General features: G+C 42.8%; 49 protein-coding genes and 2 pseudogenes (1 of these 51 only partly in view). 29 read left to right on the forward strand and 22 right to left on the reverse strand.

Annotation, left to right across the window (positions count from 1 at the left end):
• The 3 genes from xdhB to guaD form a co-directional block, all read left to right on the forward strand.
• Nucleotides 1–199, forward strand: partial view of a xanthine dehydrogenase molybdopterin binding subunit gene (gene xdhB, locus RCH20_RS07665; RefSeq protein WP_327193159.1) — the 3' end only. The gene continues 2,369 nt to the left of window position 1, outside the view; the window shows 199 of its 2,568 coding nt (coding positions 2,370–2,568); its start codon lies beyond the left edge, outside the window; its stop codon occupies nt 197–199.
• 16 nt (nt 200–215) lie between these two features.
• On the forward strand, nt 216–1,295 hold the full coding sequence (locus RCH20_RS07670) for an XdhC family protein (RefSeq protein ID WP_442793115.1): 1,080 nt from the start codon (nt 216–218) through the stop codon (nt 1,293–1,295).
• Between the two features lie 229 nt (nt 1,296–1,524).
• Entirely contained in the window at nt 1,525–2,916 is a 1,392-nt protein-coding gene (gene guaD, locus RCH20_RS07675) for a guanine deaminase (RefSeq protein ID WP_327193161.1), read from the forward strand.
• Nucleotides 2,917–3,075: 159 nt separating this feature from the next.
• Here guaD and RCH20_RS07680 read toward each other — a convergent pair whose 3' ends face one another.
• Nucleotides 3,076–4,308 (reverse strand): cupin domain-containing protein, encoded by a 1,233-nt coding sequence (locus RCH20_RS07680; protein WP_327193162.1) that lies wholly within the window; start codon nt 4,306–4,308, stop codon nt 3,076–3,078.
• Between the two features lie 359 nt (nt 4,309–4,667).
• Here RCH20_RS07680 and RCH20_RS07685 point away from each other — a divergent pair, with 359 nt between their 5' ends.
• On the forward strand, nt 4,668–4,862 hold the full coding sequence (locus tag RCH20_RS07685) for an NF038104 family lipoprotein (RefSeq protein WP_209957697.1): 195 nt from the start codon (nt 4,668–4,670) through the stop codon (nt 4,860–4,862).
• A 139-nt stretch (nt 4,863–5,001) separates the two neighbouring features.
• Here RCH20_RS07685 and purB read toward each other — a convergent pair whose 3' ends face one another.
• Nucleotides 5,002–6,411: an adenylosuccinate lyase gene (purB, locus tag RCH20_RS07690; protein WP_327193163.1), complete on the reverse strand. Its 1,410-nt coding sequence runs from the start codon at nt 6,409–6,411 to the stop codon at nt 5,002–5,004.
• A 176-nt stretch (nt 6,412–6,587) separates the two neighbouring features.
• Nucleotides 6,588–7,814 carry a tRNA 2-thiouridine(34) synthase MnmA gene (mnmA, locus tag RCH20_RS07695; RefSeq protein WP_327193235.1) on the reverse strand — a complete coding sequence of 409 codons (1,227 nt, stop codon included), beginning with the start codon at nt 7,812–7,814 and terminating at the stop codon, nt 6,588–6,590.
• Between the two features lie 260 nt (nt 7,815–8,074).
• Here mnmA and ispF point away from each other — a divergent pair, with 260 nt between their 5' ends.
• From ispF to RCH20_RS07725, 6 genes are all read left to right on the forward strand, one after another.
• The gene (gene ispF / locus RCH20_RS07700; protein WP_327193164.1) at nt 8,075–8,566 is read left to right on the forward strand and encodes a 2-C-methyl-D-erythritol 2,4-cyclodiphosphate synthase; all 492 of its coding nucleotides are present in this window, start codon (nt 8,075–8,077) and stop codon (nt 8,564–8,566) included.
• A gap of 182 nt (nt 8,567–8,748) precedes the next feature.
• Complete coding sequence (grxD, locus tag RCH20_RS07705; RefSeq protein WP_209957691.1) at nt 8,749–9,099, forward strand: Grx4 family monothiol glutaredoxin; 351 nt, start codon at nt 8,749–8,751, stop codon at nt 9,097–9,099.
• Between the two features lie 229 nt (nt 9,100–9,328).
• Nucleotides 9,329–9,889 carry a hypothetical protein gene (locus tag RCH20_RS07710; protein WP_327193165.1) on the forward strand — a complete coding sequence of 187 codons (561 nt, stop codon included), beginning with the start codon at nt 9,329–9,331 and terminating at the stop codon, nt 9,887–9,889.
• A gap of 237 nt (nt 9,890–10,126) precedes the next feature.
• Nucleotides 10,127–12,022, forward strand: a complete 1,896-nt coding sequence (gene mnmG, locus RCH20_RS07715) for a tRNA uridine-5-carboxymethylaminomethyl(34) synthesis enzyme MnmG (RefSeq protein WP_327193166.1) — start codon at nt 10,127–10,129, stop codon at nt 12,020–12,022.
• A gap of 526 nt (nt 12,023–12,548) precedes the next feature.
• Nucleotides 12,549–13,508, forward strand: coding sequence for an AEC family transporter (locus tag RCH20_RS07720; RefSeq protein ID WP_327193167.1), 960 nt, complete (start codon nt 12,549–12,551; stop codon nt 13,506–13,508).
• Nucleotides 13,509–13,600: 92 nt separating this feature from the next.
• Nucleotides 13,601–14,656, forward strand: coding sequence for an ornithine cyclodeaminase family protein (locus RCH20_RS07725; RefSeq protein ID WP_327193168.1), 1,056 nt, complete (start codon nt 13,601–13,603; stop codon nt 14,654–14,656).
• A gap of 306 nt (nt 14,657–14,962) precedes the next feature.
• Here RCH20_RS07725 and RCH20_RS07730 read toward each other — a convergent pair whose 3' ends face one another.
• From RCH20_RS07730 to katG, 3 genes are all read right to left on the reverse strand, one after another.
• On the reverse strand, nt 14,963–15,982 hold the full coding sequence (locus RCH20_RS07730; RefSeq protein ID WP_327193169.1) for an LLM class flavin-dependent oxidoreductase: 1,020 nt from the start codon (nt 15,980–15,982) through the stop codon (nt 14,963–14,965).
• A 588-nt stretch (nt 15,983–16,570) separates the two neighbouring features.
• Nucleotides 16,571–17,458: a LysR substrate-binding domain-containing protein gene (locus tag RCH20_RS07735; protein ID WP_442793116.1), complete on the reverse strand. Its 888-nt coding sequence runs from the start codon at nt 17,456–17,458 to the stop codon at nt 16,571–16,573.
• A gap of 623 nt (nt 17,459–18,081) precedes the next feature.
• A complete protein-coding gene (katG, locus tag RCH20_RS07740; RefSeq protein WP_209959146.1) occupies nt 18,082–20,262 on the reverse strand; it encodes a catalase/peroxidase HPI in 2,181 nt (726 codons plus the stop codon).
• A gap of 855 nt (nt 20,263–21,117) precedes the next feature.
• Between katG and RCH20_RS07745 the strand changes: the two genes are divergently transcribed.
• The 5 genes from RCH20_RS07745 to RCH20_RS07765 all read left to right on the forward strand — a co-directional run bounded on the left by RCH20_RS07745 (nt 21,118) and on the right by RCH20_RS07765 (nt 27,789).
• On the forward strand, nt 21,118–22,782 hold the full coding sequence (locus tag RCH20_RS07745; RefSeq protein WP_327193170.1) for an AmpG family muropeptide MFS transporter: 1,665 nt from the start codon (nt 21,118–21,120) through the stop codon (nt 22,780–22,782).
• Between the two features lie 48 nt (nt 22,783–22,830).
• A complete protein-coding gene (prmC, locus tag RCH20_RS07750) occupies nt 22,831–23,799 on the forward strand; it encodes a peptide chain release factor N(5)-glutamine methyltransferase (protein ID WP_327193171.1) in 969 nt (322 codons plus the stop codon).
• Between the two features lie 320 nt (nt 23,800–24,119).
• Nucleotides 24,120–24,893, forward strand: coding sequence for a HesA/MoeB/ThiF family protein (locus tag RCH20_RS07755; protein WP_327193172.1), 774 nt, complete (start codon nt 24,120–24,122; stop codon nt 24,891–24,893).
• A gap of 181 nt (nt 24,894–25,074) precedes the next feature.
• Nucleotides 25,075–26,388: an ABC1 kinase family protein gene (locus RCH20_RS07760; protein ID WP_327193173.1), complete on the forward strand. Its 1,314-nt coding sequence runs from the start codon at nt 25,075–25,077 to the stop codon at nt 26,386–26,388.
• 135 nt (nt 26,389–26,523) lie between these two features.
• Nucleotides 26,524–27,789: a YbfB/YjiJ family MFS transporter gene (locus tag RCH20_RS07765; RefSeq protein ID WP_442793117.1), complete on the forward strand. Its 1,266-nt coding sequence runs from the start codon at nt 26,524–26,526 to the stop codon at nt 27,787–27,789.
• A 95-nt stretch (nt 27,790–27,884) separates the two neighbouring features.
• On the opposite strand, the gene RCH20_RS07770 is transcribed toward RCH20_RS07765, so the two are convergent.
• Nucleotides 27,885–28,373 carry an Lrp/AsnC family transcriptional regulator gene (locus RCH20_RS07770; protein ID WP_327193175.1) on the reverse strand — a complete coding sequence of 163 codons (489 nt, stop codon included), beginning with the start codon at nt 28,371–28,373 and terminating at the stop codon, nt 27,885–27,887.
• Between the two features lie 234 nt (nt 28,374–28,607).
• Here RCH20_RS07770 and leuA point away from each other — a divergent pair, with 234 nt between their 5' ends.
• Nucleotides 28,608–30,383 (forward strand): 2-isopropylmalate synthase, encoded by a 1,776-nt coding sequence (leuA, locus tag RCH20_RS07775; protein ID WP_327193176.1) that lies wholly within the window; start codon nt 28,608–28,610, stop codon nt 30,381–30,383.
• 325 nt (nt 30,384–30,708) lie between these two features.
• Nucleotides 30,709–31,314 (forward strand): hypothetical protein, encoded by a 606-nt coding sequence (locus tag RCH20_RS07780; protein ID WP_327193177.1) that lies wholly within the window; start codon nt 30,709–30,711, stop codon nt 31,312–31,314.
• A gap of 110 nt (nt 31,315–31,424) precedes the next feature.
• On the opposite strand, the gene accC is transcribed toward RCH20_RS07780, so the two are convergent.
• The 4 genes from accC to RCH20_RS07800 all read right to left on the reverse strand — a co-directional run bounded on the left by accC (nt 31,425) and on the right by RCH20_RS07800 (nt 35,930).
• A complete protein-coding gene (gene accC / locus RCH20_RS07785) occupies nt 31,425–32,786 on the reverse strand; it encodes an acetyl-CoA carboxylase biotin carboxylase subunit (RefSeq protein WP_209957651.1) in 1,362 nt (453 codons plus the stop codon).
• Between the two features lie 80 nt (nt 32,787–32,866).
• Nucleotides 32,867–33,295, reverse strand: a complete 429-nt coding sequence (accB, locus tag RCH20_RS07790) for an acetyl-CoA carboxylase biotin carboxyl carrier protein (RefSeq protein WP_327193178.1) — start codon at nt 33,293–33,295, stop codon at nt 32,867–32,869.
• 363 nt (nt 33,296–33,658) lie between these two features.
• A complete protein-coding gene (locus tag RCH20_RS07795) occupies nt 33,659–35,026 on the reverse strand; it encodes an MATE family efflux transporter (protein WP_209957647.1) in 1,368 nt (455 codons plus the stop codon).
• A 430-nt stretch (nt 35,027–35,456) separates the two neighbouring features.
• Entirely contained in the window at nt 35,457–35,930 is a 474-nt protein-coding gene (locus RCH20_RS07800; protein ID WP_327193179.1) for an EVE domain-containing protein, read from the reverse strand.
• A gap of 533 nt (nt 35,931–36,463) precedes the next feature.
• On the opposite strand from RCH20_RS07800, the gene hemW reads away from it, so the two are divergent.
• On the forward strand, nt 36,464–37,846 hold the full coding sequence (gene hemW, locus RCH20_RS07805) for a radical SAM family heme chaperone HemW (RefSeq protein WP_327193236.1): 1,383 nt from the start codon (nt 36,464–36,466) through the stop codon (nt 37,844–37,846).
• A gap of 182 nt (nt 37,847–38,028) precedes the next feature.
• On the opposite strand, the gene RCH20_RS07810 is transcribed toward hemW, so the two are convergent.
• Nucleotides 38,029–38,169, reverse strand: coding sequence for an entericidin A/B family lipoprotein (locus RCH20_RS07810; protein ID WP_209957643.1), 141 nt, complete (start codon nt 38,167–38,169; stop codon nt 38,029–38,031).
• Nucleotides 38,170–38,559: 390 nt separating this feature from the next.
• On the opposite strand from RCH20_RS07810, the gene RCH20_RS07815 reads away from it, so the two are divergent.
• Complete coding sequence (locus RCH20_RS07815) at nt 38,560–39,207, forward strand: tRNA (cytidine(34)-2'-O)-methyltransferase (RefSeq protein WP_327193180.1); 648 nt, start codon at nt 38,560–38,562, stop codon at nt 39,205–39,207.
• Nucleotides 39,208–39,262: 55 nt separating this feature from the next.
• Here RCH20_RS07815 and RCH20_RS07820 read toward each other — a convergent pair whose 3' ends face one another.
• The 4 genes from RCH20_RS07820 to tusD are packed head-to-tail and all read right to left on the reverse strand — an operon-like array spanning nt 39,263 to nt 40,901.
• A complete protein-coding gene (locus tag RCH20_RS07820; protein ID WP_327193181.1) occupies nt 39,263–39,628 on the reverse strand; it encodes a TusE/DsrC/DsvC family sulfur relay protein in 366 nt (121 codons plus the stop codon).
• Entirely contained in the window at nt 39,625–39,954 is a 330-nt protein-coding gene (locus RCH20_RS07825) for a hypothetical protein (protein WP_327193182.1), read from the reverse strand. The genes RCH20_RS07820 and RCH20_RS07825 overlap by 4 nt, the downstream gene beginning before the upstream one ends.
• Nucleotides 39,955–40,014: 60 nt before the next feature.
• Nucleotides 40,015–40,338 carry a hypothetical protein gene (locus RCH20_RS07830; RefSeq protein ID WP_209957635.1) on the reverse strand — a complete coding sequence of 108 codons (324 nt, stop codon included), beginning with the start codon at nt 40,336–40,338 and terminating at the stop codon, nt 40,015–40,017.
• 23 nt (nt 40,339–40,361) lie between these two features.
• Entirely contained in the window at nt 40,362–40,901 is a 540-nt protein-coding gene (gene tusD / locus RCH20_RS07835) for a sulfurtransferase complex subunit TusD (protein WP_327193183.1), read from the reverse strand.
• A 426-nt stretch (nt 40,902–41,327) separates the two neighbouring features.
• Between tusD and glnE the strand changes: the two genes are divergently transcribed.
• From glnE to RCH20_RS07885, 10 genes and pseudogenes are all read left to right on the forward strand, one after another.
• Entirely contained in the window at nt 41,328–44,183 is a 2,856-nt protein-coding gene (gene glnE / locus RCH20_RS07840; RefSeq protein WP_327193184.1) for a bifunctional [glutamate--ammonia ligase]-adenylyl-L-tyrosine phosphorylase/[glutamate--ammonia-ligase] adenylyltransferase, read from the forward strand.
• Nucleotides 44,184–44,394: 211 nt separating this feature from the next.
• Nucleotides 44,395–45,324, forward strand: coding sequence for a branched-chain amino acid transaminase (locus RCH20_RS07845; protein WP_327193185.1), 930 nt, complete (start codon nt 44,395–44,397; stop codon nt 45,322–45,324).
• Nucleotides 45,325–45,630: 306 nt separating this feature from the next.
• Entirely contained in the window at nt 45,631–46,629 is a 999-nt protein-coding gene (pseB, locus tag RCH20_RS07850) for a UDP-N-acetylglucosamine 4,6-dehydratase (inverting) (RefSeq protein WP_327193186.1), read from the forward strand.
• Entirely contained in the window at nt 46,630–47,787 is a 1,158-nt protein-coding gene (gene pseC / locus RCH20_RS07855) for a UDP-4-amino-4,6-dideoxy-N-acetyl-beta-L-altrosamine transaminase (RefSeq protein ID WP_327193187.1), read from the forward strand. It begins immediately after the preceding gene.
• Nucleotides 47,784–48,470 carry a pseudaminic acid cytidylyltransferase gene (pseF, locus tag RCH20_RS07860; protein ID WP_327193188.1) on the forward strand — a complete coding sequence of 229 codons (687 nt, stop codon included), beginning with the start codon at nt 47,784–47,786 and terminating at the stop codon, nt 48,468–48,470. Before pseC ends, pseF begins: the two co-directional genes overlap by 4 nt.
• Complete coding sequence (pseG, locus tag RCH20_RS07865) at nt 48,467–49,561, forward strand: UDP-2,4-diacetamido-2,4,6-trideoxy-beta-L-altropyranose hydrolase (RefSeq protein ID WP_327193189.1); 1,095 nt, start codon at nt 48,467–48,469, stop codon at nt 49,559–49,561. The genes pseF and pseG overlap by 4 nt, the downstream gene beginning before the upstream one ends.
• 1 nt (nt 49,562) lies before the next feature.
• Complete coding sequence (gene pseH / locus RCH20_RS07870) at nt 49,563–50,087, forward strand: UDP-4-amino-4,6-dideoxy-N-acetyl-beta-L-altrosamine N-acetyltransferase (protein ID WP_327193190.1); 525 nt, start codon at nt 49,563–49,565, stop codon at nt 50,085–50,087.
• Nucleotides 50,084–51,136 carry a pseudaminic acid synthase gene (pseI, locus tag RCH20_RS07875; protein ID WP_327193191.1) on the forward strand — a complete coding sequence of 351 codons (1,053 nt, stop codon included), beginning with the start codon at nt 50,084–50,086 and terminating at the stop codon, nt 51,134–51,136. Before pseH ends, pseI begins: the two co-directional genes overlap by 4 nt.
• Before the next feature lie 187 nt (nt 51,137–51,323).
• A pseudogene (locus tag RCH20_RS12490) lies at nt 51,324–51,765 on the forward strand (IS5/IS1182 family transposase); the annotation flags it as partial.
• Between the two features lie 63 nt (nt 51,766–51,828).
• Nucleotides 51,829–52,917 (forward strand): glycosyltransferase family 4 protein, encoded by a 1,089-nt coding sequence (locus tag RCH20_RS07885; RefSeq protein ID WP_327193192.1) that lies wholly within the window; start codon nt 51,829–51,831, stop codon nt 52,915–52,917.
• 70 nt (nt 52,918–52,987) lie between these two features.
• Here RCH20_RS07885 and RCH20_RS07890 read toward each other — a convergent pair whose 3' ends face one another.
• The 6 genes and pseudogenes from RCH20_RS07890 to RCH20_RS07915 form a co-directional block, all read right to left on the reverse strand.
• A complete protein-coding gene (locus tag RCH20_RS07890) occupies nt 52,988–53,650 on the reverse strand; it encodes a YrbL family protein (protein ID WP_327193193.1) in 663 nt (220 codons plus the stop codon).
• Nucleotides 53,647–54,030 (reverse strand): annotated as a pseudogene (locus RCH20_RS07895) (transposase family protein); the annotation flags it as partial. The pseudogene RCH20_RS07895 and the gene RCH20_RS07890, both read right to left, overlap by 4 nt.
• Nucleotides 54,031–54,038: 8 nt before the next feature.
• The gene (locus RCH20_RS07900; RefSeq protein ID WP_327193194.1) at nt 54,039–54,383 is read right to left on the reverse strand and encodes a helix-turn-helix domain-containing protein; all 345 of its coding nucleotides are present in this window, start codon (nt 54,381–54,383) and stop codon (nt 54,039–54,041) included.
• A gap of 476 nt (nt 54,384–54,859) precedes the next feature.
• Nucleotides 54,860–55,822: a glycosyltransferase family 52 gene (locus tag RCH20_RS07905; RefSeq protein WP_327193196.1), complete on the reverse strand. Its 963-nt coding sequence runs from the start codon at nt 55,820–55,822 to the stop codon at nt 54,860–54,862.
• 80 nt (nt 55,823–55,902) lie between these two features.
• Complete coding sequence (locus RCH20_RS07910) at nt 55,903–56,676, reverse strand: glycosyltransferase family 25 protein (protein WP_327193197.1); 774 nt, start codon at nt 56,674–56,676, stop codon at nt 55,903–55,905.
• A gap of 9 nt (nt 56,677–56,685) precedes the next feature.
• Nucleotides 56,686–57,450, reverse strand: coding sequence for a glycosyltransferase family 25 protein (locus RCH20_RS07915; RefSeq protein ID WP_327193198.1), 765 nt, complete (start codon nt 57,448–57,450; stop codon nt 56,686–56,688).
• Nucleotides 57,451–57,671: the final 221 nt, after the last annotated feature.

Genomic DNA, 57,671 nt, shown 5'->3' on the forward strand with positions numbered 1-57,671 from the left:
GGTAGATATGGCTACTGTTGATAGCCTCACTACAGAGGATGACTCTGGTATCGATGATGATCGAGTGATGCCGCAGCAAGTATCTCATGGCAAAGATATCAATCCACCAGAGGTTGAAGGTCAGTTAGCGGATGCTCAACCGGATGCAGTAGAACATCCAAATGTGTCAACGGCTAGAGGTCCTGCTCACAGTGAATGATTTATTATCAGCTCCAATGCCACCCACACGCTGGTATGATGGCCTAGCCCAATATCAGCAGCAGGGTGTCGCTCACGTGCTGGCGACTGTCATTGCAGTAAATGGATCAGCACCCAGGGCACTGCAAGCCAAGATGATTGTTACTGTCGATAGCTACTGCGATACGCTCGGTGGCGGTGGTCTTGAGCATGATGTCATTATGACCGCGCGTCAATTGCTGAGTGGGGAAATAGAGGCAACCGTATCAAAAGATGTCAAAGAAAAGCACTCTAGAAAAGATAAAGATTCTCAGCAAGGTAACACTATTAATAGTGATGGTGATAGCGACCTAGAGTCGAAGCCAGCCAAAGCAGTACGCCGCGATAGCGTTTACACCAAACATTATCCGCTCGGTGCAAAGTTGGCACAGTGCTGCGGTGGTAGCGTCACGGTTATGTTTGAGTGTTTTAACGTGATACCACCGCTATCGATATTGGTGTTCGGAGCAGGGCATGTGGCCGCGGCTTTGATGACCATATTGGCTGAGTTGCCTTGCCAAGTGGACTGGGTAGACAGTCGTCCTGAGATGTTTGCGCCTTATTTACTAAATAAATCGGACCAAATTAATGGATTCCCTAAAGCCTTCGGTGAGCCATCAGCGTCAGAGCAATCGTCTCTTTATCAACTTCCGGCGCACATCCGTCCCCATGTTAGTGAGGAGCCCGTTGATTTTATTCGTCCGTTTATTGAACCTTTTATAGAACAAGGCGATCAGCGTTTTATTCTGATCATGACTCATGATCACAGTCTTGATTTTGAGCTGGTGCGTGCTGCTATAGATGTTAGCTTAGCCACTAATGATGCGGATATCAGGCGAAATACTGATAATGTTATTGCAGATCACGACGGTTTACAGGTTTCAATGCCATATATCGGCTGTATTGGCTCAGCGACTAAGGCAAAACGTTTCAAAGATCGTCTGACTCAACGCGGCTATAGTGAGCAAGTAGTCGATAGATTAACCATGCCAATAGGGTTATTGATTGGTGGTAAAGAACCCATGGCGGTTGCGGTATCTATTGCTGCTCAAATTTTACAACATTACTATCAGACATAACCCATGCAGGTATAGCCCAACAAGACATAGCCCAGCGACTTATAAAACTACTATAGTTTGCCCATTATAAACGACACCATTATGAACGACACTATTGTTAGCCTCGCTAGCTATACTAATATATAGGCTGCGTTCAATATCTTTGTGTTCATATTAGGGTGGATTGACGATGTTAATTTAACTAACTTCCAATCAACATATTTATTATCAATTAATGTGAGATCTCATTATGACCCTGCATATATATCAAGCCCAGTTGCTGCATTATCTTACCGAAAAGGACCTTGCTGACCGTTCACCGAAGGCTACGACGGTTGATAAAAGCATCACTTTACTACCAGTCAACACTGGCGTGAAGGTTTATCCTGAGTATATTGCCGATGGCGCACTGGTTGTTGATGATGCGACTGGTCTTATTGTAGATTATGGCAGTAGTCAGGCAATGTTAGCGGATTATGGCAGCGCTAAAGAAGGACAGGCGCCAGTACAGATTCACAACCATCAGCACAAGCTAATCATGCCAGGTTTTATTGATACCCACGTGCATTATCCGCAGATAGATATGATTGCCGCTTATGGAGAGCAGCTGCTTGACTGGCTCAATAATTATACCTTTGTCACTGAGGCCAACTTTGATGACCCAAAGGTCGCGCATGATACCGCAAAGTTCTTTTTAAATCAGTTGCTCGCTAATGGCACGACTAGCGCCTTGGTGTTTTCTACCAGTCATCCGCAATCAGTAGAGGCATTTTTTATTGAAAGCCATCAACTAAATACCCGTATGATTACCGGTAATGTCCTGATGGATCAAAACGCACCTGCACATCTTTGTGTGTCAGCTGAGCAAGGTATTCGCGACACCCAAGATATTATAGATAAGTGGCATGAGCGCGGGCGTCAGCATGTGGCTATTACCCCAAGATTTGCCATTACTTCAACGCCAAAGCAGCTGCGCTTGGCTGGCGAGTTATACGCCAGTTACGATAGCGTCTACTTACAAACGCATTTGGCCGAAAACCGTGATGAAATTGCTGTTGTGCGCGAGCTATATCCCAATCATAAAGGGTATCTGGATGTCTACGAAGACATGGGGCTACTGGGTCGCCGCACAACTTTGGCGCATGGTATTTACCTTGAAACTTCAGAGTACGAAAGGCTACGCGAGACCGGCGCGCAAATAGCACACTGCCCAACGTCTAATCTATTTTTGGGTAGTGGACTGTTTGATTTACCCAAAACCTTAAGCTACACCGGCGTTAGTGTTGGCACTGATGTGGGCGCGGGAACCAGTCTGTCGATGTTGACCACCTTGTCAGAGGCGTATAAAGTCCAACAGTTACAAAATAATCCGTTATCCGCTCATCAAGGGCTCTATCAAATTACTTTAGGCAACGCCCAATCGTTATTATTAGACAATAAAATCGGTAACTTTATGCCTAACAAGGAAGCGGATTTTGTGGTTATAGACATGAGCGCCACTGCGTTACTTGAGCGCCGTATGACCCAGACCAAATCGCTTGATGAGCGTCTGTTTGTGCTGATGATGTTAGGCGATGACAGAGTGATTGAGCAGACAGTAGTCGCGGGAGTGAGTCGTTATCTTAAAGCTAAGGCGTCCTAAGATAAGGAATAAAAGTCTCGTTTATTTATTAAAGATAATCGTAGACGCCATTTGTTTAATGATTCGAATCTTATAATTCCTAGATTAAAAAACCGATTTTTGAGCAATGCCAAAAACAGGTTTTTTATTGTTACTAATTGAAGCTAAGATTATTAAGGTTTACTCAGGATAATCTACCCACATCCAACCGTTTTCTAGCCATTCCATTAAATCATCAGGATCAATGTCTACAACATCGCTTGCTATGATATGTTCGCCATCAGCCAAACGCATTAACAGCGCTGTTGCCGTGTTATCCAGACCATCCAGTCGCTGACCATTCGCATACAAGGCTACGCTATTATTTTTTTGTTGACAGTCTTTTTGGTTAGAGCCAGTTTGATTAGGGCTAGTTTGGTTATATAGCAGACGATTGCTGTAATCTGCTTGAAGCGTGCCACCTTCTGCTAAAGCTTGCATCAGCTCATCAGTATTCATAGTTTCTTCAGGTACCAATACATCATATTGGCGTTTGCTCACCACTTCACACACCGCTTGGCGAATGATATTAGCACCACGATCTGACTGTAGTAGTTGTAATAGTTGGGTGGTGATGGCATCGATACTATCGGTTTGCAATTCACCTGAAGCTTGGCGCGCTTGCGGCAATAGCATTGGTACAAACAATGCGCTGTCATTGGTTGCCACATCAGCAAGACTATCGATAACTTGCATCAAATTAGGACGACGGCAGCCGAACGAAAAAGTCATACAATCATCTTGTGCTACGCCAAAATGCGCTAGTTTGGGCGGTACATACAGCACGTCACCAGCTTCTAAAATCTCATCAAAAATAATTTCGCCCATATCATCAAAAATACGAATTGGCTCATCAGGCACAAACTCAGTCTGCTCATCACAGAATTTACCCAGTTGCCAACGACGATGACCATAGCCTTGCGCTAAGAACACATCATAATCATCATAGTGCTTACCGACCGAACCACCTTCAGGCGCATATGAAACCATAATATCATCACGCTGCCACTGCGGAATAAAGTCAAGCGCTTGCCATAATTGTGCCAGTTCGGGTGACCACTGTTCTAAATTTTGTACCAGCACCGTCCATTGTTGTGGTAAATCCTCAAAATCCGCTTCAGTTAATGGGCTTTTTTTAAGGTGCCATTGTGGGTCGCCGGCCTTGCCATTCGAAGTTTGCTTAGTTGCTGATTGAGTCAGTAAGCGAGCTGAAGCATCTTCCTCAAGGGCAAGCCCTAGCATGTCATCAGGCTCAAACATCCCAATAAGCTGGGGCAATCCCTGCTTAATTAGCAGTGGTTTTTTTTGCCAGTATTCGCTTAGAAACTGTTCTGGTGTTATGTCATCGGGTAAACAAAGTTTTAAAGCGCTCATTGATAAATCCATGTCATTTGATTAGTTTGAAATAATGTTCAGTTTTTCTTTAGTAAAAGCAGGTAATCGTTTATGATTAGTTGTGAGCAAATTGCTTATAATAAGTTATTTGTTGAGTCTTAACTCCCTCAAATTGAGCTTGCTACAATGCGGCGATGCTGAGGTCAGTAAGCGCTATCAAAAAAGCTACTGTCCTATCTTTGCGGTAGTCTAAAACGCCTATCTATTGATTATGTTTGCCTTCTAAGGTGACATGATTATCGTAGAACTCCATAAAAACTGCTTATAAACCGCACGACTTGATGAACTCAAAAAAAGTGCAAGCCGTATTGAGTCATCTACTTAACCATAGGACAATCATGAAAAAACTACAAATTATCGCCTTACTTGCCAGCATATTTTTACTACAAGCTTGCGTGCACAAATTGGTCACTGTACCGGTCAAGGTTGCTTATATAACTACTAAAGGTGTGGTTAAAGGTACCGTTGCCGTTACTAAAGCCATCATACCGGGCAGTTCTGAAGACGATGGTGATAAAAAAGATAAAAAATAAAACCTTACTCATCCACTAGGTCTTTGAAGATAAATCCTAGCATTCAGAGTAAGGTTATCAACTGGCTTGATTTAAATAAGGGACTAGCAACCACTCATTTAAATCTTTTATTTATCAAGCCTATTATTTATCAAGCCTATTATTTATCAAGCTTAGCAATCCAGTCTTTAATAGTTCGCGCTTGCTCAGCGGCATTACCAATATAGGTCGCAGGGGTCATTTCACGTAGGCGTGTTTTATCAGCATCGCTAACCGCAGACAGCTCATCACTTTCAACGAAAGTCAGCATCGCTTCACGGGTCATGGCATTGCCACGAGTTAACGCTTTAAGCTTCTCGTAAGGGTTCTCTACGCGGTAGCGGCGCATAACGGTTTGAATCGGCTCGGCCAGTACTTCTTGAGCTTGATCAAGATCGCTATTTAGGCGCTGCGCATTTAATTCAAGTTTACCAACCCCTTTTAAACAGGCATCATAGGCAATCATGCTTTGTGCCAGACCAACCCCAATATTACGTAATACGGTCGAGTCTGATAAATCGCGCTGCATGCGTGAAATCGGGAGCTTTTCACCCAAATGCGCCAGCATAGCATTCGCTACGCCAAGGTTACCTTCCGAGTTTTCAAAGTCAATGGGGTTAACCTTATGCGGCATAGTAGAAGAACCCACTTCGCCATCTTTTAGACGCTGTTTAAAATAGCCTAGGCTAATATACTGCCAAATATCACGATTGAAATCGAGAAGTATGGTATTAAAACGTTTTACCGCGTCAAACAGTTCAGCGATATAATCATGCGGCTCAATCTGCGTAGTGTAAGGGTTAAAAGTCAGCTCAAGGCTCTGCTCAATAAAACGCTCAGCATGCGCCTGCCAATTAACGTCAGGGTAGGCTGCGTAATGAGCGTTATAGTTACCGACCGCACCATTGATTTTACCCAATAACTCAACCTGACCAACTTGCTTGATTTGACGCGCGAGACGATAAGCCACGTTAGCCATTTCTTTACCCAGCGTGGTTGGACTAGCCGTTTGACCGTGCGTGCGCGACAGCATGGGCTGATCAGCGTGAGTCAACGCCAAATCAATAATACTATCAGTCATTTGCTGCATTTTATCGAGTACGATTACGCGACTGTCTTTCAACATCAAGGCATATGATAAGTTATTAATATCTTCACTCGTACAAGCAAAATGAATAAATTCTAGTGAGTCGTTAAGGGCTGCCTGACCACGAAATTTATCTTTGATGAAGTACTCAACCGCTTTAACGTCATGATTGGTCGTGGCTTCGATATCTTTAATCGCCTGCGCGTCCACTTCGCTAAAATTATCAACGATGGCATTTAAAAAGACATTGGTATCGGTATCAAACGCGGTCAATTCACTAATCGCACTGTTGTCAGCCAATGACTGTAACCAGCGAATTTCAACGGTGACGCGAGCTTTAATTAAGCCAAATTCAGACAGATAAGGGCGCAAGCTGTCAGCTTTGGACGCATAGCGGCCATCAATCGGAGAGAGTGCGGTCAAGGCAGATAAAGAGGTGGGCATAGATATCCTTTAGGTTAGTTGGGCACGTTTAGTTCAGTTGAATTACAGGTTGTAATACAGTTAATAAGTTGAAATTGAGTCGGTAAAATAGATTTTTTACGTTGACGTCTGTTGATTTTCTTAGCTCAATCAGCGACTATAATCACAAGCATTTATACTTGTCCTTTATGTTTATCCTAAAACCCACACGGCGCATCAATAGACTCAATCACACCACCGCCCAAGCAGACCTCATCAATATAGAATACCGCTGACTGACCTGGGGTGACTGCGCGTTGGGGCTCATCAAATACTACCCGTACTTCACTACCGTCTTCATTAGCAGCAGTTACGGTGCAAGCTTGGTCTGGTTGACGATAACGCGCCTTAGCCATACAGCGTAAACCATCAGGGCTAAAAATATCCGTAGGTGGCAAGATATCGACCCAATCAAGCTTATAAGCGTGCAGTTCGGTACTTAGCAGCATTGGGTGCTCATGACCTTGACCCACTATTAAGCGATTTTTATCTAAGTCCTTTGCCAATACAAACCAGGGCTCTTCTGGACGGTCTTTAACGCCACCAATACCGATACCACCACGTTGGCCTAAGGTATAGTACATTAGCCCGTCATGGGTACCGATAACTTTATTATCATCAGTTAGGATATCGCCTTTTTGCGCAGGTAAATACTGCTGTAAAAAGTCTTTAAAGCGGCGCTCTCCAATAAAGCAAATACCGGTAGAGTCTTTTTTGTTGGCCGTAATTAAGTCATGCTCTTCGGCAATCTGACGGACGACGGGTTTTTCTAGTTCGCCCACAGGAAATAGCGTTTTGGCAAGTTTATCGCCACCAACCGCATGTAAAAAGTAGCTTTGGTCTTTATTGTTATCCAAGCCGCGCAATAACTGTGCGACACAGCTGCCATCAGCGTTGGTATAGTTGACACTGCGACGGGTATAATGACCCGTGGCAATATAATCGGCACCAAGCGTTAAGGCATAATCTAAAAAGGCTTTAAACTTAATTTCTTTATTACATAAAATATCTGGGTTGGGCGTCCGTCCGGCTTTATATTCGGCCAAAAAGTGCTCAAAGACTCGGTCCCAATATTCCATGGCAAAGTTAGCAGTATGTAGTTTAATGCCAATTTTATCGCATACTGATTGGGCGTCTGCTAAGTCGTCCATCGCTGTACAATATTCAGTGCCATCATCTTCTTCCCAGTTTTTCATGAATAACCCTTCTACCATAAATCCTGCTTGCTGAAGCAGAACGGCAGATACCGAAGAATCGACCCCACCGGACATACCAACAATTACTCGCGTGGTAGCAGGATTATCGATATCGGCAAGGGTTAAAGCGCGCTGGGCGTTAAAAGAATGCGATACTGGCGTGGCTAATCTATCTTGGGTGGTTGACATAGCTGACATAAAAAGTGCTCAACAACTTATGGTAAAATAAGCATCATATTATAACAGCTAATTGAAACCGGTGGCGAAGTGCAGGGCTCGACCTCGTTAAAAACTTCCGTAATAATTATTGATAGATGGTCATCGGTAGACTTGCGTTGATAGACTATTCATTAATAGATACTGAAACCACTGTTTTATAAATTTCAAATTAATTTTACTTCTCCTTTTTAACAGCTTTTAACAGCTTTTTAACCGCTTCTGGAATAATAATGATAAAAATTGGTCAGGGTATCGACGTTCACGCCTTTCATAATAATGGCGAACAGCAGCAATATGTGGTGCTGGCAGGTGTGCACATTGAGCACAGTCACAGCTTACTCGCTCACTCTGATGGCGACGTGGTGCTTCATGCCCTCGCCGATGCGCTGCTTGGTGCTTTAGCATTAGGCGATATTGGTCAGCATTTCCCTGATACTGATGCTGTAAACTCCGGTCTTGATTCTAGAGTATTATTGCGCTATGTTTATGGCAAAGTACAGGCAGCAGGCTATACCTTGGGTAATGCTGATATTACCGTGATGTGTGAACGCCCGAAACTGGCACCTCACAGCCAAGCGATGCGTGCCAATATCGCTAGCGATTTGCAAACTGAGATTGGTAATGTCAGCATTAAAGCCACTACCACCGAAAAGTTGGGCTTCACCGGTCGGCAAGAGGGTATCATGGCTAATGCCGTGGTATTATTGACCCCTTACCCTTAATATCTGACATTTAGGTATTGTTATAAATAGGCATTAATAAAAATGCGACCTCAACTGTCTCAGTTACGCTTGTAATGGGAAAGCTATTGCCCCATCTAATAGCAACATATATCTGCCTCTTTTGAACACTATTGTTTCTAACGAGCCCTCTTTAATAAGCTATTCCATAAATAGGAGTCTTTATGACTGACCAAACCCCAAATAATGCTGCAACTGATGTTGAACAACTGATCCGTGACCAAATCAAAGATAATAAAGTTATTCTATACATGAAAGGCACGCCACAGTTTCCACAGTGTGGATTTTCTGCGCGCTCTATCGAAGTGTTGACCCAAATTGGTCGCCCGTTTGCTTTTGTGAACATTCTAGAAAACCCGGAAATTCGCTCGACCTTGCCAACAATCGCTAACTGGCCAACCTTTCCACAGTTATGGATTGATGGCGAATTGATGGGCGGCTCAGATATCATTCTACAAATGTATCAATCAGGTGAGCTAAAGCCATTGGTTGAATCAAATAGCCCTGCCGCCTAGTCTCCAACGACATAATATTATGATGATTTTATTTAGCCATATTTAACCGCTAAATCAATAATTATTATGCCTAATTATTATGCCTAAAAGACAGTAAGCCCAAGCAATCCTATAATGACTGCTTGGGCTTTTTACTGTCTTTAAACCGTGTTGCCTTTACAGTTTTCACCCCCATATAGTGCACATGACAGACACCCTATAAATATCGCTTTAAGAATAAGAGAGACTTATGAATAATCAAGCAAATAAGCCACAAACACCTGAACAAGAAAACTTTGAGCAACAAGCAATTGAAAAGCGTCGTGAGCATTTAAAACTTGAATCTGCTCGTATTATTAAGATCGCTGATAGCGAGCCGCATTCTGCCCTAAAATGTGTTCATCAGCTTAGTGTTGCTGGTGGCGCAACCGAAGGTACTTATATTGCTATTGAACAACGTATTGTCGCGGATCAAGATGCAGCTGGCGCTTATCATCTAGCATTACTGGCACAAAATACCCCAGACTTGCCGATTGATACGCGTCAACTTATTGAGTTGGTGGTGAATAAAGGGGACAATCAGCAGCGTTTAGCCCTTCTTAAAAATTTACCGTTACCGCCTGTTGAGCTGATTAAAGCGCAAATTTTGATCAGTGATGATGGTGAAGCGATTGGACAGATGAATGCTTATCTACAAATAAATCCTGAAGGTTATGGCAGTCAGCATATGCTCTCTAGCGGTCAGGCAGATCCAATTGTACCGCTCAGTCTTGGTAACAATACAAATGACGGTAAAGACTTCAAAGGCTGATTTTTAGCAGTTGGTTTCTAGAGAGAGGTTCTTAGCAACCAGATCTTAATATTTTTAGTACAAAAATTCTTATAGCTCGCAAAAATTGTTATAATTACCCATCCAAATTTTAGCGACTTATTCCAGCCGCTATCCATTTTTAAAATACGATTAACGTCTATTTGTCACGAAGTAGGTCATTGCTAGCAATGAATACCTCGTAGTTAATAGTCGCGTTATGAGTCAAGTGAGGCACACATGCAATACCCAAAAAATTACGACGTGGTGGTGATCGGTGGTGGTCATGCCGGTACGGAAGCGGCCTTAGCTGCCGCGCGTATGGGCGCACAGACCTTGCTATTGACCCATAATATTGAGACTCTCGGCCAGATGAGCTGTAATCCGGCGATTGGTGGTATTGGTAAATCACATCTGGTACGTGAGATTGATGCACTGGGCGGTGCAATGGCGTTGGCTACTGATAAAGCGGGTATTCAGTTTCGGGTCTTAAACAGTCGTAAAGGCGCAGCGGTGCGAGCGACACGAGCGCAGGCTGATCGTGTCCTATATAAAGCCGCTATTCGCCACACGCTCGAAAATCAACCCAACTTAGATATCTTTCAGCAAGCTGCTGATGACATCTTAGTCGAAAACGGGCGCGCAACGGCGGTGGTGACTTCGACAGGCATTGTCTTTAAGACTGAAACAGTGGTTTTGACCTCGGGAACCTTCCTAGGCGGCGTTATTCATATTGGTCTTGAAAACTCTAAAGGTGGACGGGCAGGGGATCAACCCTCTATTAAACTTGCTGATCGTTTGCGCGAGCTTAAACTTCCGGTAGGCCGTCTAAAAACCGGTACTCCCGCCCGTATTGATGCGCGCAGCGTCGACTTTAGTGTGATGAGCGTTCAACCTGGCGACACTCCTTTGCCGGTAATGAGCTACATGGGTGACGTGTCTATGCATCCTGAGCAAGTGAATTGCTACATCACTCATACTAATGCACGCACTCATGATATCATCCGCGAAAATTTAGATCGTTCGCCGATGTTCTCTGGCAAAATCGAAGGCGTAGGTCCGCGTTATTGCCCCTCTATTGAGGATAAGATCCATCGTTTTGCAGATAAAGACAGCCATCAGATATTTATTGAGCCGGAAGGTTTGACTACTCATGAGCTGTATCCCAATGGCATCTCAACCAGTTTGCCGTTCGATGTGCAACTAGAGTTTATTCATAGTATGAAAGGACTTGAGAATGCGCATATTACTCGTCCAGGCTACGCCATTGAATATGATTATTTCGATCCGCAAAACTTAAAACCAACCCTAGAAACCAAATCTATTGATCGCCTATATTTTGCCGGTCAAATTAATGGTACGACTGGTTATGAGGAGGCTGGGGTGCAGGGGCTACTTGCGGGTACCAATGCTGCCTTAGTAACCACTAATAATAGCGAATTTGAAACCTGGACTCCGCGCCGTGATGAAGCGTACCTCGGCGTGCTGGTTGATGATCTAATCACTCATGGCACCACTGAGCCGTATCGAATGTTTACCAGTCGCGCTGAATATCGTCTGCTGCTACGCGAAGACAATGCCGATCAACGTCTCACTGAAACCGGACGCAAGCTTGGCCTGGTTGATGATGTCCGCTGGCAAGCATATCAAGAAAAAATGGATGCCATTAATAAAGAGACCAGTCGCCTAAAAGACCTATGGGCAACGCCTGCTAATGCTTTAGGCGCGCAAGTCACTGAGCAAACGGGTGAGGTATTGTCGAAAGAATCTACCGCTTATGACCTACTTAAACGGCCACAGATTCATTTTGCTGATATTGCCGCCATCACTGACTCACAAGTCGCTGCACAAGTAGGCGAGCAGATTGAAATATCAGTCAAATATGCCGGCTATATAGATCGTCAGCAAGAAGACATTGACCAGATGAAACGTCTAGAGAATACGCCATTGCCGATGGACTTTGATTATAGCGTGGTCTCTGGACTGTCAAATGAGATAGTAGAAAAGATGGCACAGGTACGTCCTGCAACGCTTGCACAGGCCGGCCGTATTAGTGGGGTGACACCAGCCGCTATCCAGCTATTAGCCATGACGGTCAAAAAACAGAAAAAAGCTAAGGCGGCATTAGAATCATAATGTTGAGTTTGAGCATGCAGTAAAGGTATCAATGGCAATGACATCTGTTAGTAATTATTTGAAGCAGGGCTGCCATCGAGTTATCGCACTTTGAAAATTAGCCGCAGGTAAAAATGCGGCTATCAGCGGTTACTAATGATTTAAATGGACAATCACAGACAAGGAATGTCTCAATGCTCTATGATAACTTATTAAACCTACTAGATTCGCCAGATACTATAAGCGATACCTGACCGAAACCTACGCAATCCTGCTTAATAACGCTTCCAAGCTATCCGTATCCAAGCCGCTTTTAATAATGCTAGCAAATAGCATGACGATGACTCTCGCCAGTTTGCTATCGCACGGATGGCAGTCGAGAAGGTCTACGAAAAAATACCGATGGCCTTTGGGTAAAAGCTAGAGCACAAATAACCTAAGCTTGACATTATAGCGTACTCGCTATAATCCATTCTCTATAATCCAATCTGACCTACAGTGATGATCTACTCATTATCTTGGGCTTCTCTCTGACTCGAGCCTACCCATGACCGACGCTATTATTTTTGCGATAACTATTGTTTTGCCCAACTTAGCCTTAATGGCGTTGGGCTTTTTTATGCAAAGACGCGGGGAGACTAGTCAAGCCTTTATCGATCAGGCTTCGAGTTTTGTTTTTAATTATTGCTTGCCGTGCCTACTGTTTTTTAGTGTGGTGGACAGTAATGTGGATTACGCCAAGCAAATAGTATTAATCATTGCTGGTATTGTAGTGACGTTCATTTTATTTATTGGTTCAGAGCTTTATGCCAAACGTTTTATCAGTCGACCTGCTGATCAAGGCGTGTTTGTACAAGGTATATTTCGCAGCAATATGGCGATCATTGGCTTGGCAACCGTTGCCAACGCTTATGGGGAACGAGGCTTGAGTATCGGCGCTGTATATATGGGTGTCGTTACTATATTGTTTAATATCTTGGCAGTTATCACTCTCAGCCGAGTGTCTAAAAGTGTGGATGATACCTGGTCTAGCCGTAGTGTCATGATTATCAAAAAGCTATTTACCAACCCGCTTATCCTCGCGTTATTAGCAGCGTTTGCCTATAAGGCCTTGCCATTGCCACCAATTCCTGGGGTTATTAATACTACTGGCGGTTTATTAGCAGCTGTTGCGCTACCATTGGCATTGATTTGTGCTGGTGCTAGTATTGATCTAAAATCCATGTTGAGCCCTTCAGGTTTGTCGATGCAAGCCAGCATTGGTCGTATTGTCATTGCGCCATTATTAGCCATTGCAGTCGGACTGGGTTTTGGTCTTACTGGTGTTCATATGGGCGTGCTATTTTTGATGGTGGCCTCGCCAACTGCGGCGGCAAGCTATGTGATGGCCAAAGCAATGGGTGGTAATGATATATTGGCGGCTAATATTTTAGCATTTACTACTGTGGTTGGCTTGTTTGGCATGGCGATTGGAGCGGCGCTATTACGGGGAATGGGGATGATGTAGTCAATGAAAAGTAATATCGATACACAGCATACTGCTGATATAAGTTAGCAATAATAAGTTAATAAATATCCTAATAAACAAGGAGTCTGGTTATGCAGTGGTTAAATCAAGAAACGGTCACCGAACATCTCAATATGCAAGCGGCTATCGATACTATTGAAGCATTACTACGTCGACAAGCCGCGCATCCCAGTTGGATTAAATCACCTGAGCGTCTGGTGATTGAGACTTTTAGTGATGAGCTTTTTAGCAACAGTAGCACGCACAGCTCAGGCACCCATTTATCGATGCCCGCGACGATTTACGATGGTCAGCAAGAGTATACGGCAGTCAAATTAGTTACTATTTGTCCTGACAACCCCGGTCGTAACCTACCGACTACCACTGCAATTATTACCGTATCGGACAATGCCACGGGTGAAGTATTAGCCGTGATGGATGGGATCTATATTACCCAGGTGCGCACAGCAGCGCTATCGGGTATCGCGACTAAATACATGGCGCCCGACGACTGCCAAAGGGTCGCAGTGGTCGGTTGCGGTGGTATGGCTTATGAGCAGCTAAACGCTGTACTTACCGTGCGGCCTGAGATTAAAACTGTTTATCTCTGGAATAGAAGCCATGAAGGTGCTGAGAGTTTTAAAAATAGATTTGCCCATGATTATCAGCAGTGGAATGTTGAACTTATAGTTTGCGAACAGCTCGAAGATGCCATTAAAGATGCAGACATTATTAATGTGGCCACGCGCGCTAAGAGTGGTTTGTTTTCGGTAGATCAGATTAAGCCTAACGTGCATATTAATGCGGTTGGGGCTTATCAGGCCTTAATGAAAGAGATTAGTAACGATGTTATTGCAGCCAGTTACATGATCGTCGTTGATGATCTAGTCGGTAGCCATCATGAAGCCGGGGATTTAATTCAAGCTCATAACGCAACTGATTGTACATGGACTTGGGATGAGCTTAATGGCGATCTCCAAGCGCTGGTGACAGGGAAAACAACACCATCATCAAAAGAGCAGGCTACCAAAGCTGAGCAAACCATCACTTTATTTAAGTCGGTGGGCGCCGCCAGCTTTGATGCGGCAGTAGCTGTACATATTACAGAACTTGCTCAGCAAAAAAACCTTGGTATTGCTCTTTATTAAAACCTTGGCTGTCCGTTTTGATCAATAAGGGAATAATAAAACCCTATTATTAGAACTAAAAATAAGCACAAAAAAAGCCTCCCCATCTTAGTGTGATAGGAAGGCTTTTAAAGTTAATTTAATAGTGAACAGTTAGCGTTGATTATGGTCTTCATCTCGAAGTTTATGACGCTTACTGGTGCTACGATAGGTCAGATAGGCACCAAGGGCCATAAGTGCAATAAAGGCCAGAATATATAAAAATATTGTGGAACCAATGAGAGCCGAGGGATGCATATTAGTTATCTCATAGAGGTTGATAAGCTATTATGCAGGGACCGTATGGGATTGTAAAGAAAACAGATTTAATTGAGGCGCTAGTGATAGCGAATGCAAACGCGCTGCTTGGTCATAAATGTTTGCTGTTACAATCAGCTCATCAGGCTCGTATTGAGCAATAAAATCAGCAAGCTTCGGCTTGACGGTTTCAACTGACCCAATGAAGGATACTGATAAGGCTTTATCAACGCCCATTTTTTCTGCAGGACTCCACATACTATCCATGTTTTCTATAGGTTTTGGCATTTTGCCACTCGTATTACGGAACAGGTTCACAAAGCCTTGCTGAGCTGAACTAAAGTGGTAGTTTGCGGTTGCGTCATCATCTGCTAGCAATAAGTTTGCTGCTACCATCACATAAGGTTTATCGAGATAAGCGGAGGGCTGGAACTGCTCACGATAAGCCGTGATCGCCTTACTAAGCATTTGCGGGGCAAAATGGGACGCAAACACATAAGGTAGGCCTAGATGTGCAGCCAACGTAGCACCAAATAGTGAAGACCCTAAAATCCAAATAGGGACATTTGATTGTGCACCTGGGAACGCTTGTACTGGGCTATTACTGGTCTCGTCACCTAGTAAATACATCAGTTCTTGCACATCTTGTGGGAAGCGTTCAGCATCTTGCATTTGGCGGCGTAAGGCTTGAAAGGTCGCGCCATCAGATCCTGGTGCGCGTCCGAGTCCCAAGTCAATACGGTCGCCATATAAGGCTTGTAGGGTGCCGAACTGTTCAGCGACTACCAATGGCGCATGGTTCGGTAACATGATGCCACCTGAGCCAATACGGATATGGTCAGTTTGGCTGCCGATATGTGATAACAATACTGAGGTTGCTGCGCTAGCAATACCAGGCATGTTGTGGTGCTCAGCCAGCCAATAACGATTTAAGCCGATTTGTTCTGCTTGCTGCGCCATCTCAACGGTTTGAGCAATACCATCAGCGATGGTTTTACCGGTAGGGACGGGCGCTAAGTCTAAGAAGGATAAAGGAATCGTATTACTCATAAGTCACCTGGTTTTCTGCCATATCAACGATGGCATTATTATGTTTGTATCATATTATATCGAAAAAAAAGCCACCGTCATTCGCGTCACAATAACTTGAATGATCTTCAGTAGTTATGCGAGTAGCTATGCGAGTACTAATGGCTTGACAGTCTATATGATGGGGCGGTTATTATGGATATAAAGGTTAATACTCTAGTTAATAACAATTCTTAATAATACCGCTTTAATGAGGCAGCTTTTAATAATACGATAAAGTAAAAAATACAGCGTAAGTAAAAGTATAGTTAAAATACCTTAAAAACGCTACGTTACTGCTGGTATAAGCTTTTTGCAGCCTCTGTCTGCGTAGGCACAGCAAGCAAGAAAAACTTATGCCAGCAGTAGGTTATGTATCGATATTACTTTTCATTAACTATAGGTGAGGCAAGGACCAAAAAAAGGCACCGCTATCCATTCAATAGCGGTACCGTTCATCTGGGTCATCTTTTAATAGAGGTAGGGGTTATAAATTAAAAGCGGTTATTATTTCCTAAATAGCTACTAACTAAACAGCTACTACCTAAACAGCTACTACCTAAACAGCTACTAACTAAACTGCTGCTGGCATAGCTCTATAAAAGCACGACCATATTGACGGATTTCTGCATCGTCACGTACCGCCATCCAACTGGTAAAGCGGCCAAAATGATCGACTGGAATGGCCGTTAGATTCTGATAATGGCTGGGCTCAAAGGCCATCTCTGCGATAATACCAACGCCTAATCCGAGGCCCACATAGGTGCTAATCACGTCAGCATCTAGTGCTGCTAAAACAATATCAGGCTCGAGTCCGGCATCACTAAAGGCCTTGTCAATCGTTCCGCGTCCGGTAAAGCCACCGTGATAAGTGATTAGTGGGTAGCTGGCAAGCGTCGGTAGATCGACAGTCTCTTGACTTGCAAGCTCATGATCACTTGGTACGATGACACGGTGTGTCCAGTCGTAATAGCGATGGCAACGCAAATAGTTATTATGAAGTAACGATTCGGTGGCAATACCGATATCTGCTTGGCCACGAATCACCATCTGCGCGATAGTCTCAGGATCCGCTTGTTGGAGAATCAGATTTACTTTAGGGAAGCGTTCTTTAAATTCTTTAACCACTTGAGGCAACACATAGCGTGCCTGCGTATGAGTGGTCGCAATGGTCAAGGTACCAGTGTTTGGATTATTAAAATCAAGGCTTAAATTCTCGATGGTACGAATTTCGGCAAATATAGACTCGATATGCGGCATGAGCGCCGTGCCCATAGTTGTCAGTCCGGTCAATCGCTTGCCTTGGCGGACAAAAACTTCAGTTTTGAGCTGGTTCTCAAGGGCCGCAATATGCTTGGACAAGCTCGACTGGCTGGTATGCAATACCGTTGCGGCTTGGCTTAAGTTATAACCATTAACTACGGTATGCCAGACGGTTTCTAATTGCTTAAGCTGAATTTGTAGATGCCGCTGGTTGACCACTACGTCAATTGCCATAACCTAATTCCTCGTAAATATAAAATAGCCACTGTCTGGATGTAAGCACAACAAAGCCTACAAAAATGCAGCAAGGCCTCAGTGTAAAACAAATTCATTATTCTTGTATATAATTAATAGGTATCTATTTATGTTATTTTGGAATAATGGGCTACACTGTTATATGGCTAAATAGGATGTAACGAAATTTAAGATACCTATCAATAACACCGATAAACAACACTAATTTTTATGAGATTGTTTCTCATAATCTTGTTATAAAGGCAAAGTAATAAATAACACTAGACCGCACTGATAGCGAACGATTAAATCAGCTGGTAGGTATAGTTAAGATACCTTAAAAACGCGACGGTACTGCCAGTACAATATTTTTGCAGCCCCTGTCTGCGTAGGCACAGCAAGCAAGAAAAACTTATGCCAGTAGTATGCTATGTATCGATATTACTTTTCATTGACTATATCTGCTAAATTAATATCTATTAAATTACAGATTATGAAATTTCAGTTCGTGATAGACAATAAAAAAGAGCCCCCTTTTAAGGGGGCTCTTTTGGTAGCGCTAAATAGTAGCTAGAAGGCGGATGCTAGAAGCGATCAGTATTCATTACTTTGTCCCATGCTTTGATGAAGTCATGGACGAATTTTTCCAAGTTATCATCTTGTGCATATAACTCTGCATAAGAACGCAATATAGAGTTAGAGCCAAATACCAAGTCAACACGAGTGGCCTGCCATTTAACGTTACCAGTCGCACGTTCGCGCACTTCATATAGGTTGCGACCAGCGTTTTCGCTATTCTCTTCCTTAATGGGGTGCCAAGTGAGATTCATATCGGTTAAATTAACAAAGAAATCATTACTGAGCGTGCCGGCGCGGTCGGTAAAGACCCCATTTTGACTGTGGCTATGATTGGTATCAAGAACACGCATACCGCCGACTAATACCACCATTTCAGGAGCGCTCAGTCCCATCAATTGGGTACGATCAAGCAACATCTCTTCAGGTGATACTGTATAGCTGTCTTTAACCCAGTTGCGATAGCCGTCATGACGTGGCTCAAGATCGCCAAACGATTCAGCATCGGTCATTTCATCTGTTGCATCACCGCGGCCTGGATTGAAGGGTACGTTGGCCTCGACGCCGGCAGCAGCAGCAGCTTGCTCAATAGCAGTGTTACCAGCCAGTACAATTAAATCAGCAATACTAACGGGCTTGGCAAACTTAGCCTGAATAAGAGTCAAGGCTTCAAGCACACGTTGCAATTGCTCAGGCTCATTGCCAACCCAGTCTTTTTGCGGGGCTAAGCGAATACGAGCACCGTTGGCACCGCCGCGATAGTCAGAGAAACGGAAAGTGCTTGCGCTGTCCCAGGCCGTAATAATCATCTCGCGACGACTCAGACCGCTGTCTAAGATTTGCGCTTTTAGCGTTGCAATATCATCGGTGCTTAAATCAGTATTGCCTTCTACAACTGGGTCTTGCCATACAAAGGTTTCTGCTGGTACATCAGCACCTAAATAACGTGCTTTAGGTCCCAAGTCGCGATGGGTAAGCTTAAACCAAGCTTTGGCAAACACTTCATCAAAGTATTCTGGGTTTTTATGGAAGTTTTCTGAAATCACGCGATAAGCCGGATCTTTGATCATTGCCATATCGGCATCGGTCATCATGGGATTACGGCGTATACTTGGGTCATGCGCATCTAAAGGCTTGTCTTCCTCACGGATGTCGGTAGGCTCCCATTGCCATGCACCAGCTGGACTCTTAGTGAGTTCCCAGTTGTGACCAAGTAGCATCTCAAAGTACTCATAATCCCACCGCGTAGGGTTGGTGGTCCATGCGCCTTCAATACCACTTGAGACCGTATCGCCTGCATTGCCGGTACCATTAGGGTTGCGCCAGCCGAAACCTTGCTCAGTGACATCTGCTGCTTCAGGCTCACTTCCTAATAAGCTTGCATCACCGTTACCATGGGACTTACCGACAGTGTGTCCACCTGCGGTTAAAGCGACGGTTTCTTCATCATTCATAGACATCCGGCCAAAGGTCGTACGAATATCGTGTGCGGTTTTTATGGGGTCAGGGTTGCCATCAACACCTTCAGGGTTGACATATACTAAGCCCATTTGTACAGCAGCAAGAGGATTCTCAAGCGAGGTACGTTCTTGGTCATCATAGTAACGGTTATTGGTTGCCGCTAGCCATTCGCGCTCAGAGCCCCAATTAATGTCTTTTTCTGGATGCCAGATATCAGCGCGACCGCCAGCGAATCCTAAGGTCTTAAAGCCCATTGACTCATAGGCCATATTACCGGCCAAAATCATTAAATCTGCCCAAGACAATTTATTGCCGTACTTTTTCTTCATTGGCCATAATAGACGACGCGCTTTGTCCAAGTTAACGTTATCTGGCCAACTGTTTAGTGGTGCAAAGCGTTGATTACCAGTGTTAGAGCCACCGCGTCCATCGGCGCCACGATAGGTACCAGCAGAATGCCATGCCATGCGAATCATCAGACCGCCGTAATGGCCCCAATCCGCTGGCCACCATTCTTGCGAATCGGTCATCAGGTCTTTTAAATCTTGCTTAACGGCTTCTAAGTTTAATTGCTTAAAGGCAGCAGCATAGTCAAAATCAGGATCCATGGGATTGGTCTTGTGATCTTGCTGATGCAAAATATCTAGATTTAAGGCGTTAGGCCACCAATCAGTTGCTGCTGATGAGGTGTTGGTATGTGACTGATTCATGACCGGACAGCCGCTCATACTAGGACGCTGAGCAGCTTGCGACTGATCGACGTTTTCACTATGAATGGTTGGGCCATCGCCTTGGTCGTAGGCAGTACTACTAGCATTAGTATTTTCGTTATTGCTGTCATGGTTGACAGGGCAGCGCTCATTATCCGAGGCTGTATTATTAGTAGTCGAGTCTGACATCTTGTAACTCCTAGGTGGTGATAGTAAAACTGTCAATAGCATCGGTCGGCGCTACTGTTTATTTGTCTAGCATAGAGGGTTATCTATAATTTATAAAACCAATAAATAAAAAGGATATGATTTAAATAACTCATCATTGTATAAACGACAGCTTGTTTTTTTATGATGGCCAACGTTATAAATAATAAGTGCAGCTCATTAATATTGCTATACTTTTGTTATAAGATTATTGTTTTAAAAAATAATATTTTAAATGTAACCTATAAGATCTTCTATAATATCGATTTTTGATATCTATGAACTAAATTTTATAGCCATTGACACTAACAGTTATCGATGCCAGTAGCACGTAATAAAAGCTTTTATTATACAGGGGGAAATAAAAATAGATAAGGCTTAACAGTTACGTAAGCTGGTGATACCTTGTGTTACGTCTTTGAGGCAAAAATGGCGCTATAGTGCGCTTGATGTGACAGTTAGTGCAAAAATATCGACAGAATGTCTAGTCAAGCTACGCGTTCTGAAGTACCATAATTAAATTTTGCGATCAGTGTTGTTTTCTTTGTGCAGAGCTAGGCAGTTTTTTATCCCAATGGTATTGATGTCATGAGACGAGTCGGTATAATTTTGGATAAAGAATAGCGCACTGTCGTATTTTTTATCTTCAGTTTTTGGTGAGTCGTTATGTCTGCTGTCCAACCGGTAACCCCCAACCCTAAGGTCGCCAAAAAGTCATTTAGCGAGTCCTTGCAAGCGTATCTTGATCGGCGTTCGATTATCATGCTGTTTTTAGGTTTTGTCGCGGGTATTCCTATTTTACTGATTTTTTCGAGCCTATCGTTATGGCTGCGCGAAGCAGGTATTGACCGTAGTGTGGTAACAATGTTCAGCTGGGCGGCGCTTGGTTATGCCTTTAAGTTTATCTGGGCACCACTTATTGATGCGGTGCCATTGCCCATATTAACCAAGTTACTTGGTCGTCGGCGTAGCTGGATACTAGTAGCGCAGCTGATGATTATTGCCGCGATTTGTATCATGGCCAGTGTTAACCCGGCTAATGAAGGCAGCTTGGTGCTGATGGCCGTTGGTGCGGTACTGCTCGGATTCTCATCTGCCACTCAAGATATCGTTATTGATGCTTACCGTATTGAATTGGCACCGCCCAGTCTACAGGCAGTGTTATCTGCTATGTATGTCACTGGCTACCGTTTGGGCATGATTGTCGCGGGTGCTGGTGCGCTATATCTAGCTGATTATTTTGGTTCTACCGAAAGCTTTTATAGCTATGCAGCGTGGCGTAATACCTATTGGATTATGGCAGGGGTCATGGGTGTGGGGGTGATTACCACTTTAGTCATTCATGAGCCGATCAGGCAACAAGTAGACGTTGAGCGTAAGACCTCAGACTACACTCGTCTGGTACTGGTATTTGCTATCTCAGTCATAGGTTTTGTATTGGTGTTTGCTAATGCCGGACTAGTACTACCCGAGACCGAAGGTGTGTTTTCGGGTTTTTTAATCGAAGTGGTGCGGATGGTATTGAGCTTAGCAGCTGCTTTAGCTGTCGGTTATGGTTTAGTAAAAGCCAATCTTGTAGAGCAGGAGTTTGCTAAGACCACATGGATTGAGCCTATTGCTGACTTTTTCCGTCGTTACGGCAAAAAAGCCTTATTGTTATTAGCACTGATTGGTCTCTACCGTATCTCTGATATTGTCGCTGGGGTCATCTCTAACGTCTTTTATCAAGATATGGATTTCACTAAGGTTGATATTGCCAATGCGGTTAAACTGGTTGGTGTGGTCATGGCCATCGCTGGTGGCTTTTTAGGTGGCTTATTAGCCCAAAAAATGCGTATTATGCGCGCCATGATGGTCGGAGCAATCCTAGCTTGCGTGACTAACCTGCTATTTATTTTGCTGACTTACCATCCAGGTAGTCTACCCTATATGTATTTTGCCGTGATTCTTGATAATCTTGCTGCCGGTCTTGCCAGTGCCGTATTTATTGCTTTTTTGTCTGCCTTAACTTCCATTCGCTTTACTGCTGTCCAGTATTCGATATTCTCATCACTCATGACCCTGCTACCAAAAGTAGTGGGTGGTTACTCGGGTACTATCGTTGATAGCACCAGTTATCCATTCTTTTTTATGCTTACCTTTTTAATTGGTATTCCTATTCTAGCGTTGATTTATTATGTTGATAAGCATATCGTTATTGGTGATAACGATAATATTTACGGTGACGGTGGTGACGACAACAATAACAGTGGTGGCAATAAAGGGGTTGAATTAACCAAGGCCAATCCTAATCTGACCAATACCAAGGAACCACCGCGTGCGCCGGAATAAAGCACGAATTACAATGAATAAGATGCGGATAACTACTAAGAGTCGTTTATGACAGCGCCCAAAGCACAAGAAATGACAGTAAAGCAAATCAAACAGCAAGTAGCAAGTATGTCTAAAAGCACGGCTAACGATGCTGGTATTCCACAGTTTTGGCTAACCGATTGGTTGCTTTATGTGCTAGCTAAGCCATCTGCATTTCTTATTATGGAAGAGAATTACCAGCTGACGGGTAGTGAGTTTGAACAATTCACTGCTGGTGTGGCCGAGATGCAGCAGGGCGTACCTTTGGCGTATTTGACCGGTCAGCAAGAGTTTTGGTCATTAGATTTTAAAGTGAATGAACATACCTTGATACCGAGACCAGATACTGAGATCTTGGTTGAGCAAGTATTACACTGGATCATGGCTCAATCTGACTCTATGAACCCGCAATCTGATGTTGTAACCAGCGTAGCCAACAAGCGATTACTCGATTTGGGCACAGGTTCAGGCTGTATTGCCATTAGTCTTGCTCATGAGCTAGCGCAAAGCAGGGCTGCTATGGCAAACACTAGCAATGCAAAAGTTGAGGTTGTAACAAGCAGCTGGCAGGTGGTCGCCGTTGATTTTTCAGCGGCAGCACTGGAAGTAGCGCGGCACAACGCCGTCGTTAATAAGATCACGAATATCGAATTTGTCCAAAGCAGCTGGTATAGCGAATTATCTACCGATACTAGGCAGTTATTCGATGTGATTGTCTCCAATCCACCTTATATCGATGAAGCTGATGAGCACCTGGTAGGTTTGCTAGCAGAGCCAATCAGTGCTTTGAGTGCGCGCAATCATGGTTTGGCTGATATTGAACATATCGTTGAGCAAGCCCCGCAGTACCTACGAGCGGGTGGGTTACTAGCTATTGAACATGGCTTCGACCAGGGCGCTGCCGTCCGACAGCTATTTATTGATAATGGTTTTAAGCATGCAAAAACAGTGCAAGATTTTGGTGGCAATGATCGAGTGACTTTTGGGCAGCTCTAGCGAAATTTTCGCCGGTTTAATCGGTTTGGCTAAGGTGAATGATTTAAACGTAAATAGCGGGTCTAGATCCTTTTCCCCAAGCAGATTTTAGTTGCTACAGCTGGTTCAAAATAAAATAGATACATTTGTGTCAGGGTACTACTGGTATAAATTTTTCTTGCTTGCTATTCGCGCGCGTGACAGAGGCTGCGAAAAATTCATAACAGCAGCACTGTATCGTTTTTAAATTGGATTGACTATAGTCAAGCTTTAAATGGCCAGCTCTTAAATAATAGTTTTTAAATGAATACTTTTTTTAAACGATGAATTTGGTAATTAATATGACGCAATTAACCGACGCTGAGCTGTTACGTTATGCCCGACAAGTATTGCTCGACGGCTGGGATATTGATGCCCAGTTACGGCTAAAGTCAGCGCGGGTGGTAATGATAGGCGCGGGTGGTCTTGGCTGTCCAGCTTCTGAGACCCTAGTGCGTGCCGGTCTGGGGCAAGTACACCTGATTGATGATGATGTGATTGAGGCCAGTAACCTACAACGACAAACACTGTTCTTACCCGCTGACATCGGTCAGCCAAAAGCCTTAACGGCGGCACAGATGCTGCAACGGATTAATCCACTTATCAAGGCTCGTGGCACCGTGGCGCGTCTTAGTGAAGACAACGCTTATGAGCTATTAGATATGGTGTCAGGTAAGCCGGACTTGCTGCTAGACTGTACTGATAATTTTGCGACTCGCGATATTATTAATCGTATCAGTGTGCGCTATCAGATTCCGCTACTGTCTGCTTCAGCGATTGCGATGCAAGGTCAGCTGGCATTGTTTGAGCCGCAGTTAAAAACAGGCTGTTACCACTGTGTGTTCGGTGCACCTCATACTGATACAGAGTTTGACGAGCTCACTTGCGCTAATTCTGGGGTGCTGGCCAGTACCACTGCTATCATGGGCAGCTTGCAAGCCAACGCCGCCTTGCAATATTTAGGATTAGCCAAAAATCCCCTAGCAAATAAACTGCTAATATGGGACGGTAGCCAAATGCAGCAGAAGCTGATGGGCTATCGGCAAGATCAGCAGTGTCCGATCTGTGCTGTTTAAGATCTGATAATGAATTCATTAGCAATCGGTTACGGTAGCAGACTCAGCTCATGTATCAAGTGTATGATCTTCACGGCTGTTACTAATACCCGTTTTATATTTAACCCACTGCACTGTATACGTTCTTAACTAATTTCATATGTTCTTAACTAATTTTGCTTACTGATAACAGTTGTCATTTATGAAAACGCATCGTCCTCATTTATTAAAGCATACCTTCAATATCGTTAACCGTGTTTGTCAAACAGCCAGTATCGCAGGGTTGTCTGCGTTAAGAGTGGCAAAAGGCGAAAAGCCTGATGCCAAGCTGTTAAAAGAAACCTTTGAGCAGCTGGGTACCACTTATATCAAAATCGGCCAGTTTATTGCTAGTACGCCATCGCTATTTCCGCGTGAATATGTTGAGGCGTTTCAAGGCTGTTTAGATCAAACCACCCCTTTATCATATGATTATATAGAGCGAGTATTGACGAACGAGTTGGCGACACATGGTCAGACCCTAAGCGATAAATTTGCTCACATCGACAAAAAACCATTGGCATCTGCCTCTATTGCCCAAGTGCATGCTGCGCGCCTCTACAATGGTGATGAAGTGGTCATCAAGGTGCAAAAGCCCGGTGTCGAAATCATCATGCAGACAGATCTGGGGGTATTACACGCCGTCACTAAGCTGTTAGAGCTGCTAATGCCGTCCATGAAGTTTGCCAGTATCGCTCCGATTATCGATGAGATTCGGTTACGTATGCTAGCAGAAACAGACTTTATCGCTGAGGCAAAAAATATTCGTGATTTTCAGCAGTTTTTGACGGTATCAGGTAATACGCGGGTTATAGCACCTGAAGTCTATGATGAGCTGACCACTAAGCGCATATTGACCATGAGTCGATTGCGCGGGGTTTCTATGGTCGATGAGGCCGCCATGCGTCAATATTGCGATGACCCAGCACAAGTGATGGCTGATACTCTAAATACCTGGTTTGCCAGCTTGATGCTGTGCAATAGCTTTCACGCTGATTTGCACGCCGGCAATTTGATGCTGTTAACGGATGGTCGGATTGGGTTTTTAGACTTTGGTATCGTGGGCAAATTAAAAGCGGAAAGCTGGCGTGCTTGTATCGGCATGATGCAAGCCCTGCAAGATAATGATTATCAGGCGATGGCGCACCATATGATCGATATGGAAATGACCCACGGGCGTCATGATGTGAACGCAGTTGATCTGGCCAACGATTTGCAGCGTATGATGCGATCGATCGTAGCGGAAGACGTTACATTCACCAGTGGGGTACCTTTTAATACTAAAGAACAGGCGAATGAGCTCAATAAAATGATGCTTGAGATTGTCGACGTGGGCAAACGCCATGGCATCCATTTTCCACGTGATTTTGCCTTATTGACCAAACAACTATTATACTTTGATCGGTTCATGCGTACGCTGGCCCCTGATATGGATATGTTTAGTGATAAGCGAGTCGCTATGCTGGGACAGAATTAGCCAACAATAATTTCGTAAATCTCATAGTAATCGATAGCAAGGTTAACTGCTGCTTTAGAGTGCTAAGTGCGGTTCTTCCAAAGTTTTCTAACACAAAGGATTGTGTGCTAATCGACACAAATTGGCTCCGTCATGATGACTGAATCTCGCCGCCGTATCATACCCGCCATTACCAACGAAACCGCCATTGCAGGGATAGGACTGTACTGTCTGGCGGTGGTGATGGGCTATGGGCGCTTTTTGTTTACCGCTACCTTACCCGATATTATGACTCAACTGACGCTGTCGACCACCATTGCCGGATGGCTTGCTTCGATCAATTATATTGGTTACTTTATTGGTGCGCTTATTGCGATGTTTGTGCCCCACCGCTTGACCTGGCAAATGCTGATCGTGTGGACCAGTGTGAGTATTATCACCACTATGCTGTTAGTTGTGCCCGAGCTGTCTTTAGGCTCTTGGTATGTCATTCGTCTGCTGTCAGGGGTCGCTAGTGGGGTGGCAATGATTTTGAGTTCCTCATTGGTTATCCAGCGTTTTAGCATCAAGCGTCGTTCAGTACTCTCGACCCTACATTACGCGGGTATTGGAGTGGGTATTAGCGCTTCTGCCATATTGACCTGGTCGCTGTTAACGTTAGGCTATCATTTTGATATTATTTGGCTGGTTGCTGGCATAAGTAGTCTGCCGCTTTTATGGTTACTCTATGCTATACGGCCAGTCATTGAACCCAGTAAGGCCGCCGAGCAATTAGAGTCGCAGTATCAACATCAACATCAGCGCTTTTCCGTGCAACAGACCTATATTAATTTCAAAAGATCGTTGTACGAGGCGGTCGTTGGTCACACCAAAGCCATCTTATTACTGTCAGCAAGTTATGTGCTTGCCGGATTTGGCTATATTACCTCAGCGACTTTTTTGCCGGTAATGGCTGCGCAGCGCCTGACCACGCAGACCTATGCTGGACTGCTCATTTGGCTGGTTGTGGGTATTTTTGCGATGCTATCCCCAATTTGGGGCGTACTTGCTAAGCGCATTGGTGAGATTAAAACCCTGATAGGCTTAACACTACTACAAGCCTTGGGTATGTTTTTGCCCTTATGGCTCGATGGGGCGCTGGGCTTATATGCTAACGCTGCTATTTTAGGACTAACCTTCGTCGGTATGGTTTCTATGACCTTGACTATTATTAAGAATATCAATCCAATCTATTCTAATTTACTGATGGGGCTAGCAACGTTGGCTTATGCATTAGGGCAGTTCATTGGACCGCTAGTGACGGTAGCGTTAGCTGGAGAAAGTGATAATTTTAATGCCGGATTACTGGTTGCCAGTGTGGGTCTGCTTATTGGCGTTGTTTTACTATCACTATTTTGGCGGCAAGTAAGACGTACAGCATAGGATTGAGGATCAGTATTCATCAATCAACGTTCAAATAAAATTTTTGCCTGTCCTCTTATATATTGGTATGGCGCCACTGCTTAGTAATAGCCCAATTAAACCACGCTGCGGCTAAACACTTCCCGCAGCTCAAAGCTAGTATGCACTTGAGCAACACCCTCAATACGATTGAGACGATGTAATAAAAACTCTTCATAGTGGGCCATATCGCGTACCCGTACCTTAATCAAATAATCTTCAGTACGGCCAGTGACGATGCTACAACTAATGACTTCATCGAAGCTTTGTACTTTACGCTCAAATTGCTCAAAGCGCTCAGCGGTATGGCGATCCATACTGATGGCAATAAATACTGCCAAAGGATAGCCTAATTTTTGCGCGTCGGTTTGAGTCTGGTAGCCAGTGATAATCCCAGTGTCTTCCAAACGCTTAATCCGCCGCGCACAGGGAGTAGCAGAAAGATTGACCCGTTCAGCAAGCTCGGTAATGCTCATGCGCGCTTGGGTCTGCAATAGGCGCAATAGACGCTTATCGGTGTCATCGATATCCGGGGGCACTAGGCTGTCGGAATAACTATTTGGCATAATGTGTTAAGTAATTAGAGGATTAAGTTGATTATAGCTATAAAATTAGAATTTATCACTAAAAAATGAATTATATAGCTATAATAAAGCTGTTTTTCACTTCATGAACTTTGCTACTATAATAGTATCAATTTTGACTGTCTTGCACGACAAACGCTGGCGGGCTCATAAACTACCCGGCCAACAATATAACTATTCAGAAATATAAACTATCACCTCTTCTAAGGATTGATTATGTCTGACCATGCCACACCTACTGCCAAAATAGCCCCAAAAAGTGCTGCTTTTGATTTTAATAAATATCGTGCATTTGCTTTTGCGCCATCGTTACCAGACCGTACTTGGCCGAGTAAAACGCTTGAGAAGTCGCCGATATGGGCCAGTGTGGATCTGCGTGATGGCAACCAAGCTCTAATTGATCCCATGACTATCGAGCAAAAAATGCGCTTTTTTAAGACCCTAGTTGACGTGGGCTTTAAAGAAATTGAAATTGGTTTCCCGTCAGCGGCGCAAGTTGAGTTCGATTTTGCTCGTAAATTAATTGAAGAAAATCACGTTCCAGAAGGCGTTACCTTACAAGTTCTGGTTCAAGCCCGCGAGCATTTGATTGCCCGTACTTTTGAGTCCTTAAAAGGCGCAAAACGTGCCATTGTTCATGTTTATAACTCAACTTGCCGTATCCAGCGTGAAAAGGTCTACGGCAAGGATAAAGCTGAGATTAAAGAAATTGCGGTTACCGGTGCTCATTTATTGGTTGAATATGCCGCCAAATACCCTGAAACAGAATGGGTATTCCAGTATTCTCCGGAGAGCTTTAGCCAAACAGAAACTGAATATGCAGTAGAAGTCTGCGATGCGGTCTGTGATGTGTGGCAGCCACAGCATGGCCAAGAAGTTATTCTCAACTTGCCAGCCACTGTTGAAGCGTCTATGCCTAATATCTTCGCTGACCAGGTCGAATATTTTTGCCGTAACCTTGCCAAGCGTGAGCATGTGACGATTAGCTTGCATACTCACAACGATCGTGGCTGTGCTGTCGCCGCCGCTGAGCTTGGTGTGCTTGCTGGCGCCGATCGTATCGAAGGCACATTACTTGGTAATGGTGAGCGCACTGGTAATATGGATATCATGGTCATGGCTATGAATTTATTCAGCCAAGGTATCGATCCTGAACTTGATTTCAGTAATATGAGTGAGATTGTGCAGGTGGTCAGCGAGTGTAATAACTTACCGGTACATCCGCGTCATCCTTATGTCGGTGAGCTGGTATTTACCGCCTTTAGTGGCTCGCATCAAGATGCCATCAAAAAATGCCTCGATTATAATGAGAATCATGTCGAGCAGACCGAAAACGTTTGGGACGTGGCTTATTTGCCCATTGATCCGGCGCATATTGGTCGCAGCTACCAAGATGTGGTACGGATCAATAGCCAGTCAGGAAAAGGCGGGGTCGCTTATATCCTGCAGCGCAACTATGGCTTTAATTTACCGCGTTGGATGCAAATTGACTTTAGCCGGGTGGTCCAGCATCAAGCCGAAACTGCTGCGCGTGAATTACAAAACGATGAAATATTGCAGACCTTCGAAACCACCTATCTACAGCAAGGCAGCTTTGAGCTATTAGATTACAGCGTCAATAACAAAGGTGGCGAGGTTTATTTTAACGGTCAAGTACAAATGAATGGTGAGACCATTACTCTTGATGGCACCGGAAACGGTCCATTGTCATCATTTATCAATGGCTTAGCGCAACATACTGGCAAGTCGCTACATGTCATCAATTATGCTGAGCACGCAATCAATCCACAGCATAGTAATGTTAATGGTGATGGTATTGATGATGATACCAATAGCGATAACAAGACTAATGCTAACGCCGCTGCTTATATTCAACTGAATGTCGATGGTGAGGTCTACTCAGGTATTGGTACCTGTAGCAGTACGGTTTCAGCGATGTTAAAAGGAGCGCTATCAGCCTTTGCTCAAGCACCAAGTTCCACTGCTGCATAACGGCTAATAACTGTCTTATTAAGCCCGTTAATCAAACACTCAGCTGGCTGTTGAGGTTTGCTTAGCCGCGTCAATAATTATAACGCCAGGTCTCCTTGCGGCACGCAAGTTAAGGTCATGGCGTTATTTTTTGCCAGAGGATTATCACTCTCTTTAACCGCTAAATATTTTTCAATGATAAGTTTATTAAAGTATAATTTGAACGTCAGTAGGTGACCTGTTAATTTATGTTTAGACACTAATAGCATAATGTTACTTGTGTTTTTAGGGTCTAAGATTTACGCTGAGGGTCATATTACCCATCAATAGTGAAAAAAGGTTGACCATGGAACCCGTCTCATTTGCCTCATTTACATTAGCCTCTATTTTAGCGTCGCTGCCAGTAAATGGCGAAGCAGTTCAGAAGTCGACGATTACGACACACATTAGCCCCGCCATCGCTGGACAATGGGAGATAGACTTAGGCAGTAACATTAATAATACTGCTATTAACAAGCGTATAGCCCAGTCCGCTGATGCCGCAATCGCTACTGACGAGCCTAAGGTGACAACAGGCCAAACAGATGGATTATTAGATCAAGATGAAAGGCGAATTATTAGTATTGCGCCTAATACTACAAGTGGGTCAGCGTCGAAGTCGACCGAGTGCCGTGAAGTATATAACTTCGGTGCAGACAATGAAATGTGGGCAGTCAGTGGCAAAGAATGGACCTATGGCCGTTATCTAGTCACGCACCGTGAAGAAGGGCTGCCAATTATCGCCATCAAAACTATTTATGACAATAACGAAAAGGACTGTTCGGGTAATCAGGTTGATCAAACTGATGAAGCCCTACTTGCCTTTTTAAATCATGATGGTAATAAAATGCAATGGTGTGCGGATCCTGATGGTAAAGAGTGCTATATGAACTTCAAAAGAGTCTTGCCTTAGCCTACCAAAGGTTGTCTTATCCAATCTCATTAAAAAACCGCTATCGTTGCTGATAGCGGTTTTTTTGATATAGATGTCGATAATCACCGAGCATCATAACAATATACAGATTATGATGCCGCTTTTTCTTTATTAGCAGTCAGCAACTCTTTTTCAAGGTAATGAATATTTTGTGCTTCATTAACGAAATTCTCATCGGCTAAAATCACATCACGATGCAATGGGATGTTGGTTTTTATACCTTCAATGATTAGCTCATCCAGTGCATGTATGGTCTTGGCAATCGCTTGTTGGCGTGTCTGTCCGTGACAGATAAGCTTGCCAATTAATGAATCATAATAACTGGGAATCTCATAACCAGGGTAAAGGTGCGAGTCAAAGCGAACCCCGGCACCACTTGGTGCAAACAGTTGGGTCACGGTACCAGGAGACGGCATAAAGGTAGTGGCATCTTCTGCATTGATACGACATTCGATAGCGTGACCTTGAACTTCAATCTCGCTTTGGCGATAGGACAGACCGTAGCCCGCAGCAATTTTTAATTGCTCAACCACCACGTCAATACCAGTAATCATTTCGGTGACTGGATGTTCAACCTGAACCCGAGTATTCATTTCAATAAAGAAAAATTCGTTATTTTCAAACAAAAATTCAAAGGTACCGGCACCGCGATATTTGACCAGCTCGCAAGCTTTGACACAAGCATCCAAAATTGGCTGACGCACATCATCAGGGATGTCAGGTGCTGGCGCTTCTTCTAATACCTTTTGATGGCGGCGTTGTAGTGAGCAGTCACGATCATATAAATGAATGGCGTTACCGTTACCATCGCCCAGCACTTGAACTTCGACGTGACGTGGGTTCTGTAAATAGCGTTCCATGTAGACGGTGTCGTCACCAAACCACAGCTCGGCTTCTTGTTTTGCCGCTTGGACTTGTCCGATAACTTCATCAAAACGCTCGACCACACGCATACCGCGTCCGCCGCCGCCCGATGCGGCTTTAATTATCAGCGGAAAGCCGATGTTGCGCGCTTGTTCTTCGGCGTTATGTAGGTTTACCGCACCAACGGAACCCGGTACGGTGGGCACACCCGCTTTTTTCATGGCATTAATAGCGGAGACTTTATTACCCATCAAACGAATATGATCAGCGTTCGGACCGACGAAAGTTAATCCTGCTTCTTCGACCCGCTCAGCGAACTCCGCATTTTCAGCTAAAAAGCCATAACCAGGGTGAATGGCATCAGCACCAGTAATTTCAGCCGCGGTTAAGATGGTACTAATATTTAAATAGCTTTGGTTGGCATTAGGCTTGCCAATACAGACAGCTTCGTCAACGAAGCGCAGGTGCATCAGATTTTCATCAGCGGTCGAATAGACGCCAACGGTCTCGATACCAAGCGCTTTGCAGGCGCGTACGATACGTAAGGCAATCTCACCTCGATTGGCGATGAGCAGTTTTTTTATCATGGGGTCATCCTTGTCAAAGCGGCGTTGATTGATTAAATATTTATAATCAATCACAACAAAGTAAAGTGTGGCAGATACCGTTAGGCTTTATAGCGTATGACGGGCTGACCAAACTGTACGACATCAGAGTTTTCCACTAAGATTTCGTCAACGATACCACTTTGGGTGGCTTCAAGGGGGTTCATGATTTTCATCGCTTCGATAATACCTACGGTATCACCCGCTTGTACTTTTTGTCCAACTTTGACAAACGGGGGATCATTAGGGCTAGGAGCGGAATAAAACACACCAACCATTGGTGAGGTCTCAACGCTACCAGGTTTTACGGTTGATTTAGCTGCGGCAGCGACAGGCGCACCAACAGCAGTAGGGGCAGCCATCATCGTGGGAGCAGGGGCATCGTAATGACGAGTAAGACTAATATGCTCATCGTCTGAACTGATTTCTAGATTGACCAGTTCGTTTTCTTCCATGAGGGCGATTAGGGTGCGTATCTTTTCAATATCCATAATTTTAATGAGACCTTGTGCCAAATTTTAAGAAAGAACAAAATTTAAGAAATAAATAATGTAACAAAATATTGTTTAATGGGTTACTAATCATACCTATATTCAAGGCAATGAGCAATCGATGTACAGTTGTTAACTGGAAAAATTTACATATTTTGACGCCAGTATACCTATTAGTAAGAAACGCGCGGTCATTTATCATAGTCTATGCGGCTAACTAGTGCCAGTAAAGGTTATCAGAAACTACCAGAGGCCTTGATAATAAGAAAATGGCGTTAAAAAACCTCAAGGAAAGTATTCATATCACGAGCATCAGCAGCACATTTATGGGTAACCACTGATACTAGCATATGATTAATTAAGCTAAGCCCACATTACTCTTAAGCGTCTTAGTTGGTAACGCAGACGCAGAGTCAGTAAGATAGAAGACAAAAATAGCCCGGTGATTAGCGCCATCCAAAACCCTTGTGCGCCCGTGTCCGTAAAGCGTACTAGATAAATACCAAGCGGCAAGGCGACTATCCAATAACAAAATAGCGTCACCCACATCGGTATAGTAGTGTCCTGCATACCGCGTAGGATACCAGCGATATTGACCTGCCAGCCATCAAATAACTGATAAGCGAGCGCAAAGATTAATAGATGCATGGCTTGTGCGCGTACTTCTAAGTTATCAGTAAAAGCGGCTGCCAGTTGCGGCCTGAACATCCAGATTCCTAGCATACAAACGATAGCAATAAGTACGGTCCAAATAAGCCCCGTTGCTTGCACCTGGCGCACGGCAAGAAGGTTCTTTTCGCCAAAACGGTTGGAGACCATAATGGTCAGCGCCATGGCTACTGAGATTGGTATCATAAACAGCTGCGAGGTCACAGCCAGCGCCACTTGATGCGACGCGGTTGCCAATTCTCCTAACGGACTGATCACCAATGCTCCTAAGCTGAATAGGCTGGCCTCAAAGAAGATAGAAATACCAATCGGTATTCCCAGCTTGAGTAGCTTGGTGATTTGTGCGCGATTGGGCCTGGTGAAGCCGTAGAAGAAGCGAGTACTGGCAAATTGCTGACGCTTAGTAAAGGCGGTATAAGCGGCCAACAGCAACACGTTTATCCATAGCACTATAGCGGTTGCTACTCCGCAACCTGCACCGCCCATTTCAGGCATACCGTACAGACCATGGATAAAAATATAATTAAGCGGGATATCGGCTAACAATCCAATGATACTGATAATAGTCACAGGCTCAGGACGACCAAGTGCCTCGCAGTAACTGCGTAGTACGGCATATACTGCCAAAGCTGGGAAGCCAAAAGATACGCCATACAAATATTGAGTCGCTATAGGCTGAATATTCTCAGGAACACCCATCACACCAAGTATGTTGGGCGCTAGGTTGACAATAACAAAGCCAATAATACCAATGACTGCTGCGGTCCATAGCGACTGCTGAGTGATGTGTGGCACCTGGTCGTGTTTATTTTGACCTATTGCCTCTCCAATAAGAGGGGTGGTGGCAATCAAAATTCCCGTCGCTAATAAAAATAGCGGTAGCCAAATACCAGAACCAACGGCCACAGCCGCTAAATCAAGCGCTGAGACTTGGCCGGCCATAATGGCATCAACGACCCCAAGTGCGGCCTGGCAAAACTGCGTGACTAAGATAGGCAGCGCTAGCACACCCAGTCGTAGGCTGTAGCTTTTAAAATCTTTAAAGGATAAGGGAAAAACCATAGTTAGCAACTTGTCAATTATTCACGGTGGTTATTGCTGATGGACAAATACGGCCATCAACGAATCAATAGCGAGACAGTAAGATAGAAATAGTAAGATAGAAATAGTAAGATAGAAATAGTAAGATAGGAACAGTGCCGGCAATCATACTCCAATAAGACTCAATTAACCCAAACATGCGGTTAATTAGGCCCATATCTTTTGATGGGAAGCAGTCAGTTATTGAAACAGCGGAATATCTAAGGTTTTAGAGTACAGATACTAAAACAAAAATAACCCGTCAATTCAAGGAATGAATGGACGAGTTAATAGTGGACAAGATGGTAAACAAGCCTTGCTATGATGTCAACGGCCGAATGTTCAATACACTCTAATATCTGTCATAGACTCATACCAGTCGCACGGTCTCTTTGTTAAATTGGCTTCTTAACTATAATAACTCTAGCGTCTCTGCCATATCTATAATAGTTCGCCAGTGCTTGGGCTCCAGTGGAATAACCGTTAATTGCTGACAGCCTTTTCTAAGCAATAATGAATCCTCAAGCGCCGGCAAAAACTTGAGTTCTGATAGTGGTAGTATATCGCTAAATGCCTGCTCAAAGGTGACGTCCACCATATACCAGCGTGGTTGTTCTTCAGTCGCTATAGGGTCAAAATGTCGATGCTCAGGGTGAAACTGAGTGGGGTCGGCATAACCGGCCTTGCTAATGGTCATAATGCCTGCGACCCCAGATGGTTTGGCACTGGAATGATAAAAGAATACCTGATCGCCCACTTGCATGTCATCGCGCATAAAGTTACGGGCACGGTAGTTACGCACCCCATCCCACATTTCCGTCTGCATGCGTTGTAGGTCCTTTATTCCAAAAAAACGAGGGTTAGACTTCATCAGCCAATATGCCATTTTTGTTTTCCTATTATTTGTTGTGAGGTGCTGGTCAGCGATTATTATGTAAAATTGTTCAGTTATTAATAAAGACAGCTATTCATTGAGATAATCATTCATTGAGATAATCATTCATAAAGACAATCATTCATAAAGATAATCATTCATAAAAATAGTTACTCATAAAAATAGTTACTGAGCGACTGACCGTGAGTTATTTTGCCTTTATGGCTGGGTAGTTAACATCAGCGTTTGTTACTGGTTTTGTTATTAGTAACAATGGGTTCAAGAAATACAGTCTTTGATGATGTTAGTGATATCAGTGCTTTTCTTTATAGCAGCTAGCCGTTATCCTAGCAATAATTTTGCGGTTTGCCGCATTCTTTTACCGATAAGTTTACGCTATGCCAATACCTGAGTCTGATAATTCTGTGAATACCCGTGATTCTAATAGCCGTGAGGTCATTAACAGCTCTAACGATGTCATTAATAGCTCTAATGGGGTCATTAACCGCTCTAATGGGGTCATTAACCGCTCTAATATCGATGCGATGAGCATTCCGCTTGCGCTATACATTCACATTCCGTGGTGTGTGAAAAAGTGCCCTTACTGCGATTTTAACTCGCATGAATTGGGTACGGATGTCTCGACGTCCATGTATGATGGATACGTGGATGCGCTATTACTAGACGCGCGTATGCAGCGGCCATTGACCCAAGGGCGAGAGATTAGTTCCATATTTATCGGTGGTGGTACGCCATCATTGTTACCTATAGCCCAGTATCAGCGCTTATTTTCCGGATTACGGGCGTGTTTTAATTTTGCCGATGACATTGAAGTCACGATGGAGGCCAATCCAGGTACTTTAGAGCATGCGCCATTTTCTGAGTATTTAGAAGTGGGTATCAATCGTTTGTCTATTGGGGTGCAAAGCTTCGCCGCTGATAAGTTGCAAACGCTTGGGCGTATTCATGACCCTGAGCAAGCAGTGTCTGCGATTAAAGCGGCGCGCGAAGCTGGGTTTGCGCGAGTAAATGTAGATTTAATGCACGGATTGCCACAACAAACGCTGGTTGAAGCGCTACATGACATTCAAATGGCACATGATACCGGTGCGACCCATATCTCATGGTATCAGCTGACTATTGAGCCCAATACGGTGTTTTATCGTAGTCAGCCTATCTTGCCAGACGAGGACAGCTTGGCTGATATTGAGCAAGCAGGGCAGGCGTTATTGCAGAGTTTGGGTTATAACAATTATGAAGTGTCAGCATGGGCTGGCAGGTTAGATGCCCCCTGTCGTCATAATGTGAATTACTGGCAGTTTGGCGATTATCTAGCGATTGGTGCAGGTGCGCATGGCAAAGTCAGTATTAATGAGCCTGTTGATTTACCAGATGATAGTTCAAAAGATGATAGTTCAAAAGATGATAGTTCAAAAGATAATAGTTCAAAAGATAATAGTTCAAAAGATAATAGTTTGCTCAATACAGGTTCACTAGATACGGATTTAACAGCTATTAGCTTTAAAAATAACCCCTACTTAAAACAAGCCGGTATTTACCGTTTCAGTAAATCACGATTGCCTAAGGACTATGTGGCCCACAAAGATGAGGCAGTCGATCCAGATAATAGGGCTGGTCAAGATTCAAAACAGCAAAGTGAAGTGGGCCAAAAGGCACCAAAAATGATTGGTTGGCAGGCGATTGCCAGTGATGAGTTGGTCAGCGAGTTTATGTTAAATGCCTTGCGTCTGCATGACGGCGTAACCTGGGCCTTATTCGAAGCTCGAACCAATTTAAGCTATAGTGATATTGCTAGCCAAGTAGACAAGCTAGTAAGCCAAGGCTTACTAATAGACAGTAAGGATAAGCTACAACCTACCGCACTAGGTCAGCGTTATCTCAATCAGATATTGCGAGAGTTTTTGTAGCCTAGTTCGTTATGAACGACCATAACTTTGTATCCTAAGATACCAGTAGCACCCTGACACAAATGTATCTATTTTATTTCTAACTGGCTATATCCCTTCTATAAGTGAGCATCAAAAACAGCATAAAAAAAAGGCTTACCAATAAGGTAAGCCTTTTAAACATTAAATCTGAGTATTAAAACCTAGATTTTGTTTTGTACTTCTTGAGCACTACCCGTTACAGCGCTACCAGCACTTGATACGTCTTGGCCTAGACCTTTAAAAGTGTTGCAACCAGTCAGTACAAACATAGCAGCTAAAGATGCGATAATTAATTTTTTCATAATACTTTCCTCAAGATGGGTGAATTTATAACAATAAAGTAAATAACGTTGAGCTTTTGGCTAAAACGCCATAAACTAATTTTAGAATAAAGTGACACTGTTATTAAGTCATGTCAGACATGATAAAAAATGTCTTCCTGATCCTTAGCATTGCACTGCAATCCAACATAGCTATCATAATAAAAGTTAAAAACTATGCACAGTATCAAAATGTAATTATTGAAACTAAACTGTAACTTCTCATTACGCTCAACTACAAACTGCTCTACATAGCTGTCATCTAATTAAGGTTATTTGTACTCTTAGGGTACTGAGTTATAAGCAGAACATAGTTATAAAGACAGACCAGACCCTTACTCAGTTATTGATTGAACAACTTACGGAATTGTTATGACCATACACATTGTGCTGGTAGCCCCAAAAATGCCCAGTAACACCGGCAATATTATTCGTTTGTGTGCTAATAGTGGTGCGCAGCTACATTTAGTCAGACCTTTAGGGTTTGAACTGGACGATAAGAAGCTGCGCCGTGCAGGCCTTGATTACCATGAATACGCACATTTAAAAGTGCATGATGACTGGATGGTAGCGAAACAGGCATTAATAGCGGCAGACTGCCAGATCATCACGGCATTGACCACCAAGCTTAGCAAGCCGTTTTATGATTATGATTTTACTGCTCGGCCAAATGCCAATTCAAAAGACAATTTAAAAGACAGTTTAAAAGACAGTTTAAAAGATAGCTTGGAAGACAGTCCGGAGCAATCATCAAATACTGACGCTAATGGCGCATTAAATACAGCGCCCAATGTCGCACTGGTATTTGGCTCTGAGACCGCAGGTTTGTTAGAGGTGATACGTGATGATATTGGCGCCGCTCATTGGTTGAGACTGCCCATGCTACCTGACTCGCGCAGCTTGAATTTATCCAATAGCGTGGCGATTTGTTTGTATGAGGTATGGCGTCAGCAAGGCTTTGGTGGCGATGAAGGTCGCAGTGTAGGCTACGAGACTCTCACGGTCTATGATCCGAAATGATACCGGCTGGTGCGCCAAGCGTTATGACTCGCTAGGCGTTATAACCTGCTACTCATTATAAACAGTTAGGCGGTTTGGGCAGTCCAGCAAGACGATTAACATGGCGGGCGACCAAGCCGGTATTGAATAATTGTTGCAGCTTTTGATTACTAATCTCGTGCTCAGGTAGGGTCTGTTGTAGCCATTTGATCAGTGGACGAGTAGCAGGCGCGTGATTGAATTTATCAAAAAATGCGCGTACTTGCTGCAAGATCTGCAGATGTTCAACACTCAAATTGACATCCAACGTATCTGCAAGCTGTTGGGCGAGTGTAGGCGTCCAAATGGAATGATCACATAAGTGGCCGTCTTGATCCAACGTAATGTCGCCACTGCTGATAGACGCGTTATTAGCAATAGTAGGCTTGGTAAAAATAGTCATAAGGCAATGGTTACCACTTTATCAAACTGGGGATCTTGGGTCATTTTAACCCACTCTTCATCAGTCAAAATTCGGGTCAATTTGGCATTGAGGTTTAGCTCAGCGGTCGTACTGGCTGCTAGCTGTGCCACATCATCGGCAAGCGCATAAATACCGCCAACACCTCGTATTTCACTCTCATCCAAATAAGCCTCTAACCAGTCAATAAAAGCGACCGTCGTACCCAGTAATAGAATACTGTCGCCAGCGCGCCAGGTCAGCGCTATTTCTTTAGTGCTGCGTCTAAGGGTATCCATGGCGCTGTGTAGTTGGTATAAGGTGGCCATAAGGGTGTCCAATTGGTGTGGCTATGATATATACAATGATCAGAAGCTAGAAGCTAGAAGCTAGAAGCTTAGAATCTGATCAAAGTCTTGTGAGTTAATGATTGCAGGTATCAATGTCAATTGCGTCGCCAAGTCAGCTGGCAACATACCCGTGAGCCAACCGCTAAACACGTCATTAGGTAGCCAAGCGGCTGGCATGTCATATAATTCGAGAGACTGAATCATACCCTGTAAACGGGATTTGGGCTGCAGTAATAAGCCAAACACTGACGCGTCCAAATACAGCTGCACCTCATGACCAAAGGTCGCCAATGTCAAAGCGAGCGCGCAGCCTTCATAACTGGCCACTTCGGTCGGTGTGCGCAGCTGAATGAGTAATTTCATGGTTTATTCCCAATAAGGCGTTATTAGAACTGTATCAGGCGGCAGTCACCCTGCATCATCATTGCCAGCTCACTTAATCCTACTAAATGAAATCCTGTCGCTAGATTTTCGCCATCTAACCGGTGACGAGCGCTATTGTCAGTATCGCTAATACCGCGGGTGAGCGCAGTACTGACACAGCTTGGTAGCGGCAGCTGATACTGCTCAGACAGACGTTGCCACTGCTGTGTTAAGTTTAGCTGGTCAGCCGATTGCCAGCGTAAGCGATTGGCAGTATACGCGGCATCGGCATAAAAGAAGATGTTTAGCGGCTGCTTTATATTATCACTGGTAGCAGGGCTATTACTTACACCAAAGCTACTACGTGCAATAGGGCTACTACGCACATTAGAGCTGTTAGGCTGGTCAGTACCATCATCACCCTCGTTACTAGCAGCAGTAGCCGTTACTGTGAGTTGAAGCAATGCTCGAGCATAGCGTAGTGCTAAATGAGCAAGCGGATGACTGGGGTCAGCGGTAATTAATAGCAGTGTAGTAGGGGCAGCGGTTGCAAGCATAGTCATAGGTATCGTATCGCAAGTATTGCAGGTCGCTAGTATTATACCACTCCCCAAGCTGTTTTTTGGCATCGTCAAACTGGTGTTTGAAGTCAAAGACCAAAAATCCTTCTATAGAGGCACCTTTTTGACTAAAGTGTTCATGGGTCTCGAGCCTTGAGGTGGTCTTGCTTGAGGTGGTCTTGATAGCCACCTAGACAGAAGATTGCTACAAAAAGAAGATTGCTACAAAAAGAAAGGCACGCCGTCTATGTTTGCATTATTCATGCTACCATAAAGCCGACTAAATCAGAGGATGATAACGCTGTTAAAAGTAATTCTGTACTCATTATAGTCAAGGTTCACTATGGTCATATCGTAAGAAAAAACGATAAAATTTCCGCTAAGTTTACGTAGCCTTATCCTTCTATGCTGCCAGGAGTTGTTGTCGTTATGCTATCTGCCACACCCAATAGTACCGGTTACCAGCCTACACCCATCCAGCTACAAGTACTGGAAACTGCCAGTGAGTTTGCGTATCAGATTTGGGAAAGTCGAACGGTTTCGTGCCAGACATTTTTACGCAGCTATCCATTAGAATATACCTTAACTCGCCAGCAAATTGATGATCTTATTCAAGATTATACCTTAGATGAGAATTACCAGCTGGCTGATGAGTCCAAGGTAATGAGTGGTCTACGGCATCTGCGTATGCTGCTAATGATGCGTTGGATCTGGCAAGATGCCTTGGCATTAATTACGCTTGAGCAACTGACTGATGAGCTGTCTGAATTCGCTGATGGCTGTATCTTATTTGCTAAGGAGTATACCTATCAGCACCTAGCCAGGCAGTATGGGCATCCCATGTTTATTAACGCCAAAGGTAACAGCCAGATCGATGATATGGCGATTATGGCGATGGGTAAGCTAGGGGCTCATGAGCTGAACCTGTCTAGTGATATTGATCTGATATTTGTACATCAGGGCCGAGGTGAGACTGATGGTGACAAGGCTCAGGGTACACGCAGTATAGATAATAAGCGTTTTATGACTAGATTGGGTCAAGGCATTATCAAGCTGCTTGATAATAATACCGCTGATGGCTTTGTATTTCGGGTAGACATGCGCTTGCGCCCATGGGGTGACGGTAGTGACCTCGCTATTCATCTATCAGCACTAAAAAAATACTTTACCCATCATGGTCGTCCCTGGGAGCGTTTTGCTTGGTTAAAGGCGCGGGTGGTTGGTCAAATTCCACCGCCGTTTTATGACCAACTACAAGCCCTTATCAAGCCGTTCGTCTTTCGATACTATGTTGACTATAGTGCATTTTCGGCGCTGCGTGAGATGAAGTCGTTAATTCAAAATCAAGTGGCGCAGCGTGAGGATTTGGACAATATCAAGCTTGGAGCAGGTGGCATCCGCGATATTGAATTTATTGTACAAGCTTTTCAGTTGATTCATGGCGGTAGGCACCCACAGTTACAGGTCAAGTCTTGCTTGCAAGCTTTGCAAGCCTTATGCAAATTGGGCTACCTAGAGCAGTTAACCTATGAGCAATTACAGGCGGCCTATCGATTCTTACGTCGGCTTGAGCATGGCATTCAAGCGATTAATGATCAACAGACCCAGCGTTTGCCGCATGATGTTCAGTGGCAGCATAACCTCGCCATTACTCTTGGTTTTGAGGATTGGACGGCATTACTGACGACACTCAACCACCACCGGGATACTGTCAACGTACCGTTTGAGCGAATGGTGACTGAACGTCAGACTCCGGCACAAGAAGACACTGCCCTTGAGCCGGTTGATCTTGATAAAAAAATCGCTCAGCTCGATACCGTATTAACCGAAGAGAATCGTGCGCAATTAGCGGTTTTTTGGCAGTCAAAGATGGTGGCTAACCTTAGTGATGAGGCCAGAACTCGTTTAGATGAAGCCTACCCCCTGATCGTACATGCGCTGCTGTCGCATCAAGAACACCAGCAATTAGCCAATACCGCACTGCCGCGCTTGATTGCCCTGCTTGAGGCCATTTGTCGCCGTTCCATTTATTTAGTTATGATCGCAGAAAACCCTAACGCGACGGTCGAGCTGATTCCGATGCTGTCAGCCAGTCCTTGGATTGCCAAAGAGTTGGCCCGCTATCCGGTATTGCTCGATACTTTTTTACAGCAGCGTTATCGTCACTTGCCTGATAAGCCTGAGCTGCGTGATATTTTACGTCAACAGTTATTACGGGTAGAGCCCAGTGACGAAGAAAAACTGCTCAGTGTACTGCGCTTATTCAAAAAGAATCAAGTATTGGCAGTGGCCGCTAGTGATGTGCTCGCTGAGCGGCCTATTATGAAGGTGTCAGATTCTCTAACACACATCGCAGCAGTGGTGTTAGAGGCGGCGCTTGAGCGTGCCTTTGCAGAAATAGTTAAGCGCTATGGTTACCCCATCGCTCAAGATGGTGATCCGGTTACTGAAGCGGATTGTGGCTTTGCTATCATTGGTTATGGCAAGCTTGGCGGGCTTGAACTCTCGTATTCTTCCGATTTAGATCTGGTATTCTTACACAAGATAAAAGAGCAGGGCATGACCACGGGCGAGCACTCGGTAAGTGGCATGAAGTTTGCGGCGCGCCTCGCCCAAAAGTTGATGACCTTTTTAAATACTCAAACCCGTGATGGTCGCGCTTATGAAGTTGACATGCGCTTGCGTCCCTCTGGGAATGCCGGCATGATGGTGGTCTCCTGTCACGCGTTTGAGACTTATCAGCTGCGTAAGGCCTGGTCATGGGAACATCAAGCATTAGTACGAGCACGGGCGATCTGTGGTGACAAGCGTGTGACTATGCGCTTTTGTGATATTCGTCGAACGGTGCTGGCATTGCCACGTACTCTAGAACAGGTGCGTACAGAAGTGACGAGCATGCGTATTAAGATGCAAAAACATCTGGGCACCAGCCAGTGGCAACAACAAGCTGGCAAGTTTCATTTAAAACAAGATGCTGGTGGTATTATTGATATTGAGTTTCTGGCTCAGTTTGCGGTACTGGCCTATTCACACGACTATCCAACGCTCACTAAATGGAGTGATAACGTTCGTATCTTTGAAGAAGTGGCCTTGCTGGGTATTTGGGATTCGCAAGTATGTCAGGACTTGACCGATGCTTATTTAAGAATTCGGGCAGCGACCCATCAATTGGCTTTATCTGAGCAATCGTTATTGGTTGATGAGTCGTTATGGACAGACACTAGAGCTTTGGTGCAAGCTCAATGGCAGCATCTTATGGGTGTAGAACCAATAGAGGAACAGTAGGTCAAATCAACAATCAGGTTGGTATAAATAAAAGCCATTTAATACTCAACTAAAATATTTCATTCGCTTAGTCTGCCAGTGATATAATCATTTGCACATTATAAAGTCTGAAAATATATAGTCGTTTAGAATAAGTATCATTGGTAGAGATAACTTTAATTAACACTTACTCAAAAAAGTTAGACGACAGCGCTAGCAAAAGGAATATAAAATGAACATGGCAACACAAGATGGTAAGCTTTGGATGAATGGCACGATGATAGATCAGCCAGATGCCAAGGTTCATGTATTGACCCACAGCTTACATTACGGCATAGCAGTATTTGAAGGCGTTCGCGCTTACCAAACGGCGGACAAGCGTACTGCCGTTTTTCGCTTAACTGATCATGTCGAGCGTTTGCTGGGTTCGGCCTTTATTTTTCAATTGGAAGTGCCTTTTGATGCGGCTACTCTTGAGCAAGCACATAAAGATGTGGTCAAGCAGAACAATCTAGAAGAAGCCTATATTCGTCCGCTGATATGGCTTGGCGCAGAAAAGCTAGGCTTAGCGGCTCATGACAATAGTGTCAATGCGATGGTTGCAGCCTGGCATTGGGGTGCTTATCTTGGTGAGGAAGGGATCCAAAATGGTATCCGTGTAAAGACTTCATCGTACACGCATCATTTACCTAACGTGACCATGTGCAAAGCCAAAGCCTCGAGTAATTATCCAGTGTCTATTATGGCCAATCGAGAAGTCACTCGTAACGGCTATGACGAAGCGATCATGATGGACTCACAAGGCTATGTCTGCCAAGGTTCAGGTGAAAACTTATTCTTAGTCAAGAATGGCGAGCTACATACCCCAGACTTAGCAGGCGGGGCACTAGATGGCATTACTCGTCGCAGTATTATCCAGTTCGCTGAAGATTTGGGTATCAAGGTCACTGAGCGCCGTATTACTCGTGATGAGTTTTATCTGGCTGACGAAATATTTATGACTGGTACGGCTGCTGAAGTCACACCTATTCGTGAATATGACGATCGTAAAATTGGTAATGGTGGTCGCGGTGAGATGACTGAAAAATTACAAACTCTATATTTTGATGTGGTTCACGGCCGCAATGAGCAGTATATGCATTGGTTAAGCTTTATTGACTAGAGGTTGCTTACCTTAAAGTTAGAGGTGTTTTAAAAAAGCTAAGACTTGTTTATAGTTTTAGTTTTTTGCATATTCGTAGCAGACCTCTTGCATAAGTCATCGCTAGCCCTCGTAACCTCGTAACCTCGTCAGTGGAAGTCAACGAACTCGTACTTTCGCAAGAGGTCTAGTGTTATCAAGATAGAACTAAGAGTAGCCTATACGTAATTTTATTTATGTACTGTTTTGCGGTAGAGTTAACTACTTACAAATTAGCTTTAGCTGAATATATTCAAGCTTAGTAACAAAATCTTAAGGAAGAGTTTAATGTTAACAAATAAGACTATTCTTATTACTGGTGGTACAGGCTCATTCGGCCATACTTTTGTACCCATGACCTTAGAAAAATATAATCCTAAAAAAATCATCATCTTTTCACGTGATGAGATGAAGCAATGGGAAATGGCAAAGAAATTTGAAGGCGATGATCGTGTACGTTTCTTTATTGGTGATGTCCGTGATAAAGACCGCCTGTATCGTGCCTTAGATGGCGTGGACTACGTAGTACATGCGGCAGCCACTAAAATTGTCCCTACTGCTGAATACAATCCTTTTGAATGTATAAAAACCAATGTCAACGGTGCGATGAACTTAATTGATGCCTGCATTGATAAAGGTGTCAAAGGTGTCGTGGCACTATCTACTGATAAAGCCAGTAGCCCTATTAATCTGTATGGAGCCTCTAAGCTTGCCTCTGACAAACTATTCGTAGCGGGTAACTCCTACTCTGGTGAGCATGGTTCTACGTTTTCAGTAGTACGCTATGGTAATGTTATGGGATCTCGTGGATCAGTCATTCCATTCTTTATGTCTATCAAAGATAAAGGGGTATTGCCGATTACAGACGACCGCATGACTCGCTTTATGATCTCATTGGAAGATGGGGTCAAATTGGTTTGGCATGCATTCGATGACATGGTTGGTGGTGAGATTTACGTTAAAAAAATCCCATCAATGAAAATGACTGATTTAGCCCACGTGGTCGCACCAGAAGCGAAACAGGAAGTCATAGGTATTCGTCCTGGCGAAAAACTGCATGAGCAAATGATTAGTGCTGAAGACGCCTACTATACTTATGAGTATCCAGAGCACTTCAAGATTTTACCTACCATCAATAAATGGGCAACCGATCCAGCCCGCATCAAAGATGGCAAGCGAGTGCCTGAGGGTTTTGTGTATTCAAGCGACAATAATCCAGAGTGGATGAGTAACGCTGAATTACAAGACTGGATTGACATCAACCGTGAAAAAATTGGGAGTATCTAAATGATCCCCTATGGCCGCCAAGACATAAATCAGCAAGACATTAATGCCGTCGTTGATGTTCTAAAATCAGATTTTTTGACTCAAGGACCTCAAGTTCCTTTGTTTGAGCAAGCGGTCATGAATGTCTGTGGCGCTCATTACGCAGTGGCAGTTAATAGTGCAACCTCTGCCCTGCATATCGCTTGTCTTGCATTGGGATTAGGTAAAGGCGATTGGCTCTGGACGACGCCTAACACCTTTGTGGCTTCAGCAAACTGTGGATTGTATTGTGGCGCGCAGGTTGATTTTGTTGATATTGATCCTCGTACTTATAATTTATGTGCAAAAGAGCTAGAAAAGAAACTAATTGCTGCAGAAAAAGTGGGAACATTACCTAAAATAGTAATTCCAGTCCATTTCAGTGGGCAGCCTTGTGACATGCAGGCAATACATACCTTAGCAAAAAAGTATGGTTTTAAAGTCATTGAAGATGCCTCACATGCGATTGGTGGCAAGTATCAAGGTGAGCCTATTGGTAATTGTCATTATAGCGATATTACGGTATTTAGTTTTCACCCTGTAAAAATAATCACTACCGCTGAAGGTGGTATGGCAGTGACGAATAGCCCAGAGTTGGCACAGAAGTTAGACTTACTGCGCAGCCATGGTATTACCCGTGATACCCATCTAATGACCAAACCCATGGACGGTCCTTGGTATTACCAGCAAGTTGATTTGGGTTTCAACTACCGCATGACAGACTTGCAGGCTGCTTTGGGTGTGTCGCAGATGCAGCGTTTAAATGCTTTTGTTACCAAACGTCATGAATTGGCACAGCGTTATGATACCTTACTTAAAGACTTGCCTGTCACGTTGCCCTGGCAGCATCCAGACAGCTATTCAGGTCTGCATTTATATGTAATTCGGTTACAATTAGATAAAATCGATAAAACCCATCTTGAAGTTTTTGAAGGACTACGTGAGGCTGGAATTTTAGTTAACTTGCATTATATTCCTGTGCATATGCAGCCGTATTATCAAGAGATGGGTTTTGAGGAAGGACTGTTTCCGCAGGCAGAGCAGTATTATAAAGAAGCTATTAGTATCCCTATGTTTCCAACACTGACTGAAAAGCAGCAAGATGAAGTTATTGCTATTCTTGGAGAGCTATTACTGTGAAGATTGCTGTGATTCCAGCCCGAGGTGGTAGCAAGCGCATACCGCGTAAAAATATTAAAGAGTTTTGTGGTAAGCCGATAATTGCCTATTCAATTGAGGCGGCGCTACAATCAGGCTGCTTTGATAAAGTCATTGTTTCTACAGACGATGTGGAAATTGCAGAAGTTGCTAAAAAATACGGTGCTGAAGTACCATTCATGCGACCAGTAAAGCTATCAGACGATTACTCAGGCACTATTCCTGTTATTTGTCATGCTATTGAATGGTTTGTAAAGCAAGGGCTTGATCCACAGCTGGTGTGTTGCTTATACGCCACGGCTCCTTTTGTGACTCCTGAGTATTTACAGCAAGGTTTGCAGCAGCTTAAAGAAACAGACGCTGCTTACGCTTTTACAGTAACCAGTTATGCTTTTCCTATTCAGAGGGCGATCAAAATTCATCCTGAATTAGGTATGGAAATGTTTGACCCAGAGAGCTTCAATACTCGCTCTCAAGATTTAGAAGAAGCTTGGCATGATGCGGGTCAATTCTATTGGGGTAGGGTAGGTGCTTGGCTAAGTGAAAAAATAATCTTTGGGGCTGACTCTACTCCAGTTATTTTGCCAAGACACCGTGTACAAGATATTGATACTCCCGAAGATTGGACGCGTGCCGAATGGCTATTCAAAGCGATGCAAACATGAAAGTTGTCTTTCGCTGTGATGCCTCACTCCAGATAGGTACAGGGCATGTGATGCGCTGCTTGACTTTGGCTGATGCGTTAACAGAGCAGGGTGCTGAATGTCACTTTATTTGCCGTGAGCATACAGGCCAATTGCTTGATATGATTCAACAGCGTGGACATCAGACTTATAGCCTTCCTGTTGAAAGTGGGTTGCAACTACAAAATGGAGAGAGAGCAGAGCTTGCTCACGCGGACTGGTTAGGGTCTACGCAACAGAAAGATGCAGAACTTTGTGGTAATCTTCTTCAGGTATTACAGACTGACTGGCTAATTGTTGATCATTATGCGTTAGATGAACATTGGGAAAAGTTACTTCGGCCCTATTGCAAAAAACTAATGGTTATCGATGATTTAGCTGATAGACATCATAATTGCGATATATTACTTGATCAAACATTCGGCCGTGATCCACAGAATTATGTTCAATGGGTTCCTAGAAATTGTAAGCTGTTATGTGGCGCTAATTACGCTTTGCTACGCCCTGAGTTTTCACAGTGGCGTGAATACAGTATCAAGCGTCGTGAAAAAGGTCAGCTTGAGCATCTCCTTATAAATTTGGGCGGTGTTGATAAAGACAATGTAACAACACAAATACTCAAGGGACTTCAAAATAGTGCTCTACCTGACTACTGTAAAATTACGGTAGTGATGGGTTCAAAAGCCCCCTGGGTTGACGTTGTACAGCAGCAAGCGGCATTGATGCGATGGCCAACGGAAGTGAAGAAGGGCGTAAGTAATATGGCTGAGCTAATGGCCAATAGTGATTTGGCGATTGGTGCAGCAGGTTCAACTTCATGGGAAAGATGCTGCTTGGGGCTTCCGACTATTATGTTGGTTTTAGCTGATAATCAACAGCAACTTGCCATAAACCTACAGCAAGCTAATGCTGTATATACTGTTAATTTAGGCTTGGCCTTTGATTCATCAGTGTTGAACGCAATAGAGAATTTCATTCTCTCACCTTTGGCGTTAAAAGAAATGAGCCAGGCGTCTTCGGATATCCTTGATGGTTTGGGTACGAGCTTAACTATAAAAGAAATGGTAATTTAATATGTTATCGACTGCGAACTGTTGTGTGCGTCCAATGTTAGAGTCTGACCTTGAACAGGTATTAATATGGCGTAATCATCCTGATATACGTCGCTATATGTATACCCAGCACGAAATAAAATTAGCTGAACATACAAATTGGTTCAAAAAGGCTAACAATGATTCAAATCATCATTTGCTTGTTTTTGAGATCAACGATGTAGCTTCTGGATTTGTTAATATAAATAAATTAGCTCATGGCAATATCGCAGAATGGGGATTTTATGTCGCTCCAGATTCTGAAAAAGGGACTGGGAAACAATTAGGTATCACTGCGTTAAATTATGCTTTTCAAATGCTTGAACTACATAAGATATGTGGTCAAGCACTGGCTTACAACATACCTTCAGTCAGGTTTCATATCAGCCTTGGGTTTGTGCAGGAAGGGATACTAAGAGACCAGCATTTCGAAGATAAATGCTACCATAATGTAGTACATTTTGGTTTATTAGCCAATGAATGGAAAATAAAAGAGACTGAATTATGAATAACAAAACTATTTCGATAGCCGACAGAAAGATTGGTTTAGATTATCCTCCCTATATTATTGCTGAGTTATCTGCAAACCATAATGGTTGTATGGAAACTGCACTAAAAATCATTGAGCAGGCTAAAATCTGTGGGGCAGATGCTGTTAAATTGCAGACCTATACAGCAGAGACTATAACTTTAAACAGTCAGAATGAAGAGTTTATGATTCGTGGCGGCTTATGGGATGGTCAATCTTTATATGATCTATATGAAAAAGCCCATATGCCTTGGGAGTGGCACAAACCACTTTTTGAGTATGCTCGCAAATTAGGTATTACTATTTTTAGCTCTCCTTTTGATAATACGGCAGTTGATTTATTAGAAGATCTTAATACGCCTGCTTATAAAATAGCTTCTTTTGAAGCGGTTGATTTACCATTGATTAAATATGTTGCTAGTACCGGTAAGCCAATGATTATCTCGACTGGTATGGCCGATGCTGAAGAAATCCAAGAAGCAATCAATGCGGCGCGTGAAGGGGGCTGTAAAGAGCTTGCTATCTTACATTGTGTGAGTGGCTATCCTGCACCTTCTGAAGATTATAATCTGCGCACCATTACAGACATGAAGACACGTTTTGGTTTGGTCACAGGGTTGTCTGATCATACTATAGACAATACTACAGCAATAACTAGTGTAGCACTTGGCGCTTCTATTATAGAGAAACACTTTACGCTTGATCGTAATGGCGGTGGGCCTGATGATAGTTTCTCATTAGAACCAGCAGATTTGACAGCACTATGCCGCGATAGCAAAACAGCTTGGCACGCGCTCGGCCAAATTGATTACGGACGTAAAGCTAGTGAGCAAGCTAATACTCAGTTTCGACGCTCTCTATACTTTGTGAAGGATATGCAAGCAGGTGACATAATCACTGAGGATTCAGTACGTAGTGTTAGACCTGGGTTTGGTTTGGCTCCGAAATTTCTAAATAGTTTGTTGGGAAAAAAATTAGCTAAAGCAGTAATCAAAAATAGTCCTGTTCAAACTGATTATTTTAATTAGCTACTCACTGTTCTAACGAAACTACAAGGGCGTGCCCCTAATTTGAAAAAGTGCTGCTAAATCCTAAAACAAAGTTGATGTTTTATAAAAATAAGACATATAGATAAAATGGCAATACAAGTATTAATCGATAATCTTTGAGAGCATCTGCAACATGGTTGCTATCAAATAGACAGTAACCGAGCAATTATGGAAGCTGCGTACAGGCGCAACGTGGCGTGACACACCCAAAGAATTGTGCCTATGGAAACGGCTTATAACCATTTTAATCATTAGTCGAAGAAGGGGCTAGGGGAGATTTTATTTAGCTCATAGAAAGAAAGTGATACAGAATGGGTATTCATTTATGGAAGCTGTATACGGTTTCACCAGCATGCAAGTGAAGCTAGGCTAAGATGGGGCAGTTGGACAAAGCCTGTACGCACAGTATAATTCCTATTTTTCCTAAAATAAAGAATTCCAAACAGCCCAATCCAGACTTTGATAGTTATTTATACAAGTTAGTAGAAAACATATTTGTAAGACTCAAATATTTTCGCAGTATCGCTACATGATATGAAAAGTTAGCTCGCAATTTGAAGTCAATGCTTTACTTAGCGTGCATTATCGTTCATTGCAAAGTGAATTGAGAATACGCCCTAATAAGTCTAATGAAATTTAATGTTATTTTAAACATGTTTATGGAGAGTTCGTTGAAAGTATTGCATTTTGTAACAGGTGGGTTTTCAGGAGCGACTAAAGTTGCCGTGGACTTAATCACCGCACATAATCAAATCGAAGCTACTAAGAATCTGTTAGTACTAAGGCGGAAAAAAACGACAGTACCAGAAAAGCTCGTTGAATTAGATAATAAAAATATTGACTATCGGGTGATAACTGGTACGACGCATCTTGCAACTGTTCATGAATTAAGACGATTATGTGAGCAATGGCAACCTGATATTTTGGTTGCGCATGGATTTCCAGAGCATATTTTAGGGAGACAGGCAGGCTTGTTGGCTAAAGTACCCCATTTAGTACAAGTGGAGCATAACTCCAAAGAGCGCTATACCCCTTGGAAGCTGTACCAAACACGCAAATTAAGTAGGTCTACGGATAAAGTCGTTGCAGTCTCTAAAGGAGTGGCGTCAGAGTTATCAAAACAGAATCTGGAAGCACCTGTTCAAGCTATTACAAATGGTATTGATAGTCATCGCTATGGTGGCACGACAATGTTGCCTTTAGTGGAAAGACCGCAAGACTTAATTATGGTCGCTAGATATGCTAAGAGCAAAGATCATGTCACTTTAATAGAGGCACTTTACCAACTTAAGAGAAAAGGAATAGCCCTGAGTTTAACTCTCGTTGGTAGTGGGCGCAAGCGTTACGAAAACGAAGTTCATAGCTTGGTCAAGCGCTATAATTTAGGAAGCCAAATAAGTTTTATAAAGTATAGTAATGAAGTTGACAAGCTACTGATGCAGCATAAAGCCTTTGTAATGTCGAGTCGGTTTGAAGGTTTGAACCTGTCGGTTTTAGAAGCCATGGCAAGTGGCTGCGTGGTCATTGGTAGTCAAGCTATCGGTGTCGAAGAGTTGATTAATGATGGAGTGGATGGTTTTTTATTTCCTATTGGAGATGATAAAGTACTTGCAGGTATTATTAATAACGTTTTATCAGACCCCAAGGCTTATGAGCAGTTGACAACAACTGCTCGAAAAAAAGTTTTAAGTTCATACGATAAAAAACAAGTAACTCAAGCGTATTATGATTTATTTCAGCAGTTGCTTGAGAAACTATAAAAGTTGTATTGTCTAAAGTTTTAGCATAGCTTGTCATTTGGTTATCTTATCTCGTTATAGATAGACCGCTTTAATAATAGCTAAGCTGACTCTTTATTTTATTCTCAACCTTTCTGACATTTCGGCTATTGATTGTTTTACTCATCGCTCTAAAAGGAATGAGCAATTTTTCCCCAATCCCATCGACTAATACAAACTCGGCTACACCCTGTCTTTTTTCGGTATACATAATACCTGCAATATTAACTTCGCCAAACACCACATGTAATTCGCAACACTCATCAAAAAATCGATCAAGTGCTTTGGCATGTTTATCGTTGAATTTCTTTAGGTTAGAGATTTCGGATAATGTAAGCGGTGAACCGCTAGGGCCTATGATTCTTTCAGTAACTAATCCCAATCCTTGATTAGTGGCTACAAAACCGTAGATAGTTTCTACTGGGAAAGTGAATTTTTGATTATAATAGTTACTTTTACAAAGCTGTAGATACTGTAATATTTCTCTACGAAACTGTCTATATATTCCTTGAGATCGATGTGCACGCAAATGGTGCTGCTTAGACCTTCCTCCATTAGATGTAGCGTGCTCAGGTCTCATTACTTTAATTATTTTATTTGAGTCATCTGGATGTTCATATACTAATTTTTGTGTCCCCTGACCCAGTAACTTTAAATCTTCTACTAAAAACATGTTTTTGATTACTCCTATGAATAGACCTCTTGCAAAAGTCATTGCTTAAGCTCCAAATTAACCACCGCTGCGAACAGCTTCATTCTCAAGTCATAACGCTGACGACGATTGCGGTATCGCTGGGCAACTATCTTAAACAGCTTAACCAGACCTATTTTATGCTCAACTAGAATGCGAAACTTTGCCAAATACTGATTCGCTTGCTTGCAAAGCGCTAATAACTCACCCCCTTTTGGTTTTTTAAAAGGTATAAATGCTTGGTCATGGAGTTTGGCGATACCTTGATAGCCGCTGTCTGCTAGGTAGCTGGTGCTTTTAGGCAACCAGTCAGGACAAGTCTGTTTGTAAAGACTAAAGTCATGTACCGCCCCTTTGCAAGTTTGAACATCGAGTATAAGACCCGTCTGCCAGTGCACAATGACTTGCGCTTTTAAGGTGTGTTGTTTTCGCTTACCGCTGTAGTAGTCGCCTTGGTTTTTTTTGGACGCTCAATTGGGGTTTCAGTCGCATCTATAATGACCGCTGACCAGTTAATATCGTCAACATCACCACGAGGTAGCTTTTTGGGTAAGTCGAACTGACCTGAGCTGATAAGACTATCTTCTACTTTACGAACCATACGACTGGCAGAGGATTCGTGAATACCAAAGTCCATACCAATATGATAAAGCGTTCGGTATTCACGCCAATAGGTCAGCGCTAGCAGTATCTGCGCCTCCAAGCTAAGCTCACTTGGACGACCTGATTTGGTTTTAGCTGCTTCATGCTGACTCATAACTTTTAACATGGCATTAAAGGTAGTTTTTCGAATACCCGTATATAGTCAGTTCACAATAAAAAAATGTGTATAGCAATGTGCCACTGGTATAAATTTTTCTTGCGTGCTGTTCGCAAGCGTGACAGAGGCGGCAAAAAATTCATTCCAGTAGCATTGTATCTTGTTTAAATTGAATCGACTATAGCGTTTAAAACCTGCATCGTTTTGCTCAAGTAGTTTATCTATGTCAGGCATGACGATCATCTGATTGAGAGTGATACGTTCATTCTAATTCATGATGATACTTATGTAAGAGATCTAATGAGTATAAACTTTACAAGCTATATGTGCTGATTATTCTATGTGCGATTAAATAATATAAGTTGACTAAAAAATAATTTTTACGATTTATTAGTTATCTTGTAAAAGTAATTTTTCTTCGGTTTCATGAATGAAACTATAAGAGTTAGCAATTGATTTATGTAAGAGACATATCATACTCTTATTATATTTATATTAAATTTTTCAGATGCTAAATTATAAAAATCTTTATAATTTTCTGACAAAAATTTATCGCAAATATAAAATGACTTTATGGTATTTATATTTGTTAAGTTTAGAGATGCCGTACTAATAAAACTATATATCTCGACACGAGAGTCTGTATTCTTATTCAAAAAATTAATTATATATTCTTCAAAAATTAATTGACTATTTATAACTTTAACCTTAGTTATATCATAATTTTCACGTGGATGAGGGAAATAAAAATCTATATCTAATTTTTCTAGAGTTTTATGAATATAATCTGAGCAATAGCTATCATTGACTTCCGTCATCGGTTGACCTAAATAAAATTTAAAAACTTTTTTATTAGTAATATTCTCTTCACACTTATTATTATAAAGTGAAATATACTCAGTTGGACTAACGATGTTGGGTACATCTTTATATAACGTATAATGTAATAATGATAATTTTTTTACATTCGCCGTACAAGTATTTATTCCTATAAGATAAGATATAGTTCTTTTCCAAATACTAAGCCTTATGCTGGAGCTGTAGATATTGTTAGGTATGACATTAGCTATACCATCATCAAAAGTATAGATACTAGATTTACTATTTCTTGAAATTAGGTAATGAAAATGTCTAAAATCTATATTTGCTAGATAAAGATTTTGATATCTTTTATCCAAGTCCCCCCGTTTTAGCTCACCTATGTAGCTCAAAAAACTTGTTATACTAGACTTGGTATCTACATAATATAAACTATCTAAACACAGTGTTTTTAGTTTTTGATAATAATAATAATATTTATCATTATTACTTGGAGCCAAGACTAGTAAGTCAAATTCCTTCTCTTTGTTTAATTCAATAATTTTTTCCGCTATCAACATCTGTAGAGGTGTAGCACACATGATTAAACTTCTTGATTTCTGACTACTAATACTCATAAATTTATAACCATCAATAAATTGGAAAGTGAAGCTTAGGTTGCATAAAAAACTAATTATTGGCTATTAAATTTGTGCTTTTATTTAAAATATAAATTTTTTCCAAAGATACACTTTTTAAGCTGTAAGGTGATTCTATTAAACTCCCTATTTAGCTTGTGGAGCTTAGTTCTTGTTTCCATATACATCCTATTCTTACGGTCTTCCGCTAATGCACTGGGCAGCAATAAATCTGTTTTAGTCTCATTTAGAATCATTTCTTGAATACATATAGCCGGTGTCATTTGGTAAACAGGCTCAGATTTATGGCTAATGAATGTATCAAACATTAGCTCATCAAGCGGAAGTAGTTTATTATTTGAAATGTACTCTAGATATATTTTAGCGCCATATAGCGATAGAATATAGCCACCTGTACCTAAGCTTTTACCTTTCAGCTGAGCAATATAACGTTTATCCGCTATCACCTCATAAATGTCAGAAGATAAGAAAACTTTTTTACAGAATGCTTCGGTTTTTATAATATTCCATTTTGGATTTATCCAATCAGAACTATTCAATAAATATTCCGCATCTTCGCCAAGGTAAATATCATCCTCAAAAATTGCCAAATAAGGTGTATTTTCATTTATCATTTTTTGCCATATAGTTATATGGCTCATCATACAGGCCAGCTCGCCTAGAGACAAAACTTGCTCATTATTATCAATTTGCATATTTACCGCGCAAATTTTAGCTAGGTCTGGTGTCAAAGCATCAAAAAAAGTGAAATCAACATTATGTTTCTGGAATTCACTCTCAATATGGTGCCTTCTATCTGTTGCAGACTGTAAGCTGATAACTATATTTTGCATAGGCAGGTATTATTTATCCAAGTATAAATGTTTAGCAGCAGAAATTTTATCTTGCCACATTCTTTTTTTCTTCTTCAAGCTATAAGATAAGACTCTATCTTCTTTATCTTTACGGCTTACATCGGGGTTTGCACCAGAATTCCATATATCGCTTTCTGAACCAGTAGCAGTTACCAATGCAGGCCAAATGCCTAAGCCTTTACCGTTACCACTTAGCCATCTTTGAAAAAATACATCTACTGGCATTGTTATATCTTTACCTTTTTCTACGAATTCTTCAGCACCTTTTCTTGACCATATCAAACCCAATCCAAGTACTGGAAAATAGTAAGCGTGCCATAAGGTATGGTTATTAATGGTTGTGATATTTTTAGCCATTTTCTTTTTTTTCGCTGCGATGTTTATGAGATACCAATCTATATCGTGATGAATGTAAAGAAATTTCAACAGCTCGTCTACTAAAGTTTTGAAGTCAGATGATATCTTCATATCATCTTCTAATACAATTAAAAAATCAGCATCAGTTTTCAGGAATTGCTGTACACAATTATAATGGCTGAGATAACAGCCTATTTCTGAGTTCAATAGGCTTCGACCTAAGTTCTCTTTGGTTTGCCAGTCGTTATAGTTGTTAAAGTCAGATAGCGCCATACCGCGACCATCGTAAGCTGCAAATCTTTCAAATGGCCAATCTATTTGATCTAGTTGTTGCGTTGCACTATTCAGGCGTTCATCACTTCCATCCAAGTTGATTAAATAGGTGATTACCTTCATTTCACATACTCCTTTAACTGCGAACTTGGCTTTATACAACGATAACACTTACTACAATCAGCGAGAACATCTCGCTGATTGATTTCAGCATGAAATATAATAATTTTTGTATTAGTAGGCACATCTTGCAGTGTATCATCGGTGCCCGTACGAAAGTAGATAAAACCATCATACAAAGTAACATTGCTGCAATAATTAATAGATTGGTTATTTATTGATTA

Source organism: Psychrobacter sp. PL15 (assembly GCF_035984995.1).
In the GTDB taxonomy this organism is placed as follows: Bacteria; Pseudomonadota; Gammaproteobacteria; order Pseudomonadales; family Moraxellaceae; genus Psychrobacter.

Bases quoted from the DNA above. Each gene is read 5' to 3' on its own strand.
- grxD (WP_209957691.1), top strand. From the start codon at position 8,749: ATGACTGACCAAACCCCAAATAATGCTGCAACTGATGTTGAACAACTG.
- RCH20_RS07795 (WP_209957647.1), bottom strand. From the start codon at position 35,026: ATGGTTTTTCCCTTATCCTTTAAAGATTTTAAAAGCTACAGCCTACGA.
- RCH20_RS07710 (WP_327193165.1), top strand. From the start codon at position 9,329: ATGAATAATCAAGCAAATAAGCCACAAACACCTGAACAAGAAAACTTT.
- prmC (WP_327193171.1), top strand. From the start codon at position 22,831: ATGACAGCGCCCAAAGCACAAGAAATGACAGTAAAGCAAATCAAACAG.
- RCH20_RS07915 (WP_327193198.1), bottom strand. From the start codon at position 57,450: ATGAAGGTAATCACCTATTTAATCAACTTGGATGGAAGTGATGAACGC.
- glnE (WP_327193184.1), top strand. From the start codon at position 41,328: ATGCTATCTGCCACACCCAATAGTACCGGTTACCAGCCTACACCCATC.
- RCH20_RS07730 (WP_327193169.1), bottom strand. From the start codon at position 15,982: ATGAGTAATACGATTCCTTTATCCTTCTTAGACTTAGCGCCCGTCCCT.
- RCH20_RS07780 (WP_327193177.1), top strand. From the start codon at position 30,709: ATGGAACCCGTCTCATTTGCCTCATTTACATTAGCCTCTATTTTAGCG.
- pseC (WP_327193187.1), top strand. From the start codon at position 46,630: ATGATCCCCTATGGCCGCCAAGACATAAATCAGCAAGACATTAATGCC.
- RCH20_RS07900 (WP_327193194.1), bottom strand. From the start codon at position 54,383: ATGAGTCAGCATGAAGCAGCTAAAACCAAATCAGGTCGTCCAAGTGAG.
- RCH20_RS07830 (WP_209957635.1), bottom strand. From the start codon at position 40,338: ATGAAATTACTCATTCAGCTGCGCACACCGACCGAAGTGGCCAGTTAT.
- RCH20_RS07815 (WP_327193180.1), top strand. From the start codon at position 38,560: ATGACCATACACATTGTGCTGGTAGCCCCAAAAATGCCCAGTAACACC.
- pseB (WP_327193186.1), top strand. From the start codon at position 45,631: ATGTTAACAAATAAGACTATTCTTATTACTGGTGGTACAGGCTCATTC.
- mnmG (WP_327193166.1), top strand. From the start codon at position 10,127: ATGCAATACCCAAAAAATTACGACGTGGTGGTGATCGGTGGTGGTCAT.
- ispF (WP_327193164.1), top strand. From the start codon at position 8,075: ATGATAAAAATTGGTCAGGGTATCGACGTTCACGCCTTTCATAATAAT.
- purB (WP_327193163.1), bottom strand. From the start codon at position 6,411: ATGCCCACCTCTTTATCTGCCTTGACCGCACTCTCTCCGATTGATGGC.
- RCH20_RS07820 (WP_327193181.1), bottom strand. From the start codon at position 39,628: ATGACTATTTTTACCAAGCCTACTATTGCTAATAACGCGTCTATCAGC.
- RCH20_RS07765 (WP_442793117.1), top strand. From the start codon at position 26,524: ATGACTGAATCTCGCCGCCGTATCATACCCGCCATTACCAACGAAACC.
- RCH20_RS07845 (WP_327193185.1), top strand. From the start codon at position 44,395: ATGAACATGGCAACACAAGATGGTAAGCTTTGGATGAATGGCACGATG.
- RCH20_RS07890 (WP_327193193.1), bottom strand. From the start codon at position 53,650: ATGACTTTTGCAAGAGGTCTATTCATAGGAGTAATCAAAAACATGTTT.
- RCH20_RS07910 (WP_327193197.1), bottom strand. From the start codon at position 56,676: ATGCAAAATATAGTTATCAGCTTACAGTCTGCAACAGATAGAAGGCAC.
- RCH20_RS07905 (WP_327193196.1), bottom strand. From the start codon at position 55,822: ATGAGTATTAGTAGTCAGAAATCAAGAAGTTTAATCATGTGTGCTACA.
- RCH20_RS07725 (WP_327193168.1), top strand. From the start codon at position 13,601: ATGCAGTGGTTAAATCAAGAAACGGTCACCGAACATCTCAATATGCAA.
- pseI (WP_327193191.1), top strand. From the start codon at position 50,084: ATGAATAACAAAACTATTTCGATAGCCGACAGAAAGATTGGTTTAGAT.
- RCH20_RS07670 (WP_442793115.1), top strand. From the start codon at position 216: ATGCCACCCACACGCTGGTATGATGGCCTAGCCCAATATCAGCAGCAG.
- hemW (WP_327193236.1), top strand. From the start codon at position 36,464: ATGAGCATTCCGCTTGCGCTATACATTCACATTCCGTGGTGTGTGAAA.
- accC (WP_209957651.1), bottom strand. From the start codon at position 32,786: ATGATAAAAAAACTGCTCATCGCCAATCGAGGTGAGATTGCCTTACGT.
- guaD (WP_327193161.1), top strand. From the start codon at position 1,525: ATGACCCTGCATATATATCAAGCCCAGTTGCTGCATTATCTTACCGAA.
- pseH (WP_327193190.1), top strand. From the start codon at position 49,563: ATGTTATCGACTGCGAACTGTTGTGTGCGTCCAATGTTAGAGTCTGAC.
- RCH20_RS07810 (WP_209957643.1), bottom strand. From the start codon at position 38,169: ATGAAAAAATTAATTATCGCATCTTTAGCTGCTATGTTTGTACTGACT.
- mnmA (WP_327193235.1), bottom strand. From the start codon at position 7,814: ATGTCAACCACCCAAGATAGATTAGCCACGCCAGTATCGCATTCTTTT.
- katG (WP_209959146.1), bottom strand. From the start codon at position 20,262: ATGAGCGGCTGTCCGGTCATGAATCAGTCACATACCAACACCTCATCA.
- RCH20_RS07825 (WP_327193182.1), bottom strand. From the start codon at position 39,954: ATGGCCACCTTATACCAACTACACAGCGCCATGGATACCCTTAGACGC.
- RCH20_RS07685 (WP_209957697.1), top strand. From the start codon at position 4,668: ATGAAAAAACTACAAATTATCGCCTTACTTGCCAGCATATTTTTACTA.
- accB (WP_327193178.1), bottom strand. From the start codon at position 33,295: ATGGATATTGAAAAGATACGCACCCTAATCGCCCTCATGGAAGAAAAC.
- RCH20_RS07755 (WP_327193172.1), top strand. From the start codon at position 24,120: ATGACGCAATTAACCGACGCTGAGCTGTTACGTTATGCCCGACAAGTA.
- RCH20_RS07770 (WP_327193175.1), bottom strand. From the start codon at position 28,373: ATGCCAAATAGTTATTCCGACAGCCTAGTGCCCCCGGATATCGATGAC.
- leuA (WP_327193176.1), top strand. From the start codon at position 28,608: ATGTCTGACCATGCCACACCTACTGCCAAAATAGCCCCAAAAAGTGCT.
- RCH20_RS07720 (WP_327193167.1), top strand. From the start codon at position 12,549: ATGACCGACGCTATTATTTTTGCGATAACTATTGTTTTGCCCAACTTA.
- RCH20_RS07760 (WP_327193173.1), top strand. From the start codon at position 25,075: ATGAAAACGCATCGTCCTCATTTATTAAAGCATACCTTCAATATCGTT.
- tusD (WP_327193183.1), bottom strand. From the start codon at position 40,901: ATGACTATGCTTGCAACCGCTGCCCCTACTACACTGCTATTAATTACC.
- RCH20_RS07800 (WP_327193179.1), bottom strand. From the start codon at position 35,930: ATGGCATATTGGCTGATGAAGTCTAACCCTCGTTTTTTTGGAATAAAG.
- RCH20_RS07680 (WP_327193162.1), bottom strand. From the start codon at position 4,308: ATGAGCGCTTTAAAACTTTGTTTACCCGATGACATAACACCAGAACAG.
- pseG (WP_327193189.1), top strand. From the start codon at position 48,467: ATGAAAGTTGTCTTTCGCTGTGATGCCTCACTCCAGATAGGTACAGGG.
- RCH20_RS07745 (WP_327193170.1), top strand. From the start codon at position 21,118: ATGTCTGCTGTCCAACCGGTAACCCCCAACCCTAAGGTCGCCAAAAAG.